Below are 57,671 nucleotides of genomic sequence, written 5' to 3'. Positions count from 1 at the left end.
CTTGTAATGCGTAGGTCGTCGGTTCGAATCCGACAGGGGGCTCGACGAAAACAGAGGACCAGCCCGCAGGGCCCGTGAGCTCGTAGTTTCGGCTACGGTCGCGGTCCCGCGGCGGGGCCGCAAGGGCGGTGAGCCTCGATGAGGGCCGCCGAGGAGCCCCGCAAGGACGGTTCTCGCGCGGCTGACCTTGAGACGTGGGTGCGGCGTGGCTGTGCCCGATGGCGTTTCTGCTCGGCATCGGAGTGTCCCTTGCGGCCAACGTCGCGGCAGCACCGGCTCTCGCCTGGCAGCCAGTGCTCGTCGCGGGATGGCCGCCGGTCGCCCTCCTGTTCTCGGTGGAACTTCTCGCGCATCGGTCCAGCGACCGAGAACGGACCGAGAGTGGGCCGCGAGAACAGGCCTCCGGTCTCGTCCCGAAGCCACGGCCGAGCGCACCGGAAGCCAAGCGAGACGGGCTCGCTGCACCACAGCGAGACTCTCGCAGTGAGCGCGAGAGCGAGAGCAGCGATTCTCGCTCTTCCTCGGTCGCGCGACCCAAGGCCGGGCAGAACGCTGAGGAGGTCATGTGGGACTACTTCCAGCGTCAGCAGGCTGCTGGTCGCACGCCGAACGGGACGGAATTGGATCGAGTAGCCGGCACGAACAACTACGGTCGGGCCGTGCTCAGGCAGTGGCGGCGGACAGGCCGGATTGCTGCCGCGTCGGAGGAGCCCATGAATGGGGCGTTCTCGCTGAACAAAGAGTGAATCGAGCGGTTGATATGGCGCCGCTGTGATGCGAGCGAACTGTGTAGGGGCAGCTCGGCTGCTGGCTTATGTGGTTGTGTCTGTGAGTAGGGGTGTCCTTTTCGTTTGTCGACAGAAGGGCTTCCGGGCGGTCGACACGGTGTTGTAGCAGCCCGACCGCAGCCTCGCCACGAAGAACAGCACTGCAGGGACCAGCGATCCCAGTACGGGCATCGCTCCCGCGATGACAGCCACGGTGGCTGCGCGGGATGGTGCCGCCACGGCGAGCACCGGCAACAGTGTGCCCGAGATGAAGAAGGCCCCGTGGGCGATGGCGGCGCCGTCGAGCACGGTGGCCGCGAGAGCTGGCGTGTGGCGGAAGTGCACGCGCACGTCCACAGCAGCGGGTCGCCAGGCCGGTACCGGACGGGACGGGACAGGAAAGGACAGGACAGGACAGGACAGGAAGGGGATTACTTCTCGAAGCGGTATCCCATGCCCGGCTCGGTGATGAGATACCGCGGATGTGAGGGGTCTGTCTCCAGTTTGCGCCGCAGCTGCGCCATGTAGACCCGCAGGTAGTTCGTCTGCGTCTCGTACGGCGGGCCCCATACCTCTTGGAGCAGTTGCCTGTGGCTGACCGGCCGCCCCGGGTGGCGGATCAGCACCTCCAGCAACTGCCACTGTGTCGGGGTCAGGCGTACGTTCTCCTCACCGCGGCGGACCCTCTTCGCGAGCAGGTCGATGGTGAAATCGTCCGTGGTGACGATCCCCGATTCACCTGCCCCTACGTCCGTGGTGCGACGGACGGCGGCACGCACCCGGGCCATCAGCTCATCCATGCTGAACGGCTTGGTCACATAGTCGTCGGCGCCGGCATCGAGGGCCGCGATCTTCTCCGGCGAGGCATGGCGGGCGGAGACCACCAGGATCGGCACCCGGGCGCGGCCGCGCAGGGCTCTGATGAGGTCGATGCCGTCCATGTCCGGCAGCCCGAGGTCGAGCAGCACCACATCCGGCGGGTCGGCGGCGACCGACCGCAGGGCCGTGGCACCGTCGGAGGCGGTGCCGACCTCGTACATCCGTGCCTTCAAATTGAGCGCCAAGGCCCGGACGATCCGCGGATCGTCCTCGACCACGAGTACCCGGGTCATCGAGATGCCTCCGGTTTGTGTTCCTCATCGGCCTTGAACAGCGACTCGATGAGTTCCAGGCGCAGTAGCTCCATGTCCTTGCGGACCAGCACGGGTACCTGTCCGTTCCACGACTCCGCCGCGTGGTCCAGCGCCTCGGCGAAGGCTGCGCGTACCCGCCGTCCGGCGACGGCCATCGCGACGGGGAGCAGCAGACGGGCGAAGGAGCGGCCCTTGACTCGTACCTTTACGGTGACTCGCCACTGCCCGTCCTGGGCCAGACGCGGTACGACCTTCACTGTGGCGTGGGTGAGCGGGTGGTCGAGGGTGCCGATGAGGGGTGGGGCCGTGAGGCGGCCGGAGCCTGCCGCGGAGGGCCACCACTTGCGGAGATCGAGATGGAGGCGTCCGCTGCCGCTGGTGTACTTCGTCCAGCTGCCGCCGCTTGTCCGCATCTCCCCCGAGACTTCCGCATCCCGTGGCCGTTCGGCGCTGGTGAGCCTGAGCGTGCAGACCGCGTGTGTGGCGTTGTGGGGGTTGCTGTCGAGGGTGACGATCTCCAGGACAGTCTCCCGTCGCCGGTCCCAGGCCAGGACCGTGAGCGCCGCATCGGGATCAGGCTCCCCGTCCGCGTCGCCGCTCTCGTGACGGTAACGGGCGCCTGGTCGCAGATGGCTTCCCTCGGCCAGGAGCAGTTCCGGCAGTGGACGTCCGTCGGGCAGCCGCAGCCGTACCCCGTCTTCTTCGAGACTCTCCGCCAGGTCGTGGAGCATGACGACGCATGACTCGAACCAGCGGCGGGGTACGGGGGCGAGTGTCACTGTGTGCTGGAAGCGGGCCATGCGCCAATGGTGGCTGTCCGACGGTGCCGGGGGCAGGGGGGTGACCGGGCAGCGACGAGCACGGTTTGTTGCCGGTTTCCGGGCCCTCTCCCAGTGCTTCAGGCGGGCGACGTTCGTTTCCTGGAGTGCTCCCGCATCTTGATGCGCCAGTGACGCCGTCTTAACGGGAACCGGCATGGAGGCCCGGGTGAATGCTGCCGGGATCCGGCAATGCGAGGGCGGGTCTCCCGCAGGCACGATGTCCTCGGGGGAAGCCGCAGGTAGCCCCGGTGCCGGGTACCGGCAGGGACGCCGACTCCCGGCACCGGGGCCCGGACCTCTCCACGGGCCAGATGCGATGACGTGATGAGCGGGGGGTGGACATGCGGGCGTTTCTTGAAGCGGCTACCGGCTTTCCCACCCTTCTGTTCACCGCGGCCCTCGTCGTGGTCGTCGGATTCTGGGTTCTCGTCGCCTTCGGCGCGGCCGGCTCCGACAGCTTCGACGCGGATACCGACCTCGACGCCTGGGGCATGGGCGGGGTGCCGGTCGCGGTCGCGTTCTCACTGCTGACGGTGCTTGCCTGGTTCCTCAGCCTGGGGGCGGCGATCCTGCTGGACGTGTTCGTGCCCTCGGGAACCCTCGGCGGACTGCTGCGCCTGGTGGTGCCGGTCGGGGTGCTGCTCGCCGCCTGGCGGCTGACCTGCCTGTTCGTACGGCCGTTGCACCGCCTCTTCCCCGACGAACCCGAGCCGCCCCGGCACGCCGAGGCCCGCATCGGCGACGGCATCACTGTGCCGTGTGCCGCCGATGAGGCCGAAGAACCTTTCCGGGGCGCGCCGTATGCCGCCGCGCTCGACTCCCGAGATCGCGCCGACGCGCTCCATCCGCGGGACCGCGCTGCCTGAGCCGCGCCGCCCCCGGACACACCCCGGCGCCTTTCTCCCTCATCAGTCAACTCCCTTACGCCTCAAGGACGTATGCCATGGATGCCACCACCGTGGGCATCGGCGTGCTCGTCGCCGCTGTCCTGCTCGCCACGCTCGCCCTGCTGTTCGTCTTCTCCCGGCTGTTCCGCAAGGTGGAGCAGGGCAAGGCGCTGATCGTCTCGAAGATGCGGAAGGTCGATGTGACGTTCACCGGGCAGGTCGTGCTGCCGGTGCTGCACAAGGCCGAGGTGATGGACATCTCGGTGAAGACCATCGACATCACCCGCACCGGCCGGGACGGGCTGATCTGCCGGGACAACATCCGCGCCGACATCCGGATCTCGTTCTTCGTACGGGTCAACAAGACCGTCGAGGACGTCATCAGGGTCGCCCAGGCGATCGGCACGACCCGTGCCAGTGACAAGGACACGCTGCAGGAGCTGTTCAACGCGAAGTTCTCCGAGGCGCTGAAGACCGTCGGCAAGCAGATGGACTTCACCGACCTCTACACCAAGCGCGAGGAACTGCGGTACCGGATCATCGAGATCATCGGCATCGACCTCAACGGCTACCACCTGGAGGACGCGGCGATCGACTACCTGGAGCAGACGCCGCTCTCCCAGCTCGACCCGGCCAACGTCCTGGACGCACAGGGCATCCGCAAGATCACCGAGCTGACGGCCATCGAGCACGTGCGCACCAACGAGTTCCAGCGCACCGAGGAGAAGGAGATCACCCGGCAGAACGTCGACGCCCGGGAGGCCATCCTCGAACTGGAGCGCCGTCAGGCAGACGCCGAGATCAAGCAGAAGCGGGAGATCGACACCGTACGGGCCCGTGAGGAGGCCGAGACGGCGCGGGTGATGGAGGAGGAGCGGCTGCGGTCGCAGGGCGCGTTCCTCAAGACCGAGGAGCAGCTGGGCATCCAGCGGGAGAACCAGGCCCGCGAGGTGGCCGTCGCGCAGAAGAACCGCGAGCGGGTCATCGCCATCGAGAACGAGCGCATCGAGAAGGACCGCCTCCTCGAAGTCATCGCGCGGGAGCGGGAGACCGAGCTGACCCGGATCTCCGCCGAGAAGGAGGTCGAGGCGGAGAAGCGGGAGATCGCCGAGGTCATCCGGGAGCGGGTCGCGGTGGACCGTACGGTCGCCGAGCAGGAGGAGTCCATCAAGAAGCTGCGCGCGGTGGAGGAGGCCGAGCGCGGCCGGCAGACCGTGATCATCGCCGCCGAGGCTCAGGCGCAGGAGAAGCTGGTCAAGGACATCAAGGCGGCGGAGGCGGCCGAGCAGGCGGCCACGCACCGGGCGGCCGAGCAACTCACGCTGGCGGAAGCGGGGTTGAAGGCCGCCGACCTGGACGCGCGGGCCAAGCTGCGGCTCGCCGAGGGCATCCAGGCCGAGGCGGCGGCCGAAGGGCTCGCGGCCGTCCAGGTCCGCGACAAGGAGGCCGAGGTCATCGAGAAGGCCGGCCTCGCGGAGGCGGAGGCCACCCAGGCACGCCTCAAGGCGGAGGCCGAGGGCGCACGGGCGAAGGCGCACGCGGAGGCCGAGGCGATCGGCGGCCGGCTGAAGGCCGAGGCGGCCGGGCTGACCGAGAAGGCCGCCGCGATGGCCGCCCTCGACGACGCGTCCCGCGGCCACGAGGAGTACCGGCTGCGTCTGGAGGCCGAGAAGGACATCCGGCTGGCCGGTCTGGACGTACAGCGGCAGGTCGCCGAGGCACAGGCCACGGTGCTGGCGACCGGCCTGGAGAACGCCGACATCAACATCGTCGGCGGGGAGTCCGTCTTCTTCGACCGCCTCGTCTCCTCGATCGCGCTCGGCAAGAGCGTCGACGGCTTCGTACAGCACTCCGAGACCGCGCAGGCGCTCGCCGGGCCCTGGCTGGACGGCACGTCGAGCTTCACCGACGACCTGAGCCGCGTCCTCGGCTCGGTCTCCACGGCCGACGTGCAGAACCTGACCGTCTCCGCGCTGCTGATGAAGCTGATGAACACGGGCGGAGCCAACGCCGGCCGACTGGAGCAGCTCATGGACCGGGCGGGCGAACTGGGCCTGGCCGACCTGCCGCTCGCCGAACTCAACGGCGGCGTCAAGGCCTGATCACCCGCCCCACGGGTCCGCAGCTGCCGCACAGGGGACGGCAGCTGCGGACCCTGCTCCTCGAAGGGAAGCTGGACCATGGCAACCGGCCTGGACACCGGTACGTACGACACGCTCGACACCGGTACGTACGAAGTACTCGACACCGGTACGTACGAAGTGCTGCGCGACCGCCTCGCCGCGCAGGCCACCGAGCTCGCCCGGCGCGCCGAGGCGCTCAACGCCCGCCGCACCGAGGAGTTCGGCTCGACGCGGCTCGAACTCACCGGCACCGAGCGCATCCGCACCGAGCACAACTGCGTGCCGCGCGACATCGTCGCCGTCGGCGACCACCTGCTGTTCGGCTACAACGTGTTCCTCGGCCTCAAGCCGGAGACGACGGTGGCCGACGTCTTCGCGCTGCACGACCACGACCTGAACCGGCTGCCCGAGGACGCCGTCCCGGGTCTCCTCGACGACCCCGCGTTCGTACGGGAGTTCGCGGCCCTCTATCGCTACTACCGTCAGGCCCACCTCCTCCAACTGCGCCGCACCGACGGCAAGTTGCTGGCGGTGTTCCAGACCGGCGAGAAGGCCGACGACATCCGCGTCCTGCGCTGGGCGCTGTCCGACGACGGCCGGGCGACCTTCCTCGACGCACGCGGCGAGCGCGACCATGTCTTCCCGCCCTCCCACGACTTCGAGTGGACCGAGGCAACGCGCGAGGACCACGTCCTCGGCCGCCACCCACATGTGTCCGTCCAGGGCGAGGTCTTCGTCGAGACGGTCGGCGGCACCCTCACCGTCAAGGTCGAGGACAACACCGAGACCGGGGAGGGGATGTACGCCGAACCGGTCGACGAGCCGCTCCAGTCGCTCGCCGACGCGGACATCGCCCACGCGCGCGTGGGCGCCCTGATCCTGCTGCGAATCCGCCCCTACAAGGAGCAGTCCCACCGGTATCTGGTCTTCAACACCCTCACCAAGGCCGTCGTACGCCTCGACGGCATCGGGCAGGCGTGCCGCCGGCTGCCCGAGGACCAGGGCATCGTCTTTCCCGGCGGCTACTGCCTGGCCACCGGGGCGTACAAGACCTTCGACGGCACGGACACGGCCGACCTGGAGTTCGAGCGCATGGTCCGCTCGCCCAACGGCGAGGACGTGCTGTTCGCGTTCCACGCGCGCGTGGAGGGCCGCAGCCTGCTGCTGCCTTACAACATGATCCGCAAGGAGGTCGCCACCCCACTGTCCTGCCACGGCTGGGCCCTGTTCGACGACGGCGCCCTCACGGTGCTGCGGGCCGACAGCGACGAGCCGCAACGCGTGCATCCCATCCAGCGGTGGCGTTCCCCGTATGTCTCCGACACGCACGCCGCCACCGCACCCACCGGCACCGGACCGCTGGCCCGCGTCGGCAACGCCGACCTCGTACGCGGCATCTCCGACTGCCTGTCCGTCACGCGCGCCGTCACCGAGACGACCCCGACGACCGAGGTGTACGCGGCGCTGGCCGCCGCGTGCGTCCGGGCGGCGGACTCGTACCACTGGCTGGGTGACCCCGAACTCGGCGATCTACGCGCCCCGTTGGAGCAGGTGCGGATCACCGCCGAGCAGGTGCTGACCGAATTCGAGACCGTCCAGGCCCTCACCCGGCAGGCCGCCGACGCACTCGGCGAGGCAGCCACACGCATCGCCTCGCTCGTACGGCGACTGCGGGGTGAGGCACCACGGAACGCCGCCGCCTGGGTGAGCGGCCTGACCGAACTGCGCCACGCACAGGGGCACCTGCTCACCCTCAAGGAGATGCGGTACGCGGACACCGCCCGCATCGACGAACTCACCGCCGATGCCGAGGCGGACCTGGCCACCTTCGGGCAGCGTGCCGTCGCCTTCCTGGCCCGCGAGGACGCCTTCACCGGCCACCACCAGGACCTCGAACAACTCGTCACGGACGCCGAGTCGATCACCACCGCCGCCGAGGCCGCACCCGTCACGGCCCGCCTCGACGAACTGACCGACGGGCTGCAGACCGTCACCGAGGTCGTCGCCGGACTCGACATCGGCGACGCCACGGTCCGTACGTCCATCCTGGAGCGCATCGCCGAGGTCCTGGGCGGCGTCAACCGTGCCCGCGCCACGCTCGACGCCCGCCGCCGCGAACTCCTCGACCACGAGGGGCGCGCGGAGTTCGCCGCCGAGTTCGCACTCCTCGGCCAGTCCGCCGCCGGCGCGCTCACCGCCGCCGACAGCGTGGAGTCCTGCGACGAGCAACTCGCCCGCCTGCTCGTCCAGTTGGAGAACCTGGAAGCCCGCTTCGCCGACTTCGACGACTTCCTCGGCGAGCTGGCGGACAAGCGCACCGAGGTCTACGAGGCGTTCTCCGCACGCAAGCAGACCCTCGCCGACGCCCGCGCCCGCCGGGCCGAACAGCTCGCCGCCTCGGCGTCCCGGGTCCTTGAGACCGTGGCACGCCGCGCCGCCACGCTCACCGGCACCGACGCGGTCAGCACGTACTTCGCCTCCGACCCGATGGTCGCCAAGGTCCGGCGTACGGCGGACGAGCTGCGCGAACTGGGCGACCAGGTCCGCGCGGAGGAGCTGGACGGCCGACTGAAGGCCGCCCGTCAGGAGGCGTCCCGCGCCCTGCGCGACCGCACCGACCTGTACGCCGACAACGGCCGCACCCTCCGCCTGGGCCGCCACCGCTTCGCCGTCAACACCCAGCCGCTCGACCTCACGCTGGTCCCGCACGGAGACGGTCTCGCCTTCGCGCTCACCGGCACGGACTACCGCTCACCGGTCACGGACCCGGAGTTCGCGGCCAACCGCCCGTACTGGGACCGGCCCCTGCCCTCCGAGTCCCCCGACGTCTACCGGGCCGAACACCTCGCCGCCCGGCTCCTGGACGAACATGGCCCGGCCGCGCTGGCCGAGACCGACGACCTCGCCGCCCTCGTACGGCAGGCCGCGGAGGCGTCGTACGACGAGGGCTACGAGCGCGGCGTCCACGACCACGACGCGACCGCGATCCTCGCCGCGCTGCTGCGTCTGCACGAGACAGCGGGCCCGCTGCGGCACCGGCCCGCCGCCCGCGCCGCCGCCCAGCTCTTCTGGTCCCACGGCACCACCGACGACGAGCGCGCTGCCTGGACTCGCCGTGCCGTGTCACTGGCCCGCGCCCGCGACACGTTCGGACTCGCCCCGGCGATCACCGACTTCGAGAGGGAGCTGGCGGAGGCGATCGGCTCGTGGGCCGGGACGCGCGCCGCGATGGTGGGGGCGCTGGGTGGCACGGGGGCCACGCGGAGTGGGTCGAGCGCCGGGATGGCAGTGGCCGCCGTGGGGGCGACAGGGAGTCGGCCGAGCGCCGAAATCGGCACGGTGGCCGGTCCTGACACGGTGGGGAGCGCGGCGACCGGACCCGCCACGACCGGCGGGACGACCGCCGGGCGCGCCGCCATGGCGGGTGCATTGGATGCCGCGGGAGCGACGCGGAGTAAGCCGAACGCCGAAATCGGCGCGAAAGCCGGTCCCGCCACGGTGGTCAGCGTGCAGACCGGTTCCGCCACGGTGGGGAGCGCGCAGGCCGGTCCCGCCAGGATGGGGAACGTGCAGACCGGATCCGCCACAGCCGGTGGGACGTCGGCCGGGCACGCCGACCAGGCGCGCGCCGCCGCGTACCTCTTCGAGGAGCTGACGGCCGGACCCGAGGGGTTCGTCATCAGCTCGGCCGCGCGCACACTGCTCGACAAGTTCCGCCGTACGGTGGGCACTTCGGCGTACGACGAGGACCTCGCCGCACTCGACGACCTCGCCGCACGCCGCCAGCTGGTGGAGGCGTGGCTGTCCGCGTACACCTCCGCCACCGGCACGGACCTCGACGCCGGCGACCTCGCCGAGGCCGTGGCCGCCGAACTCTGCCCGGACCTGACGCACTACGAGTCCGACGCGCCGCTGACCGAGACGGTCGAGGGACTTCTGGGCGCCCACCCGCGCATCACCGGCCGTACGCTCACAGTCCGCATCGACGAACTCCTCGCGCGCACCGGCGACTTCCGCACCCGCGACGTGCCCGGCCACCGCGCCTACCAGCGGCAGCGCACGGCTCTGGTCACCGCCGAGCGGTCCCGTATCCGACTGGACGAGTACCGCCCACGCGTCATGACCGCGTTCGTACGCAACCGCCTCATCGACGAGGTCTACCTCCCGCTCATCGGCGACAACCTCGCCAAGCAGCTCGGCACGACCGGCGACGGCAAGCGCACCGACAGCGGCGGCCTGCTGCTGCTCATCTCGCCGCCCGGCTACGGCAAGACGACGCTCATGGAGTACGTCGCCGACCGCCTCGGTCTCGTCCTGGTCAAGGTCAACGGCCCGGCCCTCGGACACGCGGTCACCTCGCTCGACCCGGCCGAAGCTCCGAACGTGACCGCCCGCCAGGAGATCGAGAAGATCAACTTCGCGCTGGAGGCGGGCAACAACACGCTCCTCTACCTGGACGACATCCAGCACACCTCGCCCGAGCTGCTGCAGAAGTTCATCCCGCTGTGCGACGCCACGCGCCGTATCGAGGGCGTACGGGACGGGGAGCCCCGCACCTACGACCTGCGCGGCAAGCGCTTCGCGGTCTGCATGGCAGGCAACCCCTACACCGAGTCGGGCAGCCGCTTCCGCGTCCCGGACATGCTGGCCAACCGTGCCGACGTATGGAACCTCGGCGACGTCCTGACCGGCAAGGAGGACGCCTTCGCGGTCAGCTTCATCGAGAACGCCCTGACCGCGAACGCGATCCTGGCGCCCCTCGCGGGCCGCGACCGCACCGACCTCGACCTGCTGATCCGGCTGGCCGAGGGCGACTCCACGGCCCGCGCCGACCAGCTCACCCACCCGTACGCCCCCGCCGAACTGGAGCAGATCCTCGCGGTCCTGCGCCACCTGCTCACCGCGCGCGAGACGGTCCTCGCGGTGAACGCGGCCTACATCGCTTCAGCCGCCCAGACGGACAGCACGCGCACCGAGCCGCCCTTCCAGCTCCAGGGCTCCTACCGCAACATGAACAAGATCGCCCAGCGCATCCAGCCCGTCATGAACGACGCGGAGCTGGCCGCCGTCCTGGACGACCACTACACGGCCGAGGCCCAGACCCTCACCACCGGAGCCGAGGCGAACCTGCTGAAACTGGCCGAGCTCCGCGACACGCTGACCGCCGAACAGACGGCGCGCTGGGCCGAGTTGAGGGCCGCGTACGTCCGTACCCAGACCCTCGGCGGCCCGGAGGGCGACCCCCTCACCAAGGCTGTCGCCGCCCTGGGCCTGCTGGCCGACCGTGTCGCCGCCGTCGAGTCCGCCATCACGCGCGTCGCCGACCCTCGCCACCTCATGGCCAACCCCGGGGCCCGTCATGCGGTACGCCCGGCCCCTGGGCCGGCTTTGTCACGGACAGAGACATGACCCGTCGGCGTGCCTCCTGTGGCTCGCTTGGAACGGCGCAGCAAGAAGAGTGGCTCAGTAGGCAGTACTCAGCGTGTGGCTGCCGTCGGAGTGGTTCATGACCGTTACTGGGTACGGGAGTTGCGCAGCGCGGTGTTCGCCGGAGCGCTGCTCTTTGGGATGCTGGTGTTGCTCGACTGGGGCTCGTGGGGCTCACCTTGACGCGCGCCGTGCTGTGGGCCGCACTCGCCGTGCTGCTCCTGATCATCTTGTCGCCGCCACGAGTGAGCGCGGAGAACGGTGGACACGAACGGGTAGGGCTCGGCAAGTTCACGCGCCGACTTGGCCGGACTCCTGCTTGGTGAGGGCGGTGTCCGCGTCCTGGCGGGCACCGGGCACACCGACCAGCTCGTCGACGTGGAACAGGCGGGCGATCGGCACGTCGGTGCTGCTGTGCGCGACGATCGAGAAGGCGATGCACACGGCGATGAGCGTGAACGCCTCCTCGCCCCGCGGTATCCCGGCCTGCAGCACCAGCAGCCCGTACACCACGGAGGCGAACCCCTTCGGCCCGAACCAGGCCGCGACCAGCTTCTCCCGCTGGTCGAACCGGGTGCCGACCAGCGACAGCAGCAGCGAGGCCGGCCGGATCAGCACGATGGCCAGGACGACCGCGACGTAACCGCCCACTGACAGGTCCCCGAAGAGCTGCGGGGTGAGCAGCGCGCCGAACACCAGCAGCGCCGCGAACTTCGCCAGCTCGGCCAGTGCCTCACCGAGCGGCTCGAACGCGGTCTTCGCCTCGGGGGAGCGGGCGGTGAGGACCGCTCCGGCGGAGAACGCGGCGAGGTAGGGGTTGGCGTGGGTGAGGTGGCACGTGGCGTACAGGATCACGCCGATGGCCAGCGGCAGCAGCGGTTGCAGCTTGGGCTCGGCGCCCAGCAGCCGGAAGCGTACGAGGCCGATCACGGCCAGCGGCAGTACGACGCCGAAGACCAGCCCGAGGACCAGCTCCAGCGCGATCTTCCCGAGCGACGCCTCGGCGTGCCCGGATGTGGGACCGGCCGCGGCGATGAAGATGAGGACGATCGGCAGGGCGAGCCCGTCGTTGATGCCGCTCTCCACGTTCAGCAACTGCCGTAGTTTCGCCGGGACTTCCTTGCGGCCGACGATCGCCGAGGCGAACACCGGGTCGGTCGGCGCGAGGACGGCGCCGACGAGGAAGGACGTCGTCCAGTCCAGGCCCACCACGAAATGGGTGATCAGCGCCATGCCGACGAACGCCAGCGGCATGCCGAGCCCGAGGGCGCGGACCGGGTTGCGCCAGTTCTCCCGCAGCTTCGGGAAGGAGACGTGCATGCCATCGGTGAACAGCACCGCGAACAGTGCCAAGTCGGCCGTCACGGACACGATCTCGCTGTCCGGCGTGATGTGGATCAGCCCGAGGAACCCGTCGCTGACGAGCGCGCCACCGACCAGGAAGAGCAACGACGTCGACAATACGGTCCGTGCCGCGAGGCCCGACAGCAGCACCGCGACGAGCAGCGCCACCCCGAAAACAACGACGAGCACCATGACCACGACCCCCGATCAGCCAAGAGACTGGAGAGAGTTCTCTCCAGATCGCCGACCAGGCTTCCCGGCACACCGCGAGGAACCCTACACGTCCTTTACGCGGCACTGACAGACTCTTTGCAGGCACTCCGGCCTCCCGGACACTGCCGGATTCCGGCATGGTGCGCAAGTCCCGAGAGCCGCTTCACCGGGTTTCGTTTCCCAGCCCGTCAGAGCACGGGTGCGGCAGCCTACGGGCGTATGCGCGGAGGCGTCTGCCCCACGCATTCATTCCTGAACGGGCACACCGAACTCCTCGCGGAGGCCTCTGCGGTGGCGGTCACAGCGGAGGGTGAGGCGTTGTCAGGACCTGTTCGGCGGCCGGCCCATGAGCAAGGCGACGAGCGCACCGGTCAGCATCGCCCACGCCAATGCCGCCGGTCCGGCCTCTTGCCAGCCCGTCACGGTGATGGCCACGGCCGTCACCACCCCGGCAGCCACGGCGCGGCCGCTCGTCGCCGACGTCCACTGCTCCCGTACGGTGCCTGGCCGGCGTATCTCACCGATCGCGGTCCTGATCACCAGCGCGGCGGCCACGATGACCACCGGCAGTAAAGCCCGGGCGCCGTTCACGAGGCCTCAAGGAAGTGGTGCATGAGGCGGGCGGCGGTGACCGTACCGAGCAGCGTCACCTGGGTGCCGTCACGTTCCACGACGGCGACCAGGGGGCTGTGTGTACTGGCCATCAGTGCCGCGACCTCCATCGGGCGCGCGTCCGGCCCCACCACAGGCGGCGGGTACAGACGGCGCGGCGCCCACTCGGCGACGGTGAGCCCGGTCAGCCGTTCCGCGACCTCGGCATCGGTTCGTTCGTCGACGACATGGGCGAGCAGCGGGTCTTCGATGATGTAGGAGGGGAGGAGCTGCCGGATGAGCTGGGAGCCGGGCACGATGGAGTAGGGCTGTCCATCGGCGTCGAGGACGAGCAGGGCCGGCAGCGACTGCTCCGCCAGCATCCGGGCCGCGCTGATCGCGTCGTCGTCCGTGGTCACGAAGGGGCAGGGCTCAGCAAGGTCCCGTGCGCGCATGACCGTCCTCCTCAGCTGTCGCCCGTGACGCTGCCGCGTCCGGGGTTGGTCTGCTGATAGATGTCGGGGATGCCATCGGCGTCCTCGTCCCGCGTCTCCTCCTCCCACAGACGGCGGTAGATCCCATTGCGGCGCTTGATCAGCAGCGTCGCCACGGCCGCGGCGATCAGCGAGCCCAGCAGCACAGCGGCCTTGATGTACTCGGCATCGGCCGGGTCGGGGAAGGCGAGTTCCCCGATCAGCAGGGCCACGGTGAAGCCGATCCCTGCCAGCACCGCCAGGGCGAACACATCTGCCCAGGCCAGGTCGGGGTTGAGGCGGGCCCGGGTGAAGCGCGCGGCGAGGTAGGTGCCCGCGAAGATTCCCACGGTCTTGCCGACTACCAGGCCCAGCACCACGCCGAGCGGCTCCGGCTGGGTGAACACCTCGGCCAGCGATGAGACGGAGAATCCGACGCCTGCGGCAAAGAGAGCGAAGAGCGGTACCGCCACTCCTGCCGAGACCGGGTGCAGCAGATGTGAGGTCCGCTCGGCGGGTGAGGCGTCCTCGTCCTCGTCACGGGTCGTGCGCAGGAGCAGGCCCATGGCCACCCCGGCGACGGTGGCGTGGACGCCTCCGTTGTACATCAGGGCCCAGATGGTGAGGCCGAGCGGTACGTACCACCACCAGCCGCGCACGCGGTACCGCTGGAGTACGTAGAAGACGACCAGCCCGCCGACGGCTCCGCCGAGGGCGGCGAAGTTCAGGTCACTGGTGAAGAAGATCGCGATGACGAGGATCGCGCCGAGGTCGTCGACGATGGCGAGGGTGAGCAGGAAGGCGCGGAGCGCGGAGGGCAGGTGGGTGCTGATGACGGCGAGGACGGCGAGGGCGAAGGCGATGTCGGTGGCCATGGGCACGGCCCAGCCCTCCAGACTGCCCCCGCCGACGGTGGCGGTGGCAGCGTAGACGGCGGCCGGCACGGCCATGCCGCACAGCGCGGCGACGACCGGCAGTGCGGCCGTGGCCGGAGTACGCAGCGAACCCACGACGAGCTCGCGTTTCAGCTCGATGCCTGCGACCAGGAAGAAGACAGCCAGCAGTCCGTCGGCGGTCCAGTGCTCCACCGACAGGTCGAGGCCGAGTGCGGGGATGCCGAAGTGGAAGTCGCGGATCTCCTCGTAGGTGCCGCTCCACGGGGTGTTCGCCCACACCAGCGCCACCACGGCCGCTGCGAGAAGGACCAGCCCGCCGACGGTTTCCGTCCGTAGGGCCTGGGCCACCGCTGTCCGCTCCGGCCACGGCAGCAGGCCGAGGAAGGTGGAACGCTCACGCGGGGCAGCAGCCATCAGGAAGACCTCCGGGGCATCGGCGTGAGGGCATACGCCCCTTCGACGCCGACCAGACTTCCCGGCACACCCTGCGTACGGCGCCCCTGGGCAGGACACCGACGCGTTCCGGACACCCTAACCGCCTGCCCTTCATCCGACCAGACGCCGTTTCACCTGCCGCAACGCACAACGAGCGGGTCCGTACACATCAAGGCGCGAAGTGGTACGGACCCTCCGCCCAGCCTCGCTGGAGTCCTCCGGCGGGTGGCGGCTGCGTGAGGACGTCGAGGGCAGGCGCGGACGGACCGATTGACGAATGACCTGCCAGATCTTTGGCCGATCGCACCGGGACCCAGCCGGTCGGCGCCCTCTACGGTTCCCGACATGTGAAGCCCCGGTCTGGGGCTGGCAGCTCGGTGTCGCCGGGCTGGAGAAAGGGATCGCAATGGCTCGGATGGAAGAAGTGGCGCCTGCATTCGCGAGCGTCCGGTTCCAGGCCCAGGAAGCGGAACAGGGCCTTCTGGGAACGATAGAGAAGAACATCAACTCGTTCTTCGATCCGGTGGCCACCGGACTCGGCGATTTCGTCTTCGCGGAAGTGACGGTCTTCGGGACCGGCTTCCCATGGATCGTGGCGTGGCTCGTTCTCGCCGGTCTGGTCTTCACCCTCTACTTCGGTTTCATCCAGGTACGCGGACTCAAACTCGCCCTGCAGGTCCTCCGGGGCAGGCACAGCAAGTCCGACGACCCGGGGGAGATCACCCACTTCCAGGCGTTGACCTCGGCCGTGTCCGGAACGGTCGGCCTGGGCAACATCGCCGGCGTGGGCGTGGCGGTCACCATCGGCGGCGCGGGCGCCACCTTCTGGATGGTGCTCTGCGGCCTGCTCGGTATGGCCTCGAAGTTCACCGAGTGCACGCTCGGGGTCCGCTACCGCGACTACCACCCCGACGGCTCCGTGTCCGGCGGCCCCATGCAGTACCTGCGCAAGGGAGTGGCGGAGAGGCTGCCCGGAGCCGCCGGTGCGTACCTGGGCAGGATCCTCGCAGGGCTCGCTGCCATCATGGTTCTGTTCTTCGGCCTCGGTGGCGGCAACATGTTCCAGGCCAACCAGACCGTCAGCCAGATCCGTAACAGCGCCGGAGGCGAAGACGGCCCGTTCGCCGGCGACGGATCGGCGCTGATCATGGGTGTGGTGCTCGCCGTCGTCGTCGGCGCCGTGATCGTCGGCGGAATCAAGTCGATCGGCAGGGTGACCAGCCGCCTGGTCCCCGCCATGGCCATCATCTACGTCGCTGCCTGCCTGATCGTCATCCTGTTCAACATCACAGCGGTGCCGGCGGCGTTCGGCGAGATCTTCTCGGGCGCCTTCACCGGCGAAGGGGTGGTCGGCGGTGTCATCGGTGCGCTGATCGTCGGCTTCACCCGTGCCGCGTTCTCCAACGAGGCGGGTCTGGGGTCGGCACCCATCGCTCACTCCGCCGTGAAGACGAAGTACCCGGCCACCGAGGGACTCGTCGCCCTGTTCGAGCCGTTCATCGACACGGTGGTCATCTGCACGATGACCGCGCTGACCATCGTCATCGCGGACACCGGGTACTGGAACGACTCGAAGGCGGAGTACGCGGCCAACGGTACGGCCGTGGACGGTGTCACGGTCACCTCCGAAGCCTTCGAGACGGTGATCCCCTGGTTCCCGCACGTCCTCACCGTGGCCGTGGTGCTCTTTGCCATCTCCACCATGATCACCTGGGCCTACTACGGCCAGAAGGCGTGGTCCCACCTGTTCGGCAGGAGCAAGGTCAGCGAGCGCATCTTCCAGCTGATCTTCTGCACGTTCATCGTGATGGGTGCGGTGCTGTCCTTCGGCAGCGTGCTCGCGTTCACCGACGCAGTACTCTTCCTGCTCGCACTGATCAACATCATCGGCCTGTATCTGCTCGCCCCCGTCGTCAAGCGGGAGCTGGCACGGTTCCGGCAGTCGCTGCACTCCCGCGGCGACGTCACGGAACCTGCCGCGGCGGACGAGCCCGTATAGCGGGACCGACGAGCGGCGGTGAGCCGCGGGAGACCGGGTCAGGGTCCGTGCACCACGGGCTCCGACCCGGTCTCGAGCAGCAACTGCAGATGGGAGAACAGGCCCTGGTGCGGATCGGCGAGATCGATTCCGCTGATCGCGTTCGCCCGCTTCAGGCGGTAGCGCAGGGTGTTCGTATGGATGTGGAGGGACCGGGCGGCCGCACGCACATTACCCAGTGCACCGAGGTAGGAGAGCACGGCCGGTACGAGGCCGGCGTCGTGCTCCGCGTCGTACGCGACGAGAGCGGTGATCCGCGGGTCCCTCAGACGCGGGTTCTTCTCGAGCAGTGACAGCGTCTCCCTGACCAGGACCTCCGAGCGGACGTCGGCGATGGTGGCCACATTCCGTTCCCCACCCGAGGTCAGAATGTCGAGGACGCAGTCGGCCTCGGCTCTCGACTTGGCGATCGAGTCCAGGCCGCCGACCGCGGAACCGACAGCCGCGCGGACGTCGAGATTCAGGCGCTGGTGGGCCGCCCGCACGATGTCGTCGGCCAGACCGAGCGCGATGCTCTCGGCGCCCTGCTCCGGCAGCCCCGGCAGCAGCATGTAGACGCGGGGGGAGCCGCCCGTGACCAGCGCCCGGCGCCGGTACGCGGCGGCGTGAACGGAGATCAGACTCGTCATCACCGACCTCTGCAGCTCGAACCTCGGACGGTCGGCCCCCGCATGGGCATCCGCGCCGGCCTCGGCATCCGCGCCCGGCCCGGCGCCGGGCAGGCTTCCGGTCAGGGCGAACGCCGTGACCACCGCCGGCTTCCCCAGGTCGACACCGATGTTGTCGGCGAAGGTACGCGGATCGATGTGGCCGTCGAGCATCCGGCTCAGCAGGCTCTGTTCCAGTTGAAGGTCGGCAGGCGTACCCGTACGCCGGCGCACGAGATGCAGCGCTGCCGCCCGGGCAGCGCCGATCAACGCGGTGCCGGCGCTGTCCGCCAGCCTGTGTCTGCCTTCCTGTACCCAGATCGACCCCAGAAGCTGTGAGTCGACACGGATGCCGATCGCCAGCCGCCTTCTGATTCCCCGCTCCGGATGCTCGTCGACGTGCACCACGTCGTCACCGGCGCGCAGCCGTTCGAGAACGCCCCACTGCCGCAGAAGGGCGAGGTACTCGGCAGGGCCCTGCCACCCCAGGATCGACCGCCGGCGCAGCTCGTCCACCTCGTCGTCCGACCGTGAGTAGGCCAGCACCCGGTTGGTGCTGTCCTCGATGCTGACGATCCCACCGGTGAGGGCTGCCACCGTCTCGGCCAGCGCGAACAGCTCCGCCGACTGGCCGGCTTCCGGCACCACGGCCACCCGCGCATCGTCGACAACGCCTCTGGCAACGGAGTCGAGCAGCCCCCAACGGGCCTCAGGGCGCACACCGAGTGCCGCAACACCCGTCTCGGCGGCGACACGCTTGAAGTCGTCGAGATCATCGGTGTGGTCGATCTTGACGGCCACCGCGGCAGCGCCCTGGTGCGCCATGGCGCGTATGAGGCGGAGGGCTCTGCTGCCCCGGGCGCCGATGATCAGTACGAGTGCTCCGGGGCAGGGCTCCGGCTCGTCGTCGGGATCCAGGATCACCACGTTCTCGATCACGACATCGAGTCCCGCGGGGGCGGTGACCAGGCCGATGACCGGCTCGCCGAGTGCCAGCAGGAGCTGCCGCATGCTTGCGCTGCCGGTTCTGCCTGCCTGCTCCACGGTCACCATCCGATTCGGACAAAAAGTGGATCAATAGAACCCTGCAAGGAATCCAGGGTGCTGCGGTGGTCAGGTGTTCGCCCGGATGAGGGCCACCACGGCCGCGACAAGCAGCACCAGTCCGCTTACCGGCCCGGTGCGCAGGCGCGCGCGTGATTGCCTATAACTGCGGCCAGGGCGGAAGTCCGAGGAATCCCAGGAAGGGGGAGCGGTCACGGCTGGCGGCGGCCATCGGGGCTGACCTCCGGGGCGTCGGCGCTTTGGGCACACGGCCCCTGAACGCCGACCAGACTTCCCGGCACACCCCGCGCCTTCTTGACGCGTTCTTTGCACTGTAGCGGGCAGGGCCCGATCGGCACAGACCGCTTTCGCCGCAGACCGTACTGGTGGACGCCCGGCCCATGAGGGTCCGGGAAAGTCGAGTGAGGACGGGGATCGTCGCGATCACCGTGATCGCCTCATCCACCGCCTCGATCGGCTTCGGCCTCGACTCGGTCATCGAGGTCTCATCCGCGGTGGCCGTCCTTCGCCAACAGCCTCCCAGTGAGGCAGGCCGACGCTGTCCCGCGCCGTGACGCCGCAGCATGCCGAGGGCAAGGTTCCGCCTACGGCAAAAACACGACACTTGACCGCGCCAACCACCTGGGGCTGCTGCCCAGCAGATCGACCCGTCCGACGGCACGTATCTCGGCAACTGTCCGCAGGCCATCAGCCACATCGGTCTCATCTCCAGCGCGGTCGCCGTCGTCCGCACCACCCGGGGGGTACGCCCGGACCTCTCCACGGCGGCCTGGTTCGCCTGACTCATCGAGCAGCGGAAATGTCACCGAGCCGTCTGCCTTTTGACAGCTACCGCGCATGCTCGGCGTTGAGGGCGGCGATCACGCCGCGTGGGTCACCGACGGTCGCGTAGTCCACTGTGATGAGGTCGGGCCGTTCAAGGTCAGTCGGCGGGCTGGATGGGTTGCGACGGCCAGTCCAGCAGGCGTGCGCCGAGTGCGGCGGTCTGCAGGATGTAACGCTGGTCGGGGTCGGTGGGGTCATGGCCGGTGAGCTGCCGGATACGACTGAGCCGGTAGGCGACCGTCCGCACGCTCATCTCCAGGCGGCGGGCGGTGGCGGTGTTCAGGCAGCCGCTGGCGAAGTAGGCGGTGAGGGTGTTCAGGAGCGGTTGCGGACCGCCGCGTGCTTGTTCCAGCCCGCCGAGGACGGTGGCCACCAGGTCGGTGATGGCTGCGCGGTCCCGGCCGAGGACTTGGAAGACCAGGACGTCCGCGGCGTGGACGAGCGGGGCGGACAGACCGAGCTGGGCGGCGAGATCGAGGGTGCTGCGCGCTTCCTGGTAGGAGCGGACGATGCCACCGGGGCCCCGCCGGGGCCGGCTGATGGCGAGCTGGTGCTGGTCGCCGACCGCGTCGCCCACGGCGGCGGCGAAGGCTTCGGGAACGTCCGGTCCTGTGCCGCGGGACACACACACCAGAAGACCGTCCTTGGTGGTGGTCAGGACCTCGCGCGCGGCGAACCGGGTGGTCAGCGCCTCCTCGACGTAGTGAGTGGCGGGATCGCCCGCGCCGAAGGCGCTCGCCGCCCGCGCGACGGCGACGGTGTGCGGCCCGAGCAGCCGGAACTCGAATCGTTCGGCGCGTTCGGCCAGCCGACCGAGGTCGGTGCGCCCCTCCAGGAGGTCGTCGACGAACTCCCGCCGTGTCGCCTCCTCCCCCCGGATGGCTGCCCGGTGGGCCGTCTCGTATCCCTCGGTCAGCGCAACCGTCGCATCGGCGACCGCCCGAAGGAGGGCGGACACCACGGCTGTCACGCCCTCGTGGTCCTCCGCCCGGCGGGTGTCGGGCAGGTCCCCCCACACCCGGCAGGCGGAGTCGAGGTACTCGGAGACCAGAGCCGTGAGGGCGGTGCCGCGGCCCGCCGCGGCAGCAGCCACCTCCCGCAACCCCTCAAGTTCGTGCTCACCCAGCCGCTCCCTACTGGTGGAGATGCCGACGAGCCGCTTCAGGTAGGGGTCCAGAGCACTGGCAGCCGGGGGGCCGCTACCTACAGGAGCTGCGACGCCCGGCACCGTGGCATCGGCTTCGCTGCCGGCGGCGTTCTGGCCGTTCTTTCGCCTCGGCATGGGGCCATTCTGCCGTGGGTCGGCAAAAAACGGCTGTGCGAGACGGCCTTACTTGGGCACCGTGAGCAAGCATCCGGCCGGGGGGCGAGGGTAATCCGTGAGTAAAACTCCCAGCTGAGAACCGTGTGAGGAACAAGGGGATACCGTGCCGTGCCCCGAAGCCAGCCCCTGACTCCCGTCCGGAGATGCGTCCAGGTCCTCTTGGCCGCGTTCGCCTGCCTCCTCACCGCGCCTGCCGTGAGCGTGGCGCAGGCGCCGAGTGTGCTGGTCACACGGGTCGACGGCACCATCACTCCCGTTGTCGCCGATCATCTGAAGGAGGGGCTTCACCTCGCCGAGAGTGAGCAGCACGCGGCCTATGTGATCGAGGTGGACACCCCTGGCGGGCTGCTGCAGTCCACCCGGGAGATCGTGCAGGACTTTCTCGCGTCGGACGTCCCGGTCGTCGTGTACGTGACCCCGTCCGGTGCTCGCGCGGCGTCGGCCGGCGCGTACATCGCGCTGTCCGCGCACGTCGCGGCCATGGCGCCCGGCACCCACATCGGGGCCGGCACACCCGTGACCGGTCAGGGCGAGGAGGCGAGCGACAAGGTCGTCAACGACGCCGTCGCATTCGCCGTGTCGATCGCCGAGCAACGGGGCAGGAACACGGACTTCGCCCGGGACATGGTGCGCGACGGCGCGGCCGTCTCCGACCGGGAGGCTGTACGCAGCGACGTGGTCGATCTCGTGACGCCGTCACGCGAGGGCCTGCTCACCGAGTTGGACGGCCGCCGGGTCGTCGTGGGTCCGGAGGGTGGCGAGCACGAGGTCGTTCTGCACACCGCGGGTGCCCGGACGGTGGAGCACGATCTCGGCTTCTTCGGTGAGGTGCGGCAGCTGCTGGCCAGCCCGGAGCTGGCGTTCCTCTTCCTCTCGATCGGGACTCTGGCCGTGATCTACGAGCTGGCGAGCCCCGGGATGGGATTCGCCGGTGCGATCGGGGTCGTCCTGCTCGTGCTCGGATTCGTCGCCCTGAGCGTGCTGCCCTTCCACGTCGGTGGCCTGCTCCTGCTGATCCTTGCCGCCGCCCTGTTCGCCGCAGAAGTGCTCACGCCCGGAGTCGGTGTCTTCGCCGCTGGCGGGACGGTGGCCCTGGTGTTCGCCGGGATCCTGCTCTTCCGCGGTGAGCTGGGCGTTGACCCGGCCGTGCTGTGGCCGACCGCCGTGGTCGTCGGCGGCGGCTCCCTGCTCGCCGGACGGCTGGCCTGGCGGGCCCGGCGGGCCCCGGCGACCACCGGACACGAAGGTCTGCTGGGCCGCGAGGCCGTCGTGCGCCGGATCGACGGCGACACCGGCCAGGTACTGCTCGAAGGCGCGTGGTGGACCGTCCGCGGCCGAGCCGCGCCCGTCACCGCCGGGCAACACGTCCGCGTCGTGGCCATCGACGGTCTCGACCTGATCGTCGACAGCGCCGAGATCCGCGACGGCCCGCACATCGGACAGGAGGACGGATCATGAACTCAGGACTGGTCGGCATCATCATCGGCGCGGTCGTGCTGCTCATGCTGCTGATGGCCGCCGTGAAGATCGTGCCCGAGTACGAGCGCGGGGTGATCTTCCGTCTCGGACGGATCATCGGCGCCAAAGGGCCGGGGCTGTTCGTCATCATTCCCGTTGTCGACCGCATGGTCCGCGTCTCCCTGCGGACCGTGACGATGGACATCCCGCCGCAGGACGTGATCACCAAGGACAACGTCACGGTACGGGTCAACGCCGTGACGTACTTCAACGTCGTCGACCCCAACCGCTCGGTCGTGGCGATCGAGGACCATATCAAGGGCACCTCGCAGATCGCCCAGACGACACTGCGCAGCATCCTCGGGCAGATCGATCTCGACGAACTGCTGATCAACCGGGACGAGATCAACCAGCGGCTGCAGCGCATCATCGACGACGTCACCAACCCGTGGGGCGTCAAGGTGACCCTCGTCGAGGTCAAGGACGTCGAACTGCCCGAAGCAATGCGGCGCGCCATGGCGCGCCAGGCCGAGTCCGAACGCGACCGGCGGGCCAAGGTCATCCACGCCAAGGGCGAGTACGAGGCGGCCGAGACGCTGGCGGACGCCGCGGACCGTCTCGAAGGCCATCCCGCGGCCCTTCACCTGCGGATCCTGTCCACGATGGCCGAGATCTCCGCCGAGCGGAACTCCACTCTCATCTTCCCGCTGCCGATGGAGATCTTCCGTCTCGTCGACATGCTTCGACAGCCCCAAAACGCCGTCGGTGGGGAGAAGACGTAGCGCACTCGCATCCGCCCTGCGCGCTTCGGCGCGAACACTCGCTCTCGGCTCGAGGTGGTGGACATGAATCCCGAGATGGACGACGGACGCATCATCGCGCAGCTCGAACGACGCCTTGCCCAGGACGATCCCGAACTGGCCGCGACCATGGACGCGCTCAACCAGCAGTTCCCCGATGCGGCACAAGCACAGTCGGACGACGGCCTTGAGGAAGAAGAGAAGCAGCGCAACCGGTGGGTGACCGCCGCCACGGTGTTCGCCATCATCGCTTTCCTGGGCATCTGCGTCACCGCGGTGTTGAACAGCGATGGGTACCGGTCCGACCAGGACCCGGGATCCCCGCGTAGCCCTGGTACGGGCGTTCAGAGCGAGCGACGAACTCCGTCGAGCACACCGCCACGGCAACGGCTCCCGGGCCGCGGCACCGGACTTCTGCCCACCGACCCACCGAGCGCCTATCCGGGAGGAATCCGTGCGCGCACGTGATCTCGCAGAGCCATACGTCTCGGCCAGCAAGAACGCCGATGCGATCGAGGCCGTGCGCCTGATCGTGGAGCGGAGCCCGCCCGGTCTGCTGGTGATGGACGCCGTGGGGCAGCCGTACACGGCCCTGCCTGTCTGTGACGTGGTCAGGACACTGCTTCCGGGCTACGTCCAGGAAGACGGTGGACTGGCCCGGGTGATCGACGAGCGGCATGCCGATCACTTCTGCCGTGCCCTGCGCGGGCGTACGGTCGCCGACTGCCTCCCTGCTCAACGCCCGTTCCTGCCCACCGCCGCTCCCGACTGGACAGCCGTCGAGATCGCGGAGCTGATGGCCCGCAGCCGAAGCCCTCTCATCGCCGTGGTCGAACGGTCCGACGAAGATCCGGGCCGCCTACTCGGCGTGGTCACGGCCGCGCGCCTCCTCGAGCGTCTCCTCCAGGCCGTCTGACCACATCTGCCGACCCGACCACCACTCAAGACCCCCTCTCAAGGCCCCGTGCGAAAGGCAACCGACTGCATGCCTCACCGCAACAGCAGGCCCCGCACCTTCCTCGGCCGTCTTCCCCTGCCGGAATACACCTTCGTGGCGAAGGCTCTGCGCACGGAGACCGTCGGCGGCATCCTGCTGCTCGCCGCGGCTGCGGTGGCGCTGCTGTGGGCGAACACACCGCTGAGAGCCTCCTATGAGGAGGTACGGGACGTCCACTTCGGTATTCCGGCACTGGGCCTTGACCTCTCCGTTGCCCACTGGACGGCAGACGGGCTGCTGGCGATCTTCTTCTTCGTCGCCGGCGCCGAGCTGAAACGCGAGCTGGTGGTCGGAGAGCTACGAGACCCCAAGGCGGCGACCGTGCCGGTGGTCGCGGCAGTCAGCGGCATGCTCGTCCCCGCGCTCGTCTACGGCATCGTCGCCACGTCCATGGGCGGGACCTGGAACGGGTGGGCCGTCCCCATGGCCACCGACATCGCCTTCGCCCTGGGCGTGCTCGCGGTGATCGACACCCATCTGCCCTCCGCGCTGCGTGCCTTTCTGCTGACCCTTGCGATCGTCGACGACCTGGGCGCCATTCTCGTCATCGCTCTCTTCTACACGTCGACGATCAACGTGCCGGCCCTTGTCGGCGCGGTGCTCGGGCTCGGTCTGTTCTTCCACCTGCACGACCAGAGGCGGGTGCACGGCTGGTACTGGTACATCCCGCTGGCCTTGGTGATCTGGGGCCTGACCTACGCCAGTGGCGTCCACGCCACCGTGGCCGGAGTCGCCATGGGGCTGCTGCTGCGTGTGGCGAAGGACGGAGAAGCGGGCCGCCGACCGGCCGAGCACATCGCCCACCTGGTCCGGCCCGTCTCCGCAGGAGTGGCCGTCCCGCTCTTCGCCCTGTTCGCGGCCGGAGTGAGCGTATCGGGCGACACGCTGGGAACCGTGGTCACCAGCCCGGAGCCACTCGGCGTGGCACTGGGGCTCGCGGCGGGAAAGGTGCTGGGCATCTTCGGCGGCACGTACCTGGCCATCCGCTTCACCCGCGCACAACTCGGCCCGGGACTCGCGCTGGCCGACGTGCTCGCCCTGGCCATGCTCGCCGGAATCGGCTTCACCGTCTCGCTGCTCATCGGCGAACTGGCCTACCCCGATCCGGCGGACCAAGAGCACATCAAGGCCGCCGTCCTCCTCGGATCACTGACCGCAGCGCTACTGGCATGCCTCCTGCTGAGAGTGCGAAACAACCGGTACCGACAGCTGTACGAGGCGGAGACGGCCGACGTGGACGCCGACGGCATCCCCGACATCTACCAGTTCGACACCGCATGGGAACAGCAGCGCAACCCAGCCCCCAAGCCCCCGAACCCAGACCGCCCTCACCGAAGCGGCGGCCCCGAAGACCCACCCGACGAGGAATGACTCCCCATGCACGCGAACGCCACACCCTCGGTCACAGACCCTCACCAGCCAGGACCGTCCACGGCGAGGCGCCAGGCCAAGTCGGTCGCGCAGCAGTCGCAGTGGCACACCAGCTCGTCTGGACTGCATCGACGGCGCCGCTTGCCCGGCGTCTGCGGTCGGCTGCCGAGGAGCTCGAGCCGTAATTGCTGCCTCTCGACGTGACGGTCAAGGAACGGCGGTGGACTGCGGGAGCCCGGGACGAACTGGCACAGCGTCCGGGCCGTACGGCGCCTGCAGATCGGCCGACGTGCACGCGGGCAGCCGCTGCGTGCACGCGTCGTATGTGCAACTACGCCACGTCTGTGCAACTACGCCACGTCTGAGGTCGGTCGTTGGCCGGTCGCCCAGGGGTGGGGTGCCCATCCCTGGGCGAGCATCCGCCTCGGCCATCTCACGAGCCAGCAGCCGGGTCACGGCGCGGGAGGCGGTCCGCAACCTCGCCGCTCGCCGCTCCCTGCGTCACCAACCACGCCTCCCCTGTCTGTTCTGCCCGGCGGTTCGGGAGGTAGCTTGGTGCAGAAGGCCCCTGAAGGAGGGCGATTCGATGCCGTGGTACGTATGGCTGTTCGCCGCCGCGGCACTGGGTGCCGCGGAGTTCTTCACGCTGACACTGGTCTTCGGGTTGCTGGCGGGCGCCGCGTTGGTTGCCGCCGTAGTCGCCGGTGTGGGAGTCGGCCTTCTCGGCCAGCTCCTGGCCCTGGGGGCGGCAGCGGCAGCGGGCTTTCTCATCGTCCGCCCGATCGCGCTGCGGCATATGGCACAGCAACCCCTCACCTACGAGGGCAGCGATGCGCTGATCGGCAAGCAGGCCGAGGTCATGCAGGAGGTCACCGCGACCCGCGGCCTGATCAAACTGTCCGGCGAGGAGTGGTCCGCCCGCGCCCTCGACGAGAGCCTGGTGATCCCGGTGGGAGCGCTGGTGGACGTCATGGAGATCGAAGGCGCCACGGCCGTCGTCTACCCCCGCGAACTTCTTCCATGAACGGCTGAGAACGACAGAGAACGGCTGAGAAGGCTGAACACACAGCAACGGAGGCACTGTGGATCCAGTTGTCGTCCTTACTCTCGTGGCGGCCATTGTTGTCGTCTTCCTCGTGGCCTCCAGCGTGCGGATCGTCCCGCAGGCGCGCCGCTACAACATCGAGCGGTTCGGCAGATACCGCCGGACGCTGCAACCCGGCCTGAACCTGGTTCTGCCGGTGGCGGACCGCATCAACACCAAGCTCGACGTGCGCGAGCAGGTCTATTCGTCCGACCCCAGGCCGGTGATCACCGAGGACAACCTCGTGGTGAACATCGACACCGTCCTCTACTACCAGATCACCGACCCGCGGTCGGCGGCCTACGAAGTCGCCGATTACCTGCAGGCCATCGACCAGCTCACCGTGACCACACTGCGCAACGTCATCGGCAGCATGGACCTGGAGGAGACGCTCACCTCGCGTGAGGAGATCAACTCCCGGCTCCGCGCCGTCCTCGACGATGCCACCGGCAAGTGGGGCATCCGGGTCAACCGCGTCGAGATCAAGGCCATCGATCCACCGCACACCATCAAGGAAGCGATGGAGAAGCAGATGCGGGCCGAGCGTGACAAGCGCGCGGCCATCCTGCACGCCGAAGGGGAGCGGCAAGCCAAGATCCTCACAGCGGAAGGTACGAAGCAGAAGGACATCCTGGAGGCGCAGGGCACCCAACAAGCCATGATCCTGCGGGCGGACGGCGAGGCAAAGGCGGTGGAACTGGTCTTCCAGGCCGTCCATCGCAACAACGCCGACCCGAAGATCCTGGCCTACAAGTACCTAGAGACGCTCCCGCACTTGGCGAGCAGCGACAACAACACGTTCTGGGTGATCCCGGGGGAGCTGACCGAGGCAGTCCGGACCGTCACCCAGGCGTTCGGTGACCAGTCCACGGCGGGACCTCCCAAAACTGGGCAACCTGAGGAAGCAGCCACCGCCGACGCCGACGACACCTCGCACGAAAGCCGGATTCCGGAGCTCGATGCAGGCTCGTCGGTTTCGCTCGATGCCGCCGCGGCTGCTGACGAGGCCGAGAAGCAGGCCGCCGCAGCGGTGAGCGACGCCAAGGCGGAGGCCGAGGCTGCGATGTCGCCCCAGACGCCGCGTCGGGGGCAGACGTCCGGCGATTGAACCCACCCTCGGCTGTCGCCGGGGGATCGCTGTGACGCTTCCAGAACTCTCGGCCGGCCCGTGCACTTCGATCGTTGGGCCGTTCCTCGCCGGTGCCAGGCGAGGAACTCGGCCCGCGTCTCGCGGGCGTCGCCGGAGCTGATGACCAAATCGTCGAAGCAGATGATCTTGTGGCAGGGGTCGTAGGCGGCACGGCACCTCCACCGGAGAGGTTCCACACACTGCACCACGGGCAGTCAAGACCCACGACAACGCCGCTGCGCCGTCATCACACCAATAGCCCAGTTCGCCCCGGCCGTTCCAGCCTGCAGATGAATGGGAGCTGCCACGGCGTTCCGCTGACCGCATTCACGATCAGGTCACGGCCTGTGACGGACCCGGCCAGGTCCTCTGATCCCAGCCGACTGGTGCTGAAAAGCTGTGAGCGGGACACACATGAAGGCGGGGGTCGGTGTCAAGCAGCAGCGGCGCGCGAGGCCCTGAAGCGCTGCATGGCGAAAGGGACAAGGTTGGCGATGCGTGCATTGACCGTGCGGCCCGGTGAGAAGGAATCCGTAGAGGTACGGGATGTGCCTGACGTCGTCCCGGCAGCCGGCGAGCTGCTGGTGCAGGGCCTGGCGGTGGGGGTGTGCGGAACGGACAAGGAGATCGTCCGGGGAGAGTACGGCTGGGCTCCTCCGGGGCGTGAGTGGCTGGTCCTGGGGCATGAGTCCCTCGGCCGGGTGCGGCAGGCGCCGCCCGGCAGCGACTTCTCGGCCGGTGACCTGGTCGCCGGGGTGGTGCGCCGACCGGACCCCGAGCCGTGCGGGGCCTGCGCACGCGGAGAATTCGACATGTGCCGCAACGGCCGCTACACCGAACGCGGCATCAAAGAGATCGACGGCTACGGCGCGCAGGCGTGGTGCGTGGAAGCCGACTACGCGGTCAAGCTGGAGCCGCACCTGGAGCACGTCGGGGTGCTGATGGAGCCGACCACCGTGGTGGCGAAGGCATGGGAACAGGTCGAGCGTGTCGGAGCGCGTTCGTGGTTCGAGCCTCGTCGCGCCCTGGTGACCGGTGCAGGGCCCATCGGTCTGCTGGCTGCCCTCGTGGGCACACAGCGCGGACTGGAGGTGCATGTGCTCGACCGGGTGACCGAAGGGCCCAAGCCCGCTCTGGTACGGGACTTGGGAGCCACTTACCACGCAGAGGACATCGAGCAGGTCGTCTCCGCCGTGTGCCCGGATGTCGTCATCGAAGCCACGGGCGCGAACGAGCCCGTCCTCGCCTCCCTGACGGGCACCGCACCCTACGGGGTCGTGTGCCTGACCGGTGTGTCGCCCGCCGGCCGCAGGATGACCGTGGACGCGGGCGCCATCAACAGGGAGATCGTGCTGCAGAACGACGCGGTCGTGGGCTCGGTCAACGCCAACCTGCGTCACTACCTCCAAGCTGCCGACGCGCTGGCCAAGGCCGACCTGCCATGGCTTGAACGCATGATCACCCGGGAGGTGCCGCTGGAGCGTGCAACGGAGGCGTTCATCCCACAACGGGACGACGTCAAGGTCGTCATCGAGCTGTAGACCGCAGGACTCGAAGGCAGACCCTAGCCTGGACGCATGTCGGAGAACCATGCTCCATTGGTCGTGGTCATGGGCGTGTCGGGCTCGGGACGGAAGTGATCCGGCCTCGCCGCTGAACGGCGTCACCGAAGAGGTGCCGGGAGCTGTTGGCGGCTGACCGTCACGCGGCCGGACAGCATCGAGGGGCGCGGTCCGCCACGGGCCGCACCCCTCATCTCGTACCGCGACCGGAGCGGCTCAGGCGCCTGCGCGGGCGTCCGCCTGCAAGCGGCGGCGCAGTGTGGCGGCGAAGTCCTCGGCCATCTCCAGGCGGGCCCGCAGGGTCTCGCAGCGGGCGTCGGCCACCTTGCGGTAGGAGTCGAGCCGCTCCCGCAGGCGCTCCAGCTCCTCGCCGGAGGGCGGGTTGTCGGAGGCGGCGAGCCGGTCTGTGATCTCCAGCAGGTCGCGCATCTCCTCCAGGGAGAAGTCCAGCGGCTTCATCCGGCGGATCACCATCAGCCGCTCGACATCGGACTCGGTATACAGCCGGAAGCCGCCCTTGCTGCGGGCCGAGGGGATGACGAGGCCGACTTCCTCGTAGTGCCGGATGGTGCGCAGCGACAAACCGGTCCGTTCGGCCACTTCGCCGATCTGCATCTGCCGCTGATCCGTCATCGCCCCATGATCCCCTTCGTTGTTCCTTCGGTCTTCGAATCCGTAAAGCACCGCAGCCTACGTGAGGTGAATCACAGGATCTTGATGGGCGTTTACCTGTGCTTCGCATGCCGTACGCCGCACTCTGCCCTCACGTCAGGGTAGAGTCTCTTCGTGTTCGCCGCTGTCGTCGAGAGGGACGGCACCAGCGAACCGTCATGGCGCGGGCCCCGACCGGGCCCCGATGGCATCCCAAGACTTCCGGGCCATGATGCCCGACCGGCAGCCGGACGGCTGTCACACAGATCGGCTGGGCCTCGCTGAAGTGGCCGGGCCGCCGAGGGACTCCGCCCCTCCTGTGCGTGGAGTCATGTACGACGCGGACGTGCCCCCGCCGGTGACGCGTGCGCCTGAACAGAAACGGTTGCATGTCCTCATTGCTGCCCGCAGCCCCGAAGTTCCGCCTGTCCAAACCCGACTGGCTCGACTCCCCGAAGGTCCTGCGCACCGAGGTGCTGGCCGGTCTGGTTGTCGCCCTGGCCCTGATCCCCGAGGCGATCTCCTTCTCCATCATCGCCGGGGTCGACCCGGCGGTCGGCCTGTTCGCCTCCTTCACGATGGCCGTCGTCATCTCGGTCGTGGGCGGCCGCAAGGCCATGATCTCCGCGGCGACCGGCGCGATCGCCCTGGTCATCGCCCCGCTCAACCGGGAACACGGGCTGGGCTACCTCGTTGCGGCGGTGATCCTCGGCGGAGTCTTCCAGGTGATCCTGGGCGCGCTCGGTGTGGCCAAGCTCATGCGGTTTGTGCCGCGCAGTGTCATGGTCGGCTTCGTCAACGCCCTCGCCATCCTGATCTTCATGGCGCAGGTGCCGGAGCTGACGGGCGTGCCGTGGATGGTCTACCCGCTAGTCATCGGCGGCTTGGCGCTGATGGTGTTCTTCCCCAAGGTCACCACGGTCGTCCCGGCTCCGCTGGTCTCCATCGTCATCCTGACGGTGATCACTGTGGCGGCCGGGATCGCGGTGCCGACCGTCGGTGACAAGGGCGACCTGCCGTCCTCCCTCCCCGTGCCGGGCCTGCCCGATGTGCCCTTCACGATGGACACGCTGACCACCATCGCCCCGTACGCGTTCGCCATGGCGCTGGTCGGACTGATGGAGTCGCTGATGACGGCCAAGCTGGTCGACGACATCACCGACACTCACTCGGGCAAGACCCGCGAGTCGATCGGTCAGGGCATCGCCAACATCGTCACCGGCTTCTTCGGCGGCATGGGCGGCTGTGCCATGATCGGCCAGACCATGATCAACGTACGGGTCTCCGGGGCCCGCACCCGCCTGTCGACGTTCCTGGCGGGGTCCTTCCTGATGGTGCTGTGCATCGCCTTCGGCCCGGTTGTCTCCGACATCCCGATGGCCGCCCTGGTCGCCGTCATGATCATGGTGTCGGTGGCCACCTTCGACTGGCACTCCATCGCCCCCAAGACCGTCAAGCGGATGCCGCTCGGCGAGATGACCGTCATGGTCGTCACGGTCGCGTGTGTGGTCGCCACCCACAACCTGGCCATCGGCGTCGTCGTGGGCTGCATCACCGCGATGGTGATCTTCGCCAAGCGCGTCGCGCACATGGTCAACGTCTCCGGCGTCGTCGACCCCGACGGCAACCAGGTCGTCTACGCGGTCACCGGCGAGCTGTTCTTCGCCTCCTCCAACGACCTCGTCTACCAGTTCAACTACAAGGACGACCCGGACGACGTGGTCATCGATCTCTCCGACGCCCACATCTGGGACGCTTCCTCTGTGGCCGCTCTGGACGCGGTCGAGACCAAGTACGCCCAGCGGGGCAAGAAGGTCACGATCATCGGCCTGAACAAGCCCAGCGCCGACATGCACGGGCGCCTTGCCGGACAGCTGACCGGCAGCCACTGACCGGACCGACCGCCCTTCCCCGACCATTGACCTCGGCCGCATGATGCAGGATGTGCAGCCGCACGCACCCCGCTGGAACTCCCGCACTCCGCCTACCTCCACGCCGCCCGGCCACCATCACCCGCAGCAGGCGGAACCTGGAGCACCCACAGCGAAGCCACAGGGCCAAAACACTCTCGGCCGCCGGCTCCAGCGGGACGTCTCAGCCCCCGGCGGGGCGGGCCTGCTGGAGAGCCGCTGCCAGCTGCTCCACGCTCGGGGCACCGGCGGCACGCCCGTCGGCGTCACGGTAGATCCGGCACGAGACGCTGACAGTCGCCTCCGGCACAGCGAAGGGGTCGGTGCCGTTGACCAGCAGAGTCGGGGAGCCGTGCATGCCATACCGGGCCGCCTCCTCCTCACTGCTGATCACCCGGACGTCCACCGACGCGGCACTCTCGGGCAGCACCTGCTCCAGTCGCTGCAGCATCGCGGGCGCGTTCGGGCAGTCGGGTACCGCGAGCACGACGAGTTCCATGGTCTTCCCCTCCGTGAACCAGGGCGACCTCACGTGGGTCACGGTAGACCTCACCCTTGTGTGAAGAACCGTGAGCGCGCTCACCGAACCGGGGCCGGGTCGTGCATAGCGTGGCAGGGCGAAGGAAGGTCTTTGAGGTGCGACGAGGAGCATGGCCATGCTGCGGGCTGTATGGAACAACGCGGTGATCGCGGAAGCGGACCGCACGGTGATCGTCGAGGGCAACCACTACTTCCCGCCCGAATCTCTGCACCGCCAGTACTTCACCCAGAGCCGAACGCGGTCGCTGTGCTTCTGGAAGGGACTGGCCCGGTACTACACCGTCACCGTGGACGGCGTGGTGAACCCGGATGCGGCCTGGTACTACCCGCACCCGAGCCCGCTGGCCCGCCGGATCAAGAACCATGTCGCGTTCTGGCAGGGCATCACTGTCGAGGGCGAGCCGGAGGCCACGCCGTGACCGGCCGCCCGGCCCGGGCCGCCGCCTGGACCGCCGGGGCCGCGGCCGTCGTCGCGGGCGGGTATGCCGGGCTGGTCAGCGGCGCGCTCCCGCTCGATATGGGTGTAGGCCGGTGCATCCGGCCGCTTGGCCCACAGACGCTGCATGTCGCCGCGCCCCGGGACATCGTGTTCGAGGTGATCGCCCAGCCGTATCTGGGGCGGGCCACGCGGGCGATGCGGGAGAAGGTCCAGGTCATCGAGCGTGGCAGCGACATGGTGCTGGCCGCCCACGTCACGCCGCTGGCCGGCGGCAGGATCAAGGCCGTGACGGTGGAGACTGTGCGGTTCACCCGGCCCGAGCGCGTCGACTTCCGGCTGGTGCGCGGACCGGTCCCGCATGTGGTCGAAGCCTTCCTCCTGACCGAGCAGGCGGCGGGCACCCGCTTGGTGTATGAGGGAGAGCTGGGCACGGACCTGTGGCGGGCCGGAGCCTGGTGGGGTGAGAAGGTGGCCGCCCGCTGGGAGGCGGCCGTCGCCGGATCGCTCGCCGCGGTCAAGGAGGAGGCGGAGCGCAGGGCCCGGCGCTGACTGGCGGGAGCCGTCAGGGTGCCGCCGGGCCGCCGAGCGAGGCGAGGGCGGCGGTCACCGTTCTGCCCAGGTCACGTGCGTCCGCTCCGGCGCGGGAGCGGAGGTTGACGCCATACGCGAGCAGCGCCAGCAGGTCGGCGCAGGCACCGAGGTCGCAGCCGGCGGAGAGCTGCCCCTGCGCATCGGCGGTGACGAGCGCCGCGTGCATCGCGTCCCGCAGTTGCTGGTGGTGCCGGTCCAGGACGGCGCGCACCTCGGAATCACTGTGCTCGGCCCCGGCATGCGCGTTGGACACCATGCAGCCCCAGCGGGCGTACTCGCCCGAGCAGCGCGCCTCGATCAGGCCGGTGAAGAAGTCGGCGATGGCGGGCAGTCCCCGCTCGTCCTCGGCCAGCCGCCGGAACGCCGGCTCGGACCGCTGTTCCACGTAGCGGCGCAGCGCGGCGCGGTAGAGCTCCTGCTTGCCGCCGAACGTGGCGTACAGGCTGGAGCGGTTGAGCCCGGTCGCGGCGACGACGTCCTGGATGCCGGTGGAGGCCACACCCTGCCGCCAGAACAGGCGGACCACCGTCTCCAGGGCCGTGTCCGGGTCGAAGTGCTTGATGTCCGGCATGCCTCACCCACCAACTTGAAACGAGGGTTCCAGGATACCCTCGCCTCCACTATCTTGGAATGGTCGTTCCGAGTTGAGTCGTGACCCAGGAGGACCATCCCCATGACCCTCAACGCCGAGCTGCGCGCCTTCTACCAAGCCCGCCAGCAGCAGATCCCCGCCGAAATCCGGGAGATCATGCAGCGGGCCGGCCGGGAACTGGCCGACTCCGGCCGGGCCGACCGCGCCCTGACCGTCGGCGCGCAGGCCCCCCGCTTCACCCTCCCCACGGCGACCGGACACACCCTGTCCCTGGACGACCTGCTGGCCCAGGGCCCCGCCGTGCTGACCTTCTACCGCGGCGCCTGGTGCCCGTACTGCAACCTCGCCCTGCGCGCCCTCCAGCAGCACCACGACGCCATCACCGCACACGGCGCCCGCCTGGTGGCGGTCTCCCCGCAGATCCCCGACGAGTCCGTCTCCCTCACTGAGAAGCACCAGCTGGCCTTCGACGTGCTCAGCGACCTCGGCTCCGACACCGCCAAGCAGTACGGTCTGGCCTTCGACCTCCCCGACGACCTCGCCGCCGTCTACGACAGGCTCGGCTTCGATCTCCAGCGCGTCAACGACGGCCACCCGCGCACCCTCCCGCTGCCCGCCACCTACGTCATCGACCGCGCCGGCACCATCCGCTGGGCTTTCGTCGACACCGACTACACCCGCCGCGCCGAACCGGCCGACATCCTCGCCGCCCTCGACTCCCTGGACTGACCCACCAGGGCGGTAGCACCGGCAGCAGTTCGGGCGGCGGTGCCGGTGCCGAGGACGAGCAGAACGGTCGGTACGCAGCAGGCGAAGCCGAGCAGGACGGCCGGGAGCGTGCCGAGGAGGCAGGCGTGTCCCCTCCGGCGACGCGTCGCCGCAGGCGTATCCCCTCCGGCGACGCGTCGCCCGACAAGCTGCCGCCTGCCGGGCCGCGAGCCCGGTCGGTGAGCGCGCTTACAGTTCCCGGCCGCGTTCCGGCCGTAGCGTGCGGGGCATGGTGCTGCGGATCGTGCTGGGTGTGTTGTTCGTCGCGATGGCGGCCGGGCAGCTTGCGTCCTTCCGCCGGATGCCCGGCATTCTGGCCGCGTACGGGCTGGTCTCCGGGGCGGGCGCGACCGCGCTCGCCGTGGCACTGATCGCGGGCGAGCTGGTGTGCGGGGTGTGGTTCCTGGCCCGTCCGCGATCCCGGGCGAGAGTGCCGGTGTGGGTGTTCACCGGCGTTGCGGTGGCGTGGGCGCTGCTGGCGGCACAGGCGTATGCACGCGGGCTCACCGTGACCAACTGCGGCTGCTTCGGCCGCTACCTGCCCCAGCGGCTGAGCTGGTTCGTGCTCGTCCAGGACGCACTCCTGCTGCTCTACGCCGGTCTGCTGCTGCGCGGCAGCACCTCTACGCCTCTCGGCACGGCTGGTGCTCGCAACCGGGACGGGCTACGGAATGAGGAAGCGGACGTGTGATGACCGGACGGCGTGAACGCTCCGGTGTCCAAGCCGAACAGCCGACCCCGTCCCAAACGGAGTGAGGAGTACCGATGACCCAGGCATCCGCGCCACGGCGCAAGGTGGACCGCGACGAGGTGTTCGTGGAGTTCACCAAGTCGATCTGCCCCCTGTGCAAGATCCCCGTCGACGCCCAGGTCAACATCCGTGACAACAAGGTGTATCTGCGTAAACGCTGCCGCGAGCACGGCGAGTTCGAGGCCCTGGTGTACGGCGACGCCGAGGAGTACCTGTCCTCGGCCCGCTTCAACAAGCCCGGCACGATCCCGCTCACCTTCCAGACCGAGGTGAAGGACGGCTGCCCCAGCGACTGCGGGCTGTGCCCGGAGCACAAGCAGCACGCCTGCCTGGGCATCATCGAGGTCAACACCGGCTGCAATCTGGACTGCCCGATCTGCTTCGCCGACTCCGGCCACCAACCCGACGGCTACGCCATCACCCACGAGCAGTGCGCGACCATGCTCGACGCCTTCGTCGCCTCGGAGGGCGAGGCAGAAGTGGTGATGTTCTCCGGCGGCGAGCCCACCATCCACCAGCACATCCTCGACTTCATCGACCTCGCCCAGGCCCGCCCGATCAAGAACGTCAACCTCAACACCAACGGCATCCGCCTCGCCACCGACAAGAACTTCGTCGCCGAGCTCGGCAAACGCAACCAGGTCCCCGGCAGGTCCGTGAACATCTATCTCCAGTTCGACGGCTTCGACGAGCGCACCCACCGTCAGATCCGCGGCCGGGACCTGCGCACGTTCAAGCAACGGGCGCTGGACAACTGCGCCGAGGCCGGACTGACGGTCACTCTCGTCGCCGCCATCGAACGTGGCCTCAACGAGCATGAGTTGGGCGCCATCGTCGAGTACGGCATCGACCACCCGGCCGTGCGCTCGGTGGCGTTCCAGCCGGTCACCCACTCGGGCCGACACGTGGAGTTCGACCCGCTCCAGCGGCTCACCAACCCCGACGTCATCAAGCTCATCAATGCCCAGCGCCCGCAGTGGTTCCAGAAGGGCGACTTCTTCCCCGTGCCCTGCTGTTTCCCCACCTGCCGCTCCATCACCTACCTTCTCGTGGACGGGGAACCGGGCAACCGCACCGTGGTGCCCATCCCGCGTCTGCTCCAGGTCGAGGACTACCTCGACTACGTCACCAACCGCGTCATGCCCGACGTAGGCATCCGCGAGGCCCTGGAGAAGCTCTGGTCGGCCTCCGCGTTCATGGGCACCGCCACCACCGAAGAGCAACTGCGGACCACCGCCGAGGCGTTGGACTGCGCGGACTCGTGCGGCATCGACCTCCCACAGGCCGTGAAGAACCTCAACGACAAAGCGTTCATGATCGTGGTGCAGGACTTCCAGGACCCCTACACCCTCAATGTCAAACAATTGATGAAGTGCTGCGTCGAGGAGATCACCCCCGACGGGCGGCTGATCCCGTTCTGCGCCTACAACTCGGCCGGCTACCGCGAGCAGGTCCGGGCCCAGATGTCGGGCGTACCGGTCGCGGACGTGGCGCCGAACGCCCTGCCGCTCGCGGACCGGCTCACCCCGACACCGTACGGCTCGAAGACCGCCCGTACCGTGACCGAGGGGCAGCGGTCATGAACAGCGACGAGGTCAAAGCCTGCTGCGCCGACGCCTACGCCAAGGATGTCGTCGCCCTGCTGCTCGGCGACTCCTACCACCCCGGTGGCACCGCCCTGACCCGCCGTCTCGCCGACCGCCTCCAACTGACCGCAGCCAGCCGGGTCCTGGACGTGGCCTCGGGCCGGGGCACCACCGCACTCCTGCTCGCCGACACCTACGGGGTACGCGTGGACGGCGTGGACTACTCGGCCGCCAATACCGCCCTCGCCCAAGGAGCGGCGCAGGCAACAGGGTTGGCGGAGCGGGCCCTGTTCACCACGGGTGACGCGGAGCACCTGCCCTGCCCGGACGGCGTGTTCGACGCGGTGGTGTGCGAGTGCGCGCTGTGCACCTTCCCCGACAAGGATCAAGCGGCCACGGAATTCGCCCGTGTCCTGCGCCCTGGCGGCCGGGTCGGCATCACCGACGTGACCGCCGTCCCCGACCGGCTGCCGCCCGAGCTGACCGGTCTCGGTGCCCGGATCGCCTGCGTCGCCGACGCCCGCCCGCTGACCGAGTACGCCGACATCCTGGCCGCCGCCGGACTGCGCATCCTGACCACCGAGCGCCATGATGCGGCCCTGCTCCGCATGATCGACCAGATCGAGGCGCGGCTGAACCTGCTGCGCATCACCGCCCCGACCCGCCTCACCGCAGCGGGCGTGGACCTGACCGCCGCCCCGGCCGTGCTCGCCGCCGCCCGCGCCGCCGTCGCGGACGGCACGCTCGGCTACGCCCTGCTGACCGCCGTGAAGCCCACCTGACCCCCTGCCTGTACTGCCGGGTACGTAAGCGCCCTCACATCCCTGCACATGCCCCGCGTCCTAGCGTCAGCAGCGAGAGCAGAAAGTCGGCGCAAGAGGAGGACGATCATCATGGCCACGACCCTGCACCTTTCCCCGAGCACGGCAGCCATCCCGGTGCACGCGGTCTGGGGTGCCGCGGCCGGTCTGGTCGGCGGCGTGGGCCTCGGCATCTGGATGTCAGTGTCGCGGCCGATGGCGGACACCACGATGATCATCATGGTCGCCGGGCTGCTCGGCTCGACCAACGCCGTCGTCGGCTGGCTGATCCACCTGTCCATCGCGCTGCTGGCGGGCATCGGCTTCGGCGTGCTGCTGGGCCAGTTCGCCCAGCGCCTCGCGCCCGCGGTGGTCCTCGGCCTGGCCTACGGCGCGGTCTGGTGGACCGTCGGCGCCCTGTGGATCATGCCCGCCAACATGGGCATGCCCGTCTTCGAATGGAACGACGTCACCTCCTCCAGCCTCGGCGGCCACCTCGTCTTCGGCCGCCTGGCCGGAGCAACCTTCGCGCTCGTCGCACAGACGGCGGGCAACGGCACCGACCGGACAAACCGGATGACACCGACACCACCAGCGTCAACACCTGATCCCGGCGCACCGCTCCGGGGTACCGAGCCTCTCCTCGGCGCCCCGGACGACTACTGTCTGGCCCACAGCGCGGGCGCGCTGGCCGGCCCGGCGTGGGGCGCCGCACCCCCGCCGTGGGCACCGGGACGACGCGAGGAACCACACCACATGACCCACACCGGCGACGAGGCCCAGGAGACCTGGTGTATCTCCGAGGTCGACATCTTCCGCGACCTGGACGACGCGGAGATGAACGCCATCGCCGCCCCGGCCCCGATGAAGACCTACAGCGCCGGAGAACTGCTCTACTCACCCTCCCAGCCCGCCGAGGTGCTGTTCATCCTCAAGAAGAGCCGGGTGCGGATCTTCCGGGTCTCCGCCGACGGCCGCGCCCTGACCTGCGCGATCACCAGCCCGGGCACCATCTTCGGCGAGATGGTGCTGCTCGGGCAGCGGATGTACGACACCTTCGCCGAAGCCCTCGACGACGTCACCGTCTGCGTCATGAGCCGCGCCGACGTTCACCGCTTCCTGCCTCGTCGGCGCCCACGTCGCCCACTACGGCTGGTATGAGATCCGCGTGCAGAACAACCCGGCCACCCAGGACCCGGTCATCGACGCCGCCGGCACGATCCAGCGCACCCTCGCCGACACCCTGGACACCATCGGCCCCGGAGCCGTCGCCGCCCTCCTCGCCGCACTGCTCATCGGGGGCGCAGTCCTGCGCCGCCGGCATCCCGGCACTCCCAGCCAGGCGCCCGCCGACCCCCCTCCGGTAACACGCCTACTCCGTAAGGCGGAAGGTGTTCGCCGAGTTGCACCGCACCCTGGCACCCGGCGGCCACCTGATCCCGGCCGGGCGGACGAGGCGCTGTCCCCGGCAGCGGACACCATCCTCATCCGGCAGGGACCGCCGACGGAGAGGGCTCTGCGACGGCGGATCCGGGTAGGAAGCGGGTTGCCGGGGACTGCTCGTGGGGTGCGTCTTCCATCTGTTGCACGATGGCGCCGTCCGGCCGTTCGTCTGGAGTGTCCGCGCTGGTGGACAGCCAGGACCAGGCACCCAAGGCCAAAGTGATCGAGGCAGCCGTGACGATTACGCGGCCGACGCGTCGGAGCCTGGCGCGGCCGTCCAGCTCCCGCCAGGTCGGGCCGGCCCACGGGTCGTCGGGCTGCCACAGTTCGCCAACCGCGTCCGTCTCACAGTCGGCCGGCTCTTCATACGAATACCGCGACCGTCGCTCCTTCCTGTCCGCGTCGAAGGTTCGGGGATGCCGCCCCGGAGCGCGCTCCCGGGCGGAGGGTTCCCTGGGAGCGGAACGGCGAATGGCGCCCTCGCTGTCCGTGAGGAACTTCAGCCAGACCTCCTCCGAGCCGGACAGTGTGCCGTCCCGCTCTTCGGGCGTTCCCTGGCCGCCTGGCCCTTGGGTGGTCACGGTCCCCTCTTCCCCTCCTGTTCACGGTTGCGGACAGAGCCCGCCTCACCCCTGAACGTTCCGCCCGACTCCGCGGTCGGCGGGCTGCCGACGGACTGTTTCGGCCCGTATCGCAGAGTAGGAGCAGGTTCTGTTCTGCGATCCGTATCCCCTCTGTCAGTCCGTACGCATTGAGTCTCCGGACCGGCTGCGAGGTCAGGCAGTGACAGAGTTGTGGAGGGGCCCGCCGACGGCCGGTGCCGTCCTGTGCCGCGTTACCTTGCCGGTTCCCTCCTGGGCGCCGGACAGTAATCGGCCGTCGGCTCCCCCTGGCCGATCATTGCATAGCGCAAAATGAGATCGCCAGTCTTCTGGCCGCTTTCCGCGACGTCTCGGGTGGCGGGGCGCGTGCCGCGGTGGCTGTCTGTGGATGTCGCGCCGGGGGCAGGGGTCACAGGCCTTGCGAGAGCCTGACGATTCCGCCAGTCAGGTGCCCTTCGCGATCAGTTTTGAGAAGTCGGCCGCATGCCGGCGCTCGGGGCGAAGGGATCGACGGTCAGTACGTGCCAGGGCTGTGCCGGCAGCCGACTCAAGGCCGCGCAGTGGCCGGTCGGCGAATGGCCGGGACCCAGAGTGTCGGATGGAGTGTGCCGGCGACTTCTTCTACGGCGGCACACCGGCAATTCCACCGTCACCGACTACCGCACCGGTCGGCACGGTCGGCACCGCACTCACCAACGACATCGGTGTCGCCACGCCTCCATCGGCCAAGTCCCAGAGTGCATAGACCTGGTGGTGACTGAGAACGAGAGGTTCCTGTGCATGTCGAGCCCCGCTTCCGGCACGCACGGTCGACGGCTCCCGTGTCGGCCGGAACGGCTCGCTCGTCAAGGTCACCACCGCCACCGGACTGCCCGCCTTCGCCGGATCCCGCATGGAGGCATCGCCGCGGTGTAAGGGAAATCGGCTACCGCGGCCCGACGCCCCGGACGTATCGTCCGTGACGTCACGCGTGTCCGGAGCGGCGGCTTCCGCAGACATCGTCGAGCCGGACGAAGGGGACGGCTCGCCCCGCCTCGCGGAACGACGCCTCGCCGCCGTCCGCAGGAAGGCCCATGAACGCGCACAGGCGGCGGGCCGTGCGGGGATGCCGCCGGGCGTATCCGGCCATGATCTCGGCGCCTTCGTCGCGTGAGAGGAAGTGGGCGGCGACGGCGTGCAGGCGGTTGCCGGACTGGATGAGGGTCTTCGGCTGCCGGCGAAGGTTCTGGTACCAGTCGGCCTTCGGTCCGAAGCCGGAGGCGACGGTCCAGCTCGCATCGGCCGGGTCGTGGGACACCACTTCCAGGATCACCCGGCGGTCGAGGCCGCTGAAGCGGCCGACGTGGTGCAGCAGGAGCAGCCGTTTCCCGAAGAGCGGCCCCAGCCCCACGCGGAAGAGCAGGATCGGCAGCCGCACGGCCAGGCGCCGCCACCCGGTGGGGAGTTGGGGGCGGCGAGGTGCAGTGTCGCGGTGCGCCATGGTCACCTTCCGCAGATCGGGAATGTCGGCTCGCGGACTCGATTGGGTAAACGACCCGGGTCGGGAGCCTCCTCACCCGGGCGACCTTTGCATAGTCTAAAGGTGAGGGAGGCGCGCCTGCAGAGGAAAGGGGCGGCTCTCGAGCGCCTCGACACCGCTGGAGTACGCCATGACCGACCAGAAGCCGCCATCGAGCTTGACGGTGCTGTCCTGGATGCCGGTGCTGGTGATGGCGGTGGTGGCGGTCGCGGACGTCGTGGCCGGGCCAGGGGTGGGCTTCCTCCCGCTCGTGTCGCTCGGGCCCGCGTTCTCCGGGCTGGTCGGAGGGTGGCGTCGTACGGCGGTGTTCGGACTGGCCGCGCTGGTGCTGTGCGTGGCACTCGGGCTGTACGACGGGCTGTTCGAGGAGCGACGCGGTTTCACGGCGCTGGCGTCGGTGGCCGGCGTGACCGGCGTGGGCCTCGCGGCGGCCGTGATGCGCTCGCGGCGCGAGGGGGAGCTGGCCAGTGTGCGGTCGATCGCGGAGGTGGCCCAGCGGGTGCTGCTACGACCGGTGCCGCTGACGGCGGGGCCGCTTCAGGCGGCGGTGTCATACACCTCGGCCGCTGCGGAGGCGCGCATCGGCGGAGATCTGTACGAGGTGGTCGCCTCGCCGCACGGCATCCGGGTGATCGTGGGCGATGTGCAGGGCAAGGGCCTGGCCGCCGTGGAGACGGCAGCCGTCGTGCTCGGCGCCTTCCGGGAGGCGGCGCACGACGAGCATGACCTGGCGGGGCTCGGCGAGCGCTTGGAGCGGAGTGTGGCCCGGGAGCTGGAGGGCGAGAAGTTCGTCACCGCCATCCTCGCCGAGATCGGCGCACGCCACGAGGCCGTCCTCCTCAACTACGGCCATCCGGCCCCGATGGTCGTACGCCGCAACGGCACCGTCGACTTCCTGCAGCCGCCCGCCTACGCCCTTCCGCTGGGGCTGGGCGCCCACGGGAGCGAGGGCCCGAAGCCCTATCGGGTGGACTTCGCCCCTGGTGAGCAGCTCCTGCTGTACACCGACGGCGTCACCGAGGCTCGCGACGAGGATGGCCGCTTCTATTCCCTTGGCGAGCGCGCGCACTTGCTGAAGGATCCCGACGCGCACCGCGCCCTGGAGGCCCTGCGCGCGGATCTTGCCCAGCATGCCGCTGGGCCGCCCCACGACGACGCTGCGATGCTCCTGCTCCGGTACCACGGTCATGGGTAGGGGAAATCGGCTCCCGTCGCGTGAATGAGCAGTGACTTCGGCGCGGTAGAAAGGACGTATGCCGGAGCGCGAGACCCCCGCGGGGGCGATGGAAGATGTTGACGCGGTGACCCGTGCGGTGCTGACGGCGTCGCGGCTGCTGGTGGCGGTCTCCGCTCGCTCCCTCGCCGAGGTCGAGGAGAGAGTGACGCTCCCGCAGTTCAGGATGCTGGTGGTGCTGTCCACACGCGGGGCCACCAAGCTGGTTACGCTTGCCGACCTTCTCCAGGTGGCGCCGTCCACCGCGATGCGGATGGTCGACCGGCTGATCGCGACCGGACTCGCGGACCGGCACCTCAACCCCGGCAATCGCCGCGAGACCCTCCTGCAGCTCACCGCGGAGGGGCGCCGCACGGTCGGGGACGTCACCGCCCGGCGCCGCGCCGAGATCGCTGCGATCGTCGAACGGCTCACCCCTACGCAGCGGCTGGCCCTCATCGAGGCCCTCAACGCCTTCAACGAGGCCGGCGGAGAGCCCCTCGCGAGGGCGCTGGACGATACGGAACCGCACCCGTTGGGCTGGGCGATGGACGTCCCGGTGGCCCGTGACGTCTGACAGAACCGTCCCGGCACTCCCTGGACGACATCTGTTCCTGTCACCGTGAGTACGGCGTCCACGGTCGGGCACGCCTGACCGCGAGAGCCGACCGGCTACCGGACGCTGCAGCTGTCCGGGTGCCCGGGATGCCGTCTGGTTGCCCGAATCTGGCAGGGGTTCGCGTCTGCGGGCTGCCGGAGCGGGATCTTCCGCCTGCCGCCCGGGCTGCGCGAGCTGCCAGGGCCACCGTCAGGGCAGAGGGCAACGGCACACGCAGAGGAGGAGTGGCGCAAGGATCGGGTGGAGCAGCCGGACTGTCTCGCGCCAACCGTGTCCATTTCATACTGGCCGTGGGCTGCTTTCTGGTCCTCGTGGCCGTCGCCGGCTGCCTCCCGCCGACCGGATCGAAGCGGGGTGGCATAAATCGGTTGAACCCGCTGCTGCCCTTTTCCGGAAGCCTGGGGTCCTGAGCCTGTGGGTGCCTCGGCTAGTCCGCCCCGTCCGGTGCTGCCAATATTCGTGAACGTTTCTGAATTGCTCGAGACACTCAGGTGCCTCGCGAACCGGTGCGCAGACGCTGCCCGTCCTACCGGACGGAGCCCCCGAGACACCGTCGGATTCGAACCGCGCTTCTCCGCGCCCGGCAGGTTTTGCATAATGCAAGGGAGCTGCCAGGCGCGGCCCGCGCTGCCTGCCCCGGCGATGCGGGCAGCGTGTGCGCGTCCGGCGCGGGCAGTGCGGGTCGTTCGCCTGTCACACCAGGCTGCTGGATGTGGAAGAACGCTTGGAGGGAGACGCGCATGGGCCGAAGACGTCGCGCTCGGCCCATGCCGGAACCGCGCCTGATGGCGCATCTGCGGAGCACGGTGTGGGGGCCCGCCGAATTCGTCGGCCTGCCGCCGTGGTGGCTGGCAGCTGAAGGACTCCTGGTCGGATCCGTGGGTGTGGGGGCGATCGTCGGGGCTACGGTCGCCGGCGCCTGGTACGGGATTCCCGGGCTGGCGGACGGCGAGGGCGGCCTGGTGTGTGCCGTCGCGATCGTTCTGTACCTCTGCGTAATGCGGGCCGGACGCGCGCTGGTCGGCATCGTCGCCCTGCTCGCAGTCTGCCTCGCGCTTCAGGCGCCCCAGGCGGCCGTGGGCCTGGTTCTGGCGGAGCGGGGGCGAGTTGAGTCCGCAGTGGTCACGTCGGTCGAGGGCGGGCCGGGAGCGCTCTCCGGCCGCGGGCGCTACCTCTGCGCGGTGGCCGACGGCGACGGCGTACCGCTGAGGGTCCGCATCTGGCGCGGCTGCGGTCAGGCCACCCGACCCGGCGACGAGCTCGCCGTCGTGTACGACGCGAAGGAGCGCGTGCCGCCGCGCGGTGTGGAGGCCGGAACGTCCCGGTCGGGCCCCCTGCGAGGTCTGGGCGGCTGGGCGGTCACGCTCGTCACCGCGTGTGTGGTCGCGGTCGTGCGCTCCTATCGGCTCTCCCGCACCGCAACCGGCCCTCCTGCCTGGCAGGCCTCCGCGGCGGGAACGGACAGGGCGGCTCAGTCGCCGCCTTGTTGATCACTCGGCGGTCCGGCTGGGCGTGAGTGTCGAGGACTGGTGTTGACGTCCACGTCCGGGCGCGGGGTGAGGGCCGCACGATCGGCCCCTCGCGGCCGGCCGAGCCGCCGGAATGGATGGTCAGGGTGCAGGCGAGCGTCTTGACGGCCGATACCTTGGGGCTGATCCGCCCGCCTCGCTGGGCGACAGCCGGAATCACTTCGGGAAGACCAGAACCGCGGACCTCCTTGGTGAACCGGTTCACCGGCGGCTCGTCCCGCAGGCCGCCCAGCACAGGGGTGAGCAGCACGAAGTACAGGCCCAGCCATGGCACGTGCGGATTGTCCGAGGGGGGGATGCCGCGTAGTCCGCATGGTCGGAGAAGAGGCGTGAAGGTCTGGATGCACCAGCGGAAGACCACCGAGCCCGTGCCGGTCCTGGCGTCGACGGCCACGGCGAGAGCCGCCAGCGCCCACGTCGTGGTGCGCGTACCAGCCCACGTCCTCGCAGGATCCTTTTTGCATTATGCAAAACTTACCGGAAGGTGGTCACGGCAGGGCGAGCGCGTGGGGAGAGCATCGGCACATGACGGACGCGTCCATGGCAAGGCGTACGAGAGCGGCAGGGCCGGGGCTGGGTCCCTGGGATTGCCCGCGGCCTCCGGGAAGCGAGTGGGGAAGGGCGGCTCCCGTGGTAGTGCACCAGCCCTTCGGCGGTAGTGGTCGCCAGGTGTCGGTCAGGGGCAAGGTGGTGGGCGTGGCGCATGGCGTGGCGGACGTTCTGGCGATTGTGCGCCGGCTGGGCATCACTTTGGGACATGAGGAGGCGGGTGTCACGCCTCTGATCGAGTGGCGGGGTGGAGGAGCCGATGCCTGGCCATAGCCGCTCCGCGGCCCTACCGCCGGTCCCACGGTGCGAAGATGCCCGCCGGAACGGCATCCCGACCCGTCCGCCGCCGAACCCGCCGTCGACGTGCTTACGGGGGCGCCCGCTGCGTCGCCTGCTGGGGCCTGGCCATGTTGATGCTCCCGGAACTCGACCGAGCGGCTGCTGCGCGTACCCCAGGAGGAACCCGCGTTGGTCACTGTGGGCGGCGGCAACCAGAGCCCTCCGCCTGACCGGACGACCGGGCCCCCTACGAGCCGGACAAGTCCGAGCCGGTCCCGAGACGCAGTGGCGCAGCCCGCTCAGCCCGTGCTGGCCGAGGTGTTGATCGGTGTCGAGGTGCTCGCGGTCATGACCGTACTGATGGGCAGCCGGCCAGCCGCCACCGAGTCCGCGGCGGCCTCCACGGTGACCGGGCAGTCCAACGCGACCTGACGGTGGTCCGGTTGGGTACGGGAGTTCCTGGCGGGTGCGGCAAGTGCACATCAGCCTAACCAGGCTGGCTGGCACGCGATGGAGGCCGTGGCCTTCGGTGCCGACGAAGCCTCTCCGCCATCCCTGAACTACGCCTCACTGACACCCAGCACGCACGGCGCGTCGGCCCCCTGAACGCCGAACTCGTCGACCAGAGTGGCTACTGGGGCACCGACACCCTGGACCTCCCGCTCGCCGGGAACTGGACGATGAGGGCTACCGTCCGTGTCTCCGGCACGGACCAGGTCACCGTGTCGAAGCCCGTGAGGCCCGGCCCGGCGAACAGCCGGTCCGGGCCCGTGCTCCGGCGGGCCGGACAGTCGGGCTCGGGGCGAGTGGCACCGCACCCTGCCGGCGGCCTCGACAACGACAGGCGTCACAGTCCTTTACTGCCGGGCGCTTGAGCGACGCAGAAGATTTTTCGACCAAGCGCTGTGGAGCTAGGACAGGGCACGGCGGGGTCGACTGACAGCGGCCACCAGAAATTCCCCCCACGTACGGCCAGTTGCGGGTGTCACTTAGGGTGATCGTGAGCCCGGTGTCGCGTGCCAGGTGCAGTGTGTCGAGCACCGCTCCCCAGACGTCCAGCTGGAGCTGGTCGGCGGCGGCGTTGCCGATCCGTACCGGGGCGGACCCTTCGTAGCCGGACAGCCAGTCCAGGGTGTGCTCGGGCAGCCGGCGCGCGCCGTCCACCGCGTACATGATCTGCAGCTTTCCCGGATCGCTGGCGACCGCGCGCAGCAGCCACTCACGCCAGGCCGCGGCCTCGGCGGTGTAACCGGTGCCGAGCAACGCCTGCAGGGTGAAGGCGGCGTCCCGCAGCCAGCAGTAGCGGTAGTCCCAGTTGCGGACTCCACCGATCCGCTCGGGCAGGGAGGTGGTGGCCGCGGCCAGGACGCCGCCCGTGGGCGCGTAGGTGAGCGCCTTGAGCAGGAGCAGGGAGCGCCGTACCTCCTGCGGCCACTGACCCTCGTACCGGCACCGGGACATCCGCGAGGTCCAGAACGTCTCGGTGTCCGCGATCGCTTTCTCGCCGTCCACGGGCTGCGGGCGGGGCAGGTGGGAGGGGGCGTGTGTCAGGACGAAAGGTATGCGCTGTCCTGCGGACACCGTGAACTCGGCGATGGTGGTCAGGTCCTTGCCGCGCAACTCCACGGGGGTGTGCAGCCAGAAGGCGTCGGGCCCGGCGATCGCGGACAGGTCCGGCCCGCTGCGGCGCACCCAGGGCACGAGATGGCCTACGTGGGCTGGGGCCACAGTCGCGTCGGTTACGTGCGGATAGTTGGCCGCGCTTCCGTGCGGCATGCGCGCGGGGCCGTGGCGGCGTGACGGAAGGACAGGCACAGCCCAGTGACGATCGCCGATGGGGTGCTCGCATGGTTGGGAGGGGGAGCGCTGCTCGCGGCAGTGCTGCCCCCTGCCGCTGCCTGTGATCGATCCCGTGGATGACCGACTGCTGACGGAACACGTCACCGAAGTCGGTGTGCTCATCGCGCTGATGGGGCTCCACTCTGGTGGTGGCACTGGCGGCCCGCGTGCCGGCCCTTCCCTCGCGCCGCGCGCATCCCTGCTCACTGTTGTCTGGCACCAGCACGTCAAGGCCCCGCGGCGGACCGAGCGGCGTCCTGTTTCGCATGCAGCCGCGGGGGGACCCAGGGGAGGGGGAATGAGGGGAGAACTCAAAGGACGCGACTGGGTGATCCCTCCGATCTCCCAACCGAAAGGCCCACGCTATGGACTGCTACGAATGTGTCCAGCAAGGTCGTACGGTGGCCGCGGTCGCTGTATGCCGCGTGTGCGGAGCGGCCGTGTGCGCTGATCACGTGCGCTCCGAGGGCAAGGTACTGCGCGGACCCGCCAGCCCGGGCAAGGTGACCCACGACCGAGCGGCCCGCCAACTGACTTGCCCAGTGTGCCGGGAGGCGGAGGAATCCCCGTAAGGCCGCCGCTGCGCCTCTTTGGGGTGTCGCGGCGAATCAGTGATGCCACTCCGCCGGGTAGCCGTGGTGAGCAGTCGCCCGAATGCCGTGGTGTGCACGTCGTCGATGTGGCGGGCCGCTGCCGGTGGCCAGGAAGGTCGACCATCGTCCGGAAGCGCCGACAGCGCCCGATATCAGTGCCTCAACTTATGGCTGGCGTCCGCTGATCGGGACGCTTCCGAAGCAATGAACTTGTCGGTGCGCCACGGACGGGTGGAGAGGCATTACTGCGACGGTTGCCCAGGGGGTACGGGCAGTGCCTGACCGAGCAACGATCCGGAGGTCCGAATGGAGATCACCACGGGTGGGTGGTTCCTGAGCTTGGGTGCGATCGCCGCGTCGCTCACTCTGGAGTTGGCGCTGTGCGCCGTGGGCCGGCATGCGGTTGGCTTTGGGGAGGCGACCATGTGGTCTGCGGTTGCATCACCGTCGCGCTCGTCCACGGCCTGGTGTGCGCCGAGCCGACGGGGTGGGGATGCGTCGCCGAGTACTTCGCCGGTCCGACGCGGGGTACGGCCGGCACTCTCCGCACAGGCGTGGTTCGCGTGGGCTGGTTGATCTCCGCAGTCGGTGTTGTCGTCGTGCTGGTGGCCCTTCGTGATCTTTTCCATACGATTTGGCACCCGACTCGTCGGGGCGGGCTGAGCCGGCTGATCATGACCGCGATGTGGAGGCTTTCCCACCGGCTCCCCTTCTGGCATCGGACGGCCGGACTGGTCGGGCCGCTCGGCATGGTCGCCGTCGTCGGGACATGGGCCCTTGCCGTTGTGCTGGGGTGGGCGTTGATCTACTGGCCGCACATGCCGGAATCGTTCGCGTTCGCCGAAGGGCTTTCGCCGTCCGAGCGGGCCGACCTGCTGGACGCTCTGTACGTGTCGCTCGTCATGGTGGGCACCCTGGGGCTGGGGGACATCGCACCGGAAGCAGGGTGGCTCCGCGTCGCAGCGCCGCTGGAGGCCCTGATCGGGTTCGTCCTGTTGTCCGCCACCGTGGCATGGGTGCTGGAGCTCTACCCGGCCCTGGCCCGCAGGAGAGCCCTGGCCGTTCGGCTCGCCCTGCTCCGGCACGCCGACCCGGATATGCGGCTGCTGGAATCGTCCGCAGGCGCGACCACGCTGGACAGCCTGGCCGGGGAAGTCGTGCGTGTCCGCGTCGACTTCGCCCAGTACCCGGAGGCGTACTACTTCCACGATGGCGCGGATCGTACGTCGCTGGCCGTCATGGTGCGCCACGCTGTTCTCCTCGCAGAGCGGGGACAGGCGGCCGGAAGAACGGATGTACGTCTGACGGCCGGTGTACTGGCCGCCGCTTTGGATGATCTGGCCAAGACGCTCGATCAGCGGCATCTGTACAACGGCGGGTCGCGGGGCCGTGTCTTCGCGGCGTACGCCGCCGATCACCGTCAGACCCGCCCCGCCGCCGAGGAAGCCACTAGCTGACTCCCCGGACAACCGGGCACCAGCCAGCCCTAGGAGCGTTGGCTGATCAACACCGGCGCGGTCATCAGCCGGCACCCCCGCCGGGCAGCGAGGCGGTCGCGGCCCAAGTGACCAGTACCGGAATTGCCTACGGGTCCTCCCGGTCGCCGGGGCGGTGTCGCAAGACCCACCAGGCCAGCAGGGTGATGAGAGTGAGGTACTCCAGCCAGGCGAAGAGGACCGCCAACCCCTCTGTCGTCATGCGGATGCTTCCTTCCCTTGTGCGCGGACGACCAGACGCCGCTGCTCCAGCGAGACAACCTCCACCCAGGGGATCCGCTTCGTCCGGCGGCCGAGCCAACTGGCCACCGCTGCCAGGAGTCAGGGGCCGGTGACGTCGTGCTCCGCGTAGCCGAACCGGTAGGCCAGCGCGGTCGGTCCGACCATGACCGCGTCGATGCGCCACGGGCCGCTGGACGAAGGACGGGCAGGCGGATGTCATGCAGGGTGCCGATTCGGCGGCCGCTTGTGTCCACCACCTCGGCGCTGAGGAGATCAGTCGCTTTCACGCATGCCGCCCGGGAGTCGCGAGATGAGATTGCGGCGCAGCCACCGCTCGGGAGCCGTCAACTGCGGAAACGCTGCGGCAGGGGACGCCAGCCGTACCACGGTGCCGATATGGGAGATCGCGGCGACGGGCACCGCGATGGGGCCCTGGCGCCCGGACAGCCGTTCGGCGAAGTGTGTCCACCAGCGCCCAAGCCGGCCTCCCAGCCGTGCTTCTCAACCGGCCAGACCTGGTTGTGAACCGCTCCGGGCCGGTGTGCGAGATCTGCTATCGCGCGGAGAGCGGGCCTTCGACAGAGCCCAGTTCCTGACGCCTTCGAGGCGCGGATGCCTCAGGGGCGAGTGTTTCCATGGACGCAGAGTGTTGGTCCTGGAGTGTGCTTTGTGCCTGAGTGTGTCGTGTTGATTGGTGTGTTGCTCAAGGATTCGCGCGGTGTTGACTGGGCCGACGAGGCTGAATGCCGGGGGCAGTTGGCGGTGGGCATGGGGCTCGCCTCGACTCGTGCGGCATTCCGGGGATTTCCCGTGGCAGACCGTCCAGCCCGCGCGGTCATCGTAGAGCCGGATCCTGTTCGACGGCGTATGAGCTCCGGCGCTGTCGTTCGCGCTCCCGCATCCACGGCCCATCGCCTGGATCGGCGTCATCGGCAAGAGGGGATTCCGTCGTCCCTCGTTCGCTTCGTACTTGCGCCATGGAAGCGACTGGAAGATCGGCCGAAATGGAAAAGGTCAAAGTCGAGTGACTGGGCGTACGTGCGGAGGGCGACCGCGGCGCGTGTCGACGCTCCCTGACAATTCTTCCCTATGGTTGATCGCAAACGCAGAGACAGCGGGAGCGGCCTGTGATCTTCTTCCGGCGGACTCGGCTGAAGGCGTATGCCGTGGAACGGAGGATGCGGCGGGCGGCGCGCCGGACCGCCTTTGCGCTCGACGGACGGTTGCCGGTCGGTGAGGCCGGTGGATTGCTGCGCAAGGCCTTCCCCAGTCACTGGTCCTTTTATCTGGGTGAACTGGCCCTCTACAGCTTTGTCGTCCTCTTTCTGACCGGGATCTACCTCACGCTGTTCTTCAAGCCGTCCATGACGGAGGTCGTCTACAACGGTTCGTACACCCCGCTGAACGGCATCCGGATGTCGGAGGCTTTCGCTTCCACCCTGGACATCAGCTTCGATGTACGCGGTGGTCTGCTGATCCGTCAGATGCACCACTGGGCAGCCCTCGTGTTCGTGGCGGCGATCGGGGTGCACATGCTGCGTATCTTCTTCACCGGGGCTTTCCGTAGGCCCCGGGAGGGGAACTGGTTGATCGGTGTCACGCTGTTCCTGCTCGCCATCGCGGAGGGATTCGCCGGTTACTCGCTGCCCGATGACCTGCTCTCCGGAACCGGCATGCGGATCGCCCAGGGCATCATGCTGTCGATTCCGGTCGTCGGGACCTACGTCGCGATGTTCGCCTTCGGCGGCGAGTTCCCCGGTGAAGAGATCATCGGCCGACTGTACAGCCTGCATATTCTGCTGCTGCCCGGTCTGCTCTTGGCTCTGGTGACGGTCCATCTGATCCTGGTGTTCTATCTGAAACACACCCAGTGGGCGGGCCCCGGCAAGACCAACCGCAACGTCGTCGGCAAGCCGATGGTCCCGCATTTCGCCACCTCATCCAGCGGGCTGTTCTTCATGGTCTTCGGCGTGCTGGTGGGAATGGGCGGGCTCGCGCAGATCAACCCCGTATGGGTGTACGGGCCCTACCGCCCGGACCAGGTGTCGACCGGCGCGCAGCCCGACTGGTACGTCGGCTTCCTGGAAGGCGCACTGCGGCTGATCCCCCCATGGGAGACGGTGATTGCCGGGCACACGCTGATGTGGAACGTGCTCCTGCCGGCCGTGGTCCTGCCCGCCGCGCTGTTCGCGGTCCTGTACGCGTATCCCTTCTTCGAGGCGTGGGTGACCGATGACCGGCGTGAGCATCATCTGTGCGACCGGCCCCGGGACCGGCCCGTGCGTACCGGCTTCGGTGTCGCAGGGGTCGTCTTCTACGGTGTGCTGCTCCTGGCAGGCGGCAACGACATCGTGGCGCTCACCTTCCGTGTCTCCCTGGAGGCGCTGACCTGGGTGCTGCGCGTGGCCGTGATCGTGCTGCCGGTGGTCGCCTTCCTGGTGACCAAGCGGGTCTGCGTGGCGCTGCGGGACGCCGAACAGGAGCGGCTCACAAAGGGCGTGGAGACCGGTGAGGTACGGCAGACGGTCGAGGGCGGCTACACGGAGAGCCACCGGCCGGTCGAGTCCGAGGAGCGCCACATCCTGATGCGGGGGAGCCTGCCGGTGGCACCGCCCCGGGAGCCGGACGCTTCCGCGGGCAAGGTCGCGCGGCTGCGAGCGGCGCTCCACACGTGGTACGCGGCCTCCGCACACCCCCAGCCGGATGACGCCGAGGAGGGGTCCCTGGTCGAGTCGGCCGCCCGGCGGCCCGCTCAGCGTGGCCGATCGGCGGACGATTCGCGCGAATCCTGACGCCCCGCGTGTTCGAAGACCATGCCGAGGACACCCAGCGTCAGCACTCCGAGGCCGATCAGTAGCAGCCACAGCCCGAACACGACACCCAGCGCCACGATGATGAAGCCGGCCGCGACGGTGATCGGCCAGGGGCTGTCAGGCGGAAGGAACTCCACCGGGCCGGTGCTCGGAGCCACTTCGGCGTCCCTGCGGTCCTGCGGCCGGCGCCCGCGCCGCCGGTACTGGACGGCGAGGAAGAAGGACACCAGTGATGCCATGACAAAGGCCACGATCAGGACGGCGGTTCCGGCCGGGTCGGCCGCGAACCAGCCATAACTCCCGGCCGTGACCGCGAAGAACGCCGCCACACCGGCGAAGAGCACGGCTTCCGTTTTCATCCGTGGCGCCTCTTCTCTTCCCGTTCGATGCCAGGGTGGTGGAGGTCGAAGGCCGGTGATTCGGAGCGGATGCGCGGCAGGGCGGCGAAGTTGTGGCGCGGCGGTGGGCAGGAGGTCGCCCACTCCAGTGAACGCCCGAACCCCCACGGGTCGTCGGACTCGACCTTCTTTCCGTATCGCGCCGTCTTCCAGACGTTGTAGAGGAACGGCAGCGTCGACAGGCCGAGCAGGAAGGAACCGATGGACGAAACGGTGTTGAGCAAGGTGAACCCGTCGGCAGCCAGATAGTCCGCGTAGCGCCGGGGCATTCCCATTTCACCGAGCCAGTGATGCACCAGGAACGTCGTCTGGAAACCGACGAAAAGCGTCCAGAAATGGATCTTCCCGAGTCGCTCGTCGAGCATTTTCCCGGTGAATTTCGGCCACCAGAAGTAGAACCCCGCGAACGTCGCGAAGACGACGGTGCCGAAGAGGACGTAGTGAAGGTGAGCGACGATGAAATAGCTGTCGGTGAGGTGGAAGTCCAGAGGCGGTGACGCGATGATCACTCCGCTCAGGCCGCCCAGCAGGAAGGACACCAGGAAGCCGACTGCGAACAGCATCGGTGTCTCGAAGGACAGGGAGCCGTAGCGCATGATGCCGATCCAGTTGAAGAACTTCACCCCGGTCGGCACAGCGATCAGGAACGATGCCGCGGCGAAGAACGGCAGCAGCACCGCACCCGTGGCGAACATGTGATGCGCCCACACCACCGCCGAAAGCATCGTGATGGCGATCGTGGCACCGACCAGGCCGAGATAGCCGAAGATCGGCTTCCTGGAGAAGACGGGAAGAACCTCGGTGATGATGCCGAAGAACGGCAGCGCGACGATATAGACCTCGGGGTGTCCGAAGAACCAGAACAGGTGCTGCCACAGGATCGCTCCGCCGTTCGCCGCGTCGAAGATGTGCGAACCGAACTTCCGGTCCGATTCCAGGGCAAGCAGCGCCGCCGTCAGCACGGGGAAAGCGGGCAGCACGAGGATCGAGGTGAACAGGATGTTCCAGGTGAAGATCGGCATCCGGAACATCGTCATTCCCGGCGCGCGCAGACAGGTGATGGTGGTGATGAAATTGACCGCGCCCAAGGTGGTGCTCACTCCGGTCACCACAAGGCCCATGGTCCACAGGTCGCCGCCCACACCCGGGCTGAACACCGCACTGTTCAGCGGCGCGTAGGCGAACCAGCCGAATGCCGCGGCCCCGCCCGGTACCAGAAAGCCGCTGACCACCATCAGGCCGCCGAACAGGAACATCCAGTACGACAGAGCGTTCAGCCGGGGGAAGGCCACATCCGGCGCGCCGATCTGCAACGGCATCACGGCATTCGCGAAACCGGCGAACATCGGTGTCGCGAACAGCAGCATCATGACGGTTCCGTGAATGGTGAACCACTGATTGTACTGATGCGGGTTCACCAACTGCAGCCCGGGACGGGCGAGTTCGGCCCGCATCAACAGCGCCAGCACCCCGCCCAGAAGGAAGAAGCCAAACGCGGTGACCATATAGAGATTACCGATCACCTTGTGATCGGTAGTCCGTGTCCAGCGCACCAGCGCACGCCCGAGCGGTGGGACTTGCGGCCTCCGGACCTGTGCGCGGCCTTCGGTCACTTCGGTCACGGCCTGGTCCGCTGTACACCTGGGCTCACCGGGCGCTCCCTCGCGTCTCTCCGCCTTCTCGTCTCTCGGCACCTGCCCCTGCCGCAACCCGCTCTCTGCCGGGGAATCTCGGCGGATTGGCCAGAATGCCATAGTTTCTCCCCCATGATCGGCGCAGGAAGGCGCGTCGCGAGCGCGCAGCCGGGCCGGAGGTACGCGACGGCGAACCGCTCTGGCGTAAGCCACCTCCAACGGCCCACGCCAGATCGGTAAGGCGTCGGACCGTACGTCCACGTGACACGTCGGCTGCCGGACGTCTCACGGCCGACTGCGCCCCGAGGGTCTTGCGGGTGACACAGGGAGGGACAGGACGGTCCCACCGTGTGCCGAGGTTTGGTCACGCCCGGGAGGGTCACTGGGATCAAGAGCGCGACCTGAGCAAATGGAACATTCATACGCAGCGGGACATCAACTGCCCCTCACACCGCCCGGGTGGCGCCCAGCCGGGGTCGACTGCCGACGCTGATGCGCATAGGGCGGTCTGTGTGCCTCGAAGTGCCGGGCGGCCTCCTCTCGCCAGTGGTCGGGTGCTCACCCGCACAGGGGCAACCCGAGGCGATGGACGAGTGAGGTGGCTGCTGTGCGGGCGACGTTCTCACTGGGCCGTGTGGCCGGTATTCGGGTGGGCGTGCACTGGAGCGTCCTGGTCATTTTCGTCCTGATCCTTCTCGGGCTGGCAGAGGGCCGCTTCCCGGAAGCTCATCCCGATCGCCCGGCATGGCAGTACTGGTTCGCCTCAGCGGTGACCGCGATGGTCTTCCTGCTGTCGCTGCTGGCTCATGAGATCAGCCATGCGCTGGTGGCCCGTCGCAACGGTGTGTCCGTCGACGACCTCACCCTGTGGCTGCTCGGCGGGATCGCCCGGCTCAAGAGCGAGGCATCCACACCGGGAGCGGAACTGCGTATCGCCGGCGTGGGGCCGTTGGTCAGCCTGGTGCTCGGAGTGCTGTTCGCTCTGGTTGCCGGGCTGGCCGGGCTGTACGACGCCGGGCTCGTGGTGGAGGCGCTGGCCTGGCTGGCGGGGATCAACATCCTGCTGGCCGTCTTCAACGCCCTGCCCGCCGCACCGCTGGACGGCGGCCGGCTGCTGCGCGCGATGGTGTGGCGGAAGACCGGTAGCCAACTGCGCGCAACAGCCGTGGCCACGGCTGCGGGACGGATGCTGGGGTGGGCGCTGATCGGTATCGGCTTGTACCTCGTGCTCGTCGGGGCGGTCTTCAGCGGTATATGGCTGGTGGTCATCGGCTGGTTCATCATCTCGATGGCCACGGTGGAAGGCGGCCAGGCCAGACTCCGTGAACTGCTGGGCGGAATCCCGGTGAGCGAGGCGATGACTCCCGATCCGGTGACCGTCCGGTCCACCGCCACGGTCAGCGAGTTCCTCACCGAGCCTCGCTTCCGCTTCCGTCACTCGGCCTTCCCCGTCGTCGACAACGAGAACATCGCGGTCGGCCTGGTCACCCTGAAGGGCGCCGACGCGGTCCCGGAGGCCGAGCGCGGGGCCACCGCCGTCGCACGCGTGATGGTGCCGGTCGACGACCTGCCCACCCCCCACCCCGATGACCCGCTGGCGCGGCTCGTGCCCGAGCTGCAAGGCGGCTCCGTGCACCGCGCCCTCGTACTGGAAGGCAGCCGTCTTGTCGGCATCGTCACCTCCTCGGACATCAGCCGGGTCACCCACTGGCTGAGTTCCTCGTCCACCTGGCGGGGCCGGACTTTGTGAGGGAGGAGAGACGGTGCCTGCCAAACGGACGCTGGATGCCCCGGGTGTCACTGTGGGGCGGCGACGACAACCGCGTAGCTGCCCACTGCGAGGAGTTCGTCACCGGGGATCTGCTCCTCATCGGTCACCAGGCGACTGATGCGCCCTGTTTGCTCGTCGAATTCGAGGTCGCGCACGCTGCCCTTGTTGAGACCTGTTTCGGTGAGCACCGCTTTCCCGAGGGGGTCGTGCGCCGGGTGGGCGTGGTCGCCGGGATCGATGGTCTTCTCGTCGCGGATTCGACCGGCCTCGTCGACGGCGACGGTGTCCGGACCGAACGACTGCACGTTGCTCCACTCCAGGGTTCGGTGTCCGCGGCCTCGGGTCTTGAGGCGCAGCCCGGCGATACGCGCCGGTGACGGTGCCACGGTGCACGTGGCGACCGTTCCGACCGTCTCGGCGGTCGTGAGGTCCATGACGGCCTTGCCCTGGGCCTTGGTGAAGAGCATCAGTCAGTCCTCCTGGTCGTGCCGGAGGCGGTCGCGCAGGTGCTCCGCGGCGGCACCGAACCCTCCCAGGTCACCTGCGCTGTGCTGTGCGGTGGCATCCGGAACGAGCACCCGTTCGCCGGAGACGGTGACAGGGCCGACCACCGGCAGCAGCACACGGTGGTGCTCGGCGGTCTCGATCTCATAGCCCGCCACCACAGGTGCCCTGCCTGCCTCGACGACGGCGTCGGTGACCTTGCCCAGCCGTGCTCCGCCGCGGGTCGTGACCGCGACACCCAGCACGTTGCCCCCGCCCGGTTTCCGCGCACCCGACCGGGCAGCCTTGTCGTCCTCCTCCACGGCGCTCTCGTCGCGCACCATGACCGCGTGCGGCCCCAGGGAGTGAACGTTCTCCCACAAGAGCGCACGATGGAGGGGCCCCGCCAGCAGGCCGCGGCCCGCGAGGGTGAAGCACCGGATGCTCCCCGTCGAGGGGTCGAAGACGAGGTCCTTGACCTGCCCGAGGTCTTCCCCCGCCAAAGTGACCACTGGTTTCTTGGCGATCTCGCTGGCTCGCATGTAGTTGGTCACCGTCGCGGCCCTCCTCGCCGAGGCCGGCGGCCCTGGGCTATGACGCCACCGGAGCGGCGCCGTGCCTGCAGGGACAG

The 57,671-nt window shown here is 69.1% G+C and carries 48 protein-coding genes and 1 pseudogene; 30 read left to right on the top strand and 19 right to left on the bottom strand.

Going from position 1 to position 57,671, the window contains the following annotated elements:
• Positions 1–1,198: 1,198 nt before the first annotated feature.
• Positions 1,199–1,879 (bottom strand): response regulator transcription factor, encoded by a 681-nt coding sequence (locus OHT21_RS20715; RefSeq protein ID WP_328769849.1) that lies wholly within the window; start codon positions 1,877–1,879, stop codon positions 1,199–1,201.
• Positions 1,876–2,700, bottom strand: a complete 825-nt coding sequence (locus OHT21_RS20710) for a hypothetical protein (RefSeq protein ID WP_328769848.1) — start codon at positions 2,698–2,700, stop codon at positions 1,876–1,878. Before OHT21_RS20710 ends, OHT21_RS20715 begins: the two co-directional genes overlap by 4 nt.
• A gap of 362 nt (positions 2,701–3,062) precedes the next feature.
• Between OHT21_RS20710 and OHT21_RS20705 the strand changes: the two genes are divergently transcribed.
• The 4 genes from OHT21_RS20705 (at position 3,063) to OHT21_RS20690 (ending at position 11,341) form a co-directional block, all read left to right on the top strand.
• A complete protein-coding gene (locus tag OHT21_RS20705) occupies positions 3,063–3,587 on the top strand; it encodes a hypothetical protein (RefSeq protein ID WP_328769847.1) in 525 nt (174 codons plus the stop codon).
• 77 nt (positions 3,588–3,664) lie between these two features.
• Positions 3,665–5,710, top strand: a complete 2,046-nt coding sequence (locus OHT21_RS20700) for an SPFH domain-containing protein (protein WP_328769846.1) — start codon at positions 3,665–3,667, stop codon at positions 5,708–5,710.
• Positions 5,711–5,788: 78 nt separating this feature from the next.
• Positions 5,789–11,140 (top strand): DNA repair ATPase, encoded by a 5,352-nt coding sequence (locus OHT21_RS20695; RefSeq protein WP_328769845.1) that lies wholly within the window; start codon positions 5,789–5,791, stop codon positions 11,138–11,140.
• Positions 11,141–11,215: 75 nt separating this feature from the next.
• The gene (locus OHT21_RS20690) at positions 11,216–11,341 is read left to right on the top strand and encodes a hypothetical protein (RefSeq protein ID WP_328769844.1); all 126 of its coding nucleotides are present in this window, start codon (positions 11,216–11,218) and stop codon (positions 11,339–11,341) included.
• Between the two features lie 108 nt (positions 11,342–11,449).
• Here the strand turns inward: OHT21_RS20690 and OHT21_RS20685 are convergent, their stop codons facing one another.
• From OHT21_RS20685 to nhaA (OHT21_RS20670), 4 genes are all read right to left on the bottom strand, one after another.
• Complete coding sequence (locus OHT21_RS20685) at positions 11,450–12,694, bottom strand: cation:proton antiporter (protein ID WP_328769843.1); 1,245 nt, start codon at positions 12,692–12,694, stop codon at positions 11,450–11,452.
• A gap of 342 nt (positions 12,695–13,036) precedes the next feature.
• Entirely contained in the window at positions 13,037–13,306 is a 270-nt protein-coding gene (locus OHT21_RS20680) for a hypothetical protein (protein WP_328769842.1), read from the bottom strand.
• Complete coding sequence (locus OHT21_RS20675; RefSeq protein ID WP_328769841.1) at positions 13,303–13,761, bottom strand: CBS domain-containing protein; 459 nt, start codon at positions 13,759–13,761, stop codon at positions 13,303–13,305. Before OHT21_RS20675 ends, OHT21_RS20680 begins: the two co-directional genes overlap by 4 nt.
• Positions 13,762–13,772: 11 nt before the next feature.
• Complete coding sequence (gene nhaA / locus OHT21_RS20670; protein WP_328769840.1) at positions 13,773–15,089, bottom strand: Na+/H+ antiporter NhaA; 1,317 nt, start codon at positions 15,087–15,089, stop codon at positions 13,773–13,775.
• Between the two features lie 436 nt (positions 15,090–15,525).
• On the opposite strand from nhaA (OHT21_RS20670), the gene OHT21_RS20665 reads away from it, so the two are divergent.
• Entirely contained in the window at positions 15,526–17,109 is a 1,584-nt protein-coding gene (locus OHT21_RS20665) for an alanine/glycine:cation symporter family protein (RefSeq protein ID WP_443050648.1), read from the top strand.
• A 38-nt stretch (positions 17,110–17,147) separates the two neighbouring features.
• On the opposite strand, the gene OHT21_RS20660 is transcribed toward OHT21_RS20665, so the two are convergent.
• Complete coding sequence (locus OHT21_RS20660) at positions 17,148–18,806, bottom strand: helix-turn-helix domain-containing protein (protein WP_328769838.1); 1,659 nt, start codon at positions 18,804–18,806, stop codon at positions 17,148–17,150.
• A 455-nt stretch (positions 18,807–19,261) separates the two neighbouring features.
• On the opposite strand from OHT21_RS20660, the gene OHT21_RS44710 reads away from it, so the two are divergent.
• Positions 19,262–19,414, top strand: a complete 153-nt coding sequence (locus tag OHT21_RS44710) for a hypothetical protein (RefSeq protein ID WP_443050711.1) — start codon at positions 19,262–19,264, stop codon at positions 19,412–19,414.
• A 368-nt stretch (positions 19,415–19,782) separates the two neighbouring features.
• On the opposite strand, the gene OHT21_RS20650 is transcribed toward OHT21_RS44710, so the two are convergent.
• Positions 19,783–20,967 carry a PucR family transcriptional regulator gene (locus OHT21_RS20650; protein ID WP_328769837.1) on the bottom strand — a complete coding sequence of 395 codons (1,185 nt, stop codon included), beginning with the start codon at positions 20,965–20,967 and terminating at the stop codon, positions 19,783–19,785.
• A 237-nt stretch (positions 20,968–21,204) separates the two neighbouring features.
• Here OHT21_RS20650 and OHT21_RS20645 point away from each other — a divergent pair, with 237 nt between their 5' ends.
• The 8 genes from OHT21_RS20645 to OHT21_RS20610 all read left to right on the top strand — a co-directional run bounded on the left by OHT21_RS20645 (position 21,205) and on the right by OHT21_RS20610 (position 29,389).
• Entirely contained in the window at positions 21,205–22,467 is a 1,263-nt protein-coding gene (locus tag OHT21_RS20645) for an NfeD family protein (RefSeq protein ID WP_328769836.1), read from the top strand.
• Positions 22,464–23,249 carry a slipin family protein gene (locus tag OHT21_RS20640; protein ID WP_328769835.1) on the top strand — a complete coding sequence of 262 codons (786 nt, stop codon included), beginning with the start codon at positions 22,464–22,466 and terminating at the stop codon, positions 23,247–23,249. The genes OHT21_RS20645 and OHT21_RS20640 overlap by 4 nt, the downstream gene beginning before the upstream one ends.
• 63 nt (positions 23,250–23,312) lie before the next feature.
• Entirely contained in the window at positions 23,313–23,735 is a 423-nt protein-coding gene (locus OHT21_RS20635) for a DUF3040 domain-containing protein (protein WP_328769834.1), read from the top strand.
• Positions 23,722–24,183, top strand: a complete 462-nt coding sequence (locus OHT21_RS20630; protein ID WP_328769833.1) for a CBS domain-containing protein — start codon at positions 23,722–23,724, stop codon at positions 24,181–24,183. Before OHT21_RS20635 ends, OHT21_RS20630 begins: the two co-directional genes overlap by 14 nt.
• Positions 24,184–24,252: 69 nt before the next feature.
• Positions 24,253–25,635 carry a Na+/H+ antiporter NhaA gene (gene nhaA / locus OHT21_RS20625; RefSeq protein WP_328769832.1) on the top strand — a complete coding sequence of 461 codons (1,383 nt, stop codon included), beginning with the start codon at positions 24,253–24,255 and terminating at the stop codon, positions 25,633–25,635.
• Positions 25,636–26,221: 586 nt separating this feature from the next.
• Complete coding sequence (locus OHT21_RS20620) at positions 26,222–26,659, top strand: NfeD family protein (protein WP_328769831.1); 438 nt, start codon at positions 26,222–26,224, stop codon at positions 26,657–26,659.
• A 58-nt stretch (positions 26,660–26,717) separates the two neighbouring features.
• The gene (locus OHT21_RS20615; protein WP_328769830.1) at positions 26,718–27,827 is read left to right on the top strand and encodes an SPFH domain-containing protein; all 1,110 of its coding nucleotides are present in this window, start codon (positions 26,718–26,720) and stop codon (positions 27,825–27,827) included.
• 515 nt (positions 27,828–28,342) lie between these two features.
• Positions 28,343–29,389 carry a glucose 1-dehydrogenase gene (locus OHT21_RS20610; protein ID WP_328769829.1) on the top strand — a complete coding sequence of 349 codons (1,047 nt, stop codon included), beginning with the start codon at positions 28,343–28,345 and terminating at the stop codon, positions 29,387–29,389.
• A gap of 237 nt (positions 29,390–29,626) precedes the next feature.
• Here the strand turns inward: OHT21_RS20610 and OHT21_RS20605 are convergent, their stop codons facing one another.
• Positions 29,627–30,043: a MerR family transcriptional regulator gene (locus OHT21_RS20605; RefSeq protein WP_328769828.1), complete on the bottom strand. Its 417-nt coding sequence runs from the start codon at positions 30,041–30,043 to the stop codon at positions 29,627–29,629.
• 407 nt (positions 30,044–30,450) lie between these two features.
• On the opposite strand from OHT21_RS20605, the gene OHT21_RS20600 reads away from it, so the two are divergent.
• A complete protein-coding gene (locus OHT21_RS20600) occupies positions 30,451–31,953 on the top strand; it encodes a SulP family inorganic anion transporter (RefSeq protein WP_328769827.1) in 1,503 nt (500 codons plus the stop codon).
• A gap of 202 nt (positions 31,954–32,155) precedes the next feature.
• Here OHT21_RS20600 and OHT21_RS20595 read toward each other — a convergent pair whose 3' ends face one another.
• Positions 32,156–32,503, bottom strand: a complete 348-nt coding sequence (locus tag OHT21_RS20595; protein WP_328769826.1) for a hypothetical protein — start codon at positions 32,501–32,503, stop codon at positions 32,156–32,158.
• Between the two features lie 124 nt (positions 32,504–32,627).
• Between OHT21_RS20595 and OHT21_RS20590 the strand changes: the two genes are divergently transcribed.
• Both OHT21_RS20590 and OHT21_RS20585 read left to right on the top strand, forming a co-directional pair.
• Complete coding sequence (locus OHT21_RS20590) at positions 32,628–32,930, top strand: DUF427 domain-containing protein (RefSeq protein WP_328769825.1); 303 nt, start codon at positions 32,628–32,630, stop codon at positions 32,928–32,930.
• Complete coding sequence (locus tag OHT21_RS20585; RefSeq protein WP_328769824.1) at positions 32,927–33,499, top strand: SRPBCC family protein; 573 nt, start codon at positions 32,927–32,929, stop codon at positions 33,497–33,499. Before OHT21_RS20590 ends, OHT21_RS20585 begins: the two co-directional genes overlap by 4 nt.
• A 13-nt stretch (positions 33,500–33,512) precedes the next feature.
• On the opposite strand, the gene OHT21_RS20580 is transcribed toward OHT21_RS20585, so the two are convergent.
• Complete coding sequence (locus OHT21_RS20580) at positions 33,513–34,112, bottom strand: TetR/AcrR family transcriptional regulator (RefSeq protein WP_328769823.1); 600 nt, start codon at positions 34,110–34,112, stop codon at positions 33,513–33,515.
• 102 nt (positions 34,113–34,214) lie between these two features.
• On the opposite strand from OHT21_RS20580, the gene OHT21_RS20575 reads away from it, so the two are divergent.
• The 5 genes from OHT21_RS20575 (at position 34,215) to OHT21_RS20555 (ending at position 39,199) form a co-directional block, all read left to right on the top strand.
• Positions 34,215–34,862 carry a peroxiredoxin-like family protein gene (locus tag OHT21_RS20575; protein WP_328769822.1) on the top strand — a complete coding sequence of 216 codons (648 nt, stop codon included), beginning with the start codon at positions 34,215–34,217 and terminating at the stop codon, positions 34,860–34,862.
• A gap of 268 nt (positions 34,863–35,130) precedes the next feature.
• Positions 35,131–35,592, top strand: a complete 462-nt coding sequence (locus OHT21_RS20570; RefSeq protein WP_328769821.1) for a MauE/DoxX family redox-associated membrane protein — start codon at positions 35,131–35,133, stop codon at positions 35,590–35,592.
• 74 nt (positions 35,593–35,666) lie between these two features.
• Positions 35,667–37,235 carry a radical SAM protein gene (locus tag OHT21_RS20565; protein ID WP_328769820.1) on the top strand — a complete coding sequence of 523 codons (1,569 nt, stop codon included), beginning with the start codon at positions 35,667–35,669 and terminating at the stop codon, positions 37,233–37,235.
• Positions 37,232–38,020 (top strand): class I SAM-dependent methyltransferase, encoded by a 789-nt coding sequence (locus OHT21_RS20560; RefSeq protein WP_328769819.1) that lies wholly within the window; start codon positions 37,232–37,234, stop codon positions 38,018–38,020. The genes OHT21_RS20565 and OHT21_RS20560 overlap by 4 nt, the downstream gene beginning before the upstream one ends.
• A 111-nt stretch (positions 38,021–38,131) precedes the next feature.
• Complete coding sequence (locus OHT21_RS20555; protein WP_328769818.1) at positions 38,132–39,199, top strand: Crp/Fnr family transcriptional regulator; 1,068 nt, start codon at positions 38,132–38,134, stop codon at positions 39,197–39,199.
• A 323-nt stretch (positions 39,200–39,522) separates the two neighbouring features.
• On the opposite strand, the gene OHT21_RS20550 is transcribed toward OHT21_RS20555, so the two are convergent.
• Positions 39,523–40,062: a hypothetical protein gene (locus tag OHT21_RS20550; protein WP_328769817.1), complete on the bottom strand. Its 540-nt coding sequence runs from the start codon at positions 40,060–40,062 to the stop codon at positions 39,523–39,525.
• A 985-nt stretch (positions 40,063–41,047) separates the two neighbouring features.
• A complete protein-coding gene (locus OHT21_RS20545; protein WP_328769816.1) occupies positions 41,048–41,563 on the bottom strand; it encodes a nitroreductase family deazaflavin-dependent oxidoreductase in 516 nt (171 codons plus the stop codon).
• Between the two features lie 169 nt (positions 41,564–41,732).
• Between OHT21_RS20545 and OHT21_RS20540 the strand changes: the two genes are divergently transcribed.
• The 3 genes from OHT21_RS20540 to OHT21_RS20530 all read left to right on the top strand — a co-directional run bounded on the left by OHT21_RS20540 (position 41,733) and on the right by OHT21_RS20530 (position 44,924).
• Positions 41,733–42,797, top strand: a complete 1,065-nt coding sequence (locus OHT21_RS20540; RefSeq protein ID WP_328769815.1) for a PP2C family protein-serine/threonine phosphatase — start codon at positions 41,733–41,735, stop codon at positions 42,795–42,797.
• 58 nt (positions 42,798–42,855) lie between these two features.
• Positions 42,856–43,392, top strand: coding sequence for a MarR family winged helix-turn-helix transcriptional regulator (locus tag OHT21_RS20535; RefSeq protein WP_328769814.1), 537 nt, complete (start codon positions 42,856–42,858; stop codon positions 43,390–43,392).
• Between the two features lie 809 nt (positions 43,393–44,201).
• The gene (locus tag OHT21_RS20530; RefSeq protein WP_328769813.1) at positions 44,202–44,924 is read left to right on the top strand and encodes a hypothetical protein; all 723 of its coding nucleotides are present in this window, start codon (positions 44,202–44,204) and stop codon (positions 44,922–44,924) included.
• 73 nt (positions 44,925–44,997) lie between these two features.
• Here the strand turns inward: OHT21_RS20530 and OHT21_RS44705 are convergent.
• Positions 44,998–45,372, bottom strand: a pseudogene (locus OHT21_RS44705) (chloride channel protein); the annotation flags it as partial.
• Positions 45,373–46,076: 704 nt separating this feature from the next.
• Here OHT21_RS44705 and OHT21_RS20520 point away from each other — a divergent pair.
• A complete protein-coding gene (locus OHT21_RS20520) occupies positions 46,077–46,223 on the top strand; it encodes a hypothetical protein (protein WP_328769812.1) in 147 nt (48 codons plus the stop codon).
• 285 nt (positions 46,224–46,508) lie between these two features.
• Here OHT21_RS20520 and OHT21_RS20515 read toward each other — a convergent pair whose 3' ends face one another.
• On the bottom strand, positions 46,509–47,567 hold the full coding sequence (locus OHT21_RS20515) for a glycoside hydrolase family 15 protein (protein WP_328769811.1): 1,059 nt from the start codon (positions 47,565–47,567) through the stop codon (positions 46,509–46,511).
• A gap of 428 nt (positions 47,568–47,995) precedes the next feature.
• Here OHT21_RS20515 and OHT21_RS44700 point away from each other — a divergent pair, with 428 nt between their 5' ends.
• The 3 genes from OHT21_RS44700 (at position 47,996) to qcrB (ending at position 52,733) form a co-directional block, all read left to right on the top strand.
• A complete protein-coding gene (locus OHT21_RS44700; protein WP_443050404.1) occupies positions 47,996–48,202 on the top strand; it encodes a DUF2180 family protein in 207 nt (68 codons plus the stop codon).
• A 704-nt stretch (positions 48,203–48,906) separates the two neighbouring features.
• On the top strand, positions 48,907–49,680 hold the full coding sequence (locus tag OHT21_RS20510) for a potassium channel family protein (protein WP_328769810.1): 774 nt from the start codon (positions 48,907–48,909) through the stop codon (positions 49,678–49,680).
• A gap of 1,439 nt (positions 49,681–51,119) precedes the next feature.
• Positions 51,120–52,733, top strand: coding sequence for a cytochrome bc1 complex cytochrome b subunit (gene qcrB, locus OHT21_RS20505; RefSeq protein ID WP_328774168.1), 1,614 nt, complete (start codon positions 51,120–51,122; stop codon positions 52,731–52,733).
• Here the strand turns inward: qcrB and ctaF are convergent.
• Both ctaF and ctaD read right to left on the bottom strand, forming a co-directional pair.
• Complete coding sequence (ctaF, locus tag OHT21_RS20500; protein ID WP_328769809.1) at positions 52,694–53,113, bottom strand: aa3-type cytochrome oxidase subunit IV; 420 nt, start codon at positions 53,111–53,113, stop codon at positions 52,694–52,696. The genes qcrB and ctaF overlap by 40 nt on opposite strands.
• Positions 53,110–54,705: an aa3-type cytochrome oxidase subunit I gene (gene ctaD, locus OHT21_RS20495; protein WP_328774167.1), complete on the bottom strand. Its 1,596-nt coding sequence runs from the start codon at positions 54,703–54,705 to the stop codon at positions 53,110–53,112. The genes ctaF and ctaD overlap by 4 nt, the downstream gene beginning before the upstream one ends.
• 679 nt (positions 54,706–55,384) lie before the next feature.
• Here ctaD and OHT21_RS20490 point away from each other — a divergent pair.
• On the top strand, positions 55,385–56,536 hold the full coding sequence (locus OHT21_RS20490) for a site-2 protease family protein (RefSeq protein WP_328769808.1): 1,152 nt from the start codon (positions 55,385–55,387) through the stop codon (positions 56,534–56,536).
• 47 nt (positions 56,537–56,583) lie between these two features.
• On the opposite strand, the gene OHT21_RS20485 is transcribed toward OHT21_RS20490, so the two are convergent.
• Together OHT21_RS20485 and OHT21_RS20480 are read right to left on the bottom strand one after the other, a co-directional pair.
• Entirely contained in the window at positions 56,584–57,024 is a 441-nt protein-coding gene (locus OHT21_RS20485) for a PRC-barrel domain-containing protein (RefSeq protein ID WP_328769807.1), read from the bottom strand.
• Positions 57,025–57,027: 3 nt separating this feature from the next.
• Positions 57,028–57,594 carry a PRC-barrel domain-containing protein gene (locus OHT21_RS20480; protein WP_328769806.1) on the bottom strand — a complete coding sequence of 189 codons (567 nt, stop codon included), beginning with the start codon at positions 57,592–57,594 and terminating at the stop codon, positions 57,028–57,030.
• Positions 57,595–57,671: the final 77 nt, after the last annotated feature.

Origin of the sequence: Streptomyces sp. NBC_00286, from assembly GCF_036173125.1 — a bacterium.
Classification (GTDB): domain Bacteria; phylum Actinomycetota; class Actinomycetes; order Streptomycetales; family Streptomycetaceae; genus Streptomyces.
The sequence above is the reverse complement of the archived record's forward strand: the minus strand, read 5'-3'. Positions and strand labels throughout refer to the sequence as shown.

What these genes read in the sequence shown, in the direction of transcription:
- OHT21_RS20565 (WP_328769820.1), top strand. Translation starts at nt 35,667, where the DNA reads ATGACCCAGGCATCCGCGCCACGGCGCAAGGTGGACCGCGACGAGGTG.
- OHT21_RS20570 (WP_328769821.1), top strand. Translation starts at nt 35,131, where the DNA reads ATGGTGCTGCGGATCGTGCTGGGTGTGTTGTTCGTCGCGATGGCGGCC.
- OHT21_RS20530 (WP_328769813.1), top strand. Translation starts at nt 44,202, where the DNA reads ATGCCGGAACCGCGCCTGATGGCGCATCTGCGGAGCACGGTGTGGGGG.
- nhaA (WP_328769832.1), top strand. Translation starts at nt 24,253, where the DNA reads ATGCCTCACCGCAACAGCAGGCCCCGCACCTTCCTCGGCCGTCTTCCC.
- OHT21_RS20605 (WP_328769828.1), bottom strand. Translation starts at nt 30,043, where the DNA reads ATGACGGATCAGCGGCAGATGCAGATCGGCGAAGTGGCCGAACGGACC.
- OHT21_RS20600 (WP_328769827.1), top strand. Translation starts at nt 30,451, where the DNA reads ATGTCCTCATTGCTGCCCGCAGCCCCGAAGTTCCGCCTGTCCAAACCC.
- OHT21_RS20640 (WP_328769835.1), top strand. Translation starts at nt 22,464, where the DNA reads ATGAACTCAGGACTGGTCGGCATCATCATCGGCGCGGTCGTGCTGCTC.
- OHT21_RS20555 (WP_328769818.1), top strand. Translation starts at nt 38,132, where the DNA reads ATGGCCACGACCCTGCACCTTTCCCCGAGCACGGCAGCCATCCCGGTG.
- OHT21_RS20485 (WP_328769807.1), bottom strand. Translation starts at nt 57,024, where the DNA reads ATGCTCTTCACCAAGGCCCAGGGCAAGGCCGTCATGGACCTCACGACC.
- OHT21_RS20580 (WP_328769823.1), bottom strand. Translation starts at nt 34,112, where the DNA reads ATGCCGGACATCAAGCACTTCGACCCGGACACGGCCCTGGAGACGGTG.
- ctaF (WP_328769809.1), bottom strand. Translation starts at nt 53,113, where the DNA reads ATGAAAACGGAAGCCGTGCTCTTCGCCGGTGTGGCGGCGTTCTTCGCG.
- OHT21_RS20700 (WP_328769846.1), top strand. Translation starts at nt 3,665, where the DNA reads ATGGATGCCACCACCGTGGGCATCGGCGTGCTCGTCGCCGCTGTCCTG.
- OHT21_RS20560 (WP_328769819.1), top strand. Translation starts at nt 37,232, where the DNA reads ATGAACAGCGACGAGGTCAAAGCCTGCTGCGCCGACGCCTACGCCAAG.
- OHT21_RS20650 (WP_328769837.1), bottom strand. Translation starts at nt 20,967, where the DNA reads ATGCCGAGGCGAAAGAACGGCCAGAACGCCGCCGGCAGCGAAGCCGAT.
- OHT21_RS20590 (WP_328769825.1), top strand. Translation starts at nt 32,628, where the DNA reads ATGCTGCGGGCTGTATGGAACAACGCGGTGATCGCGGAAGCGGACCGC.
- qcrB (WP_328774168.1), top strand. Translation starts at nt 51,120, where the DNA reads ATGCGGCGGGCGGCGCGCCGGACCGCCTTTGCGCTCGACGGACGGTTG.
- OHT21_RS20545 (WP_328769816.1), bottom strand. Translation starts at nt 41,563, where the DNA reads ATGGCGCACCGCGACACTGCACCTCGCCGCCCCCAACTCCCCACCGGG.
- OHT21_RS20540 (WP_328769815.1), top strand. Translation starts at nt 41,733, where the DNA reads ATGACCGACCAGAAGCCGCCATCGAGCTTGACGGTGCTGTCCTGGATG.
- OHT21_RS20535 (WP_328769814.1), top strand. Translation starts at nt 42,856, where the DNA reads ATGCCGGAGCGCGAGACCCCCGCGGGGGCGATGGAAGATGTTGACGCG.
- OHT21_RS20685 (WP_328769843.1), bottom strand. Translation starts at nt 12,694, where the DNA reads ATGGTGCTCGTCGTTGTTTTCGGGGTGGCGCTGCTCGTCGCGGTGCTG.
- OHT21_RS20610 (WP_328769829.1), top strand. Translation starts at nt 28,343, where the DNA reads ATGCGTGCATTGACCGTGCGGCCCGGTGAGAAGGAATCCGTAGAGGTA.
- OHT21_RS20635 (WP_328769834.1), top strand. Translation starts at nt 23,313, where the DNA reads ATGAATCCCGAGATGGACGACGGACGCATCATCGCGCAGCTCGAACGA.
- OHT21_RS20660 (WP_328769838.1), bottom strand. Translation starts at nt 18,806, where the DNA reads ATGCGGCAGCTCCTGCTGGCACTCGGCGAGCCGGTCATCGGCCTGGTC.
- OHT21_RS20510 (WP_328769810.1), top strand. Translation starts at nt 48,907, where the DNA reads ATGTGGAGGCTTTCCCACCGGCTCCCCTTCTGGCATCGGACGGCCGGA.
- OHT21_RS20675 (WP_328769841.1), bottom strand. Translation starts at nt 13,761, where the DNA reads ATGCGCGCACGGGACCTTGCTGAGCCCTGCCCCTTCGTGACCACGGAC.
- OHT21_RS20710 (WP_328769848.1), bottom strand. Translation starts at nt 2,700, where the DNA reads ATGGCCCGCTTCCAGCACACAGTGACACTCGCCCCCGTACCCCGCCGC.
- OHT21_RS20695 (WP_328769845.1), top strand. Translation starts at nt 5,789, where the DNA reads ATGGCAACCGGCCTGGACACCGGTACGTACGACACGCTCGACACCGGT.
- OHT21_RS20620 (WP_328769831.1), top strand. Translation starts at nt 26,222, where the DNA reads ATGCCGTGGTACGTATGGCTGTTCGCCGCCGCGGCACTGGGTGCCGCG.
- OHT21_RS20705 (WP_328769847.1), top strand. Translation starts at nt 3,063, where the DNA reads ATGCGGGCGTTTCTTGAAGCGGCTACCGGCTTTCCCACCCTTCTGTTC.
- OHT21_RS44700 (WP_443050404.1), top strand. Translation starts at nt 47,996, where the DNA reads ATGGACTGCTACGAATGTGTCCAGCAAGGTCGTACGGTGGCCGCGGTC.
- nhaA (WP_328769840.1), bottom strand. Translation starts at nt 15,089, where the DNA reads ATGGCTGCTGCCCCGCGTGAGCGTTCCACCTTCCTCGGCCTGCTGCCG.
- OHT21_RS20665 (WP_443050648.1), top strand. Translation starts at nt 15,526, where the DNA reads ATGGAAGAAGTGGCGCCTGCATTCGCGAGCGTCCGGTTCCAGGCCCAG.
- OHT21_RS20715 (WP_328769849.1), bottom strand. Translation starts at nt 1,879, where the DNA reads ATGACCCGGGTACTCGTGGTCGAGGACGATCCGCGGATCGTCCGGGCC.
- OHT21_RS20575 (WP_328769822.1), top strand. Translation starts at nt 34,215, where the DNA reads ATGACCCTCAACGCCGAGCTGCGCGCCTTCTACCAAGCCCGCCAGCAG.
- OHT21_RS20515 (WP_328769811.1), bottom strand. Translation starts at nt 47,567, where the DNA reads ATGCCGCACGGAAGCGCGGCCAACTATCCGCACGTAACCGACGCGACT.